Raw genomic sequence first — 57,671 nt, forward strand, 5'->3', positions numbered from 1 at the left:
GTCGGCACGGTCATGCGGAAGATCCTGGTCGAGCGGGACTTCCCGATCGAGGAGCTGCGCCTGTTCGCCTCGGCGCGCAGCGCGGGCAAGACCCTGGACGGCGTGACGATCGAGGACGCGGCGACGGCCGACTACACGGGCCTGGACATCGTCCTGTTCTCCGCCGGCGGCGCCACCTCCAAGGCCCTCGCCGAGAAGGTCGCCTCGCAGGGTGCCGTCGTGATCGACAACTCCTCCGCCTGGCGCAAGGACCCCGAGGTGCCGCTCGTGGTCGCCGAGGTGAACGCGCACGCGATCACCGACCGCCCCAAGGGCATCATCGCCAACCCGAACTGCACGACGATGGCCGCGATGCCGGTCCTGCGTCCCCTGCACGACGAGGCGGGCCTCGAAGCGCTGATCGTCGCCACGTACCAGGCGGTCTCGGGTTCGGGCCTCGCGGGCGTCGCCGAGCTGCACGGCCAGGCGCAGAAGGTCGTCGCGGACGCCGACAAGCTCACCCACGACGGCGGCGCGGTCGACTTCCCCGAGCCGGACGTCTACAAGCGCCCCATCGCCTTCAACGTCCTCCCGCTCGCCGGCTCCATCGTGGACGACGGCCTGCACGAGACGGACGAGGAGCAGAAGCTCCGCAACGAGTCGCGGAAGATCCTGGAGATCCCCGCGCTCAAGGTCTCCGGCACCTGTGTGCGCGTCCCGGTCTTCTCCGGCCACTCCCTGCAGATCAACGCCCGCTTCGCGCGGCCGATCAGCGTGGAGCGCGCGACCGAGCTGCTCGGTGGGGCGCCCGGCGTCGCGCTCTCCGAGATCCCGACCCCCCTTGAGGCCGCGGGCCAGGACCCGTCCTTCGTGGGCCGCATCCGCGCGGACGAGACGGTGGACAACGGGCTTGCGCTCTTCGTCTCCAACGACAACCTGCGCAAGGGCGCGGCCCTGAACGCGGTGCAGATCGCGGAGCTGGTCGCCGCCGAGCTCAAGGGCTGACAGCGGCAGCGCCGGGCCGCGCGAACCGAGCTGCGCGAAACGGCTCACTTCGCCGTGGAGCTTGTGTGAAGATCCCGCCATGACCGAGATGTCCAAGGGCGGCAATCTTCCCGTTCCCTCCACGGCTCTGCATGTGGCAGTGGTCTGGCAGCAGGGGCCCGGGATTCCGGATGTGGACGTCTCGGCCCTGCTGCTCGACGCGGCGGGCCGCGTCCGTGGCGACGCCGACCTCGTCTTCTACAACCAGCCCGCGCACCCGTCGAACGCCGTGCGTCACCTCGGCAGGGGGCAGGACCCCGGCGGTACGGGTGCCGACTGGATCTGGCTCGACCTGGCGGCCGTGGAGCCCGGGGTGGAGCGGGTCGTGGTCGCCGCCTCCGCCGACGGCGAAACGTTCGGCCGGATACCCGGGCTCGCCGTCCACGCCGCGATCCCGCAGGGCGCCACGGTCGCCTCCTTCGCCATCGGCGACGCGACCACGGAGACGGCCTTCGTCTTCGGCGAGTTCTACCGCAGGAACGGCTCCTGGAAGTTCCGGGCCGTCGGCCAGGGCTATGCCTCGGGGCTCGCCGGCCTCGCGACGGACTTCGGGATCGGCATCGAGGACGAGTCGAGCGCGCCGCCGCCGGCCCCCGCCCCGTTCCCGCCACCGATGCCCGCGCCGCCGCAGGAGGGCCCCGGCAGTCCGGCCGAACTCGCGGTCGCCTTCCCCCCGTTCGTCACCCAGGGCACGGGCAAGCAGCGCGTCACCTGCCCGCCGTCCCTGCCGCCCGGCTGCCGGGTCGTGGTCGAGATCGAGTGCCGCGACAGCATCTCGGTCGCCGTCAGCGCGTGCGACGCGTACGGACGCAGTGGCGAGACGCTGCTGGCCGCCTACGAGGACGAGGTGCACGGCCGGACCGTGGCCACCGTCCCCGACGACCGGCCGCTGACCCTGCTCGTCGAGGCCGACACCCCGTGGCAGCTGCGGGTGCTGCCGCTCGGCCACGCCCGCCGCCTCGACCACACGCTGCACGGCAGCGGCGCGGACCTGCTGGTGTACCCGGGCGGTCCGGGCGTGCTGTCCTTCGCGCACCAGGGCGAGAGCAACTTCACCGTCTGGCACCGCTTCCGCTCCACCGACCCGGACTGGCCGCACGACGACGAGGACCTCCTGGTCAACGAGGTCGGCCGGCTCGACGTCCTGGCCCCGGTCCAGGGACCGGGGCTGCTGCTCGTGGCGGCGGACGGCCCCTGGCAGATCTCGGTGGGCGGCTGACGGCCTCCACCCCTTACGCGGGCCGGGGCACCGCGAAGTGCAGGCACCCGTACTCCACCGCCCGTACGTGCACGAGCACCACCTCCGGGTCGGCGAACGCCTCGTCGAGGGCCGCGTCGAGGGCGGCCGCCGGGTCGGCCGGAAGCTCCAGGAGCGCGCCGCCCGCGATGTGCCCGCGCGCGTCGTAGCGGCGCAGGGCGCGCAGGGCGCCGGTGCGGGTGAAGGGATAGCCGTGGCGGTCCGGGTCCGGGCCGCCGCAGTCCTCGGCGTGGAGGAAGACCGGGCCCTGTTCGTCGTACGCGCCCGGGGTCGCGCCGGTCTCGGCGGCCCAGCGGCGCAGCGGCGCGTACGCGACGAGGGCGATGCGCTCGCCCTCCTCGACGGGGCGCAGGCAGCAGCGCAGCGGGGAACCCGCGTCGTCCGCGGTCGCGGGGTACGGGACGCAAGGGCGGCCCGCGTCGTCGACGTCGCGGAGCTCCTTGAGAGCGGTGGGATCGACGGGCTGTGCGGTGTACCTGGTCATGCCCTCCACGGTCCCGCGCGGCGGGCCTGTTCACCGGCGGAAAACGGACATCGCCATCGGGTACCCCGCGTGGAAGGATGGCCGGAAACGTCACAAACGTAGAACACAGACCGCACTAGGAGATGACCGCGTGCCTGGCACCAATCTGACCCGAGAAGAGGCGCAGCAGCGGGCGAAGCTGCTCACCGTTGACTCTTACGAGATCGATCTCGACCTCTCCGGCGCGCAGGAGGGCGGCACGTTCCGGTCCGCGACCACCGTGCGCTTCGACAGCGCGGAGGCGGGCGCCGAGACGTTCATCGATCTGATCGCGGACGCGGTGCACGAGGTGGTGCTGAACGGGCACTCGCTCGATGTCGCCGCCGTCTTCCGTGACTCGCGGATCGCGCTGAAGCGCCTGGAGTCGGGGCCGAACGAGCTGCGGGTCGTGGCCGACTGCGCGTACACGAACACGGGTGAGGGGCTGCACCGGTTCGTCGACCCGGTCGACCAACAGGCCTACCTGTACACGCAGTTCGAGGTGCCGGACGCGCGGCGCGTGTTCGCCAGCTTCGAGCAGCCGGACCTCAAGGGCACCTTCCAGTTCACGGTGAAGGCGCCGAGCGGCTGGACCGTCATCTCCAACTCGCCGACGCCCGAGCCCAAGGACGACGTCTGGCACTTCGAGCCGACGCCGCGCATCTCCTCGTACATCACGGCCCTGATCGTCGGCCCGTACCACTCCGTGCACTCGTCGTACGAGGGCCCGGGCGGGCAGAGCGTGCCGCTCGGCATCTACTGCCGTCCCTCGCTCGCCGAGTTCCTCGACTCGGACGCGATCTTCGCGGTGACGCGGCAGGGATTCGCCTGGTTCCAGGAGAAGTTCGACTACGCGTACCCGTTCGCCAAGTACGACCAGCTCTTCGTGCCCGAGTTCAACGCGGGGGCGATGGAGAACGCGGGCGCGGTCACCATCCGCGACCAGTACGTGTTCCGGTCGAAGGTGACGGACGCCGCGTACGAGGTGCGCGCCGAGACGATCCTGCACGAGCTCGCCCACATGTGGTTCGGCGACCTCGTCACGATGGAGTGGTGGAACGACCTCTGGCTGAACGAGTCGTTCGCGACGTACACCTCCATCGCCTGCCAGGCGTACGCGCCGGACTCGCGCTGGCCGCACTCGTGGACGACGTTCGCCAACTCCATGAAGACGTGGGCGTACCGGCAGGACCAACTGCCGTCCACGCACCCGATCATGGCCGAGATCAACGACCTCGACGACGTGCTCGTCAACTTCGACGGGATCACGTACGCGAAGGGCGCCTCGGTCCTGAAGCAGCTCGTCGCGTATGTCGGCATGGACGAGTTCTTCCAGGGCGTGCAGGCGTACTTCAAGCGGCACGCGTTCGGGAACACCCGCCTGTCCGACCTGCTCGGCGCGCTCGAGGAGACCAGCGGCCGGGACCTGAAGGCCTGGTCGAAGGCGTGGCTGGAGACGGCCGGCATCAACATCCTGCGTCCCGAGATCGAGACGGACGAGCACGGTGTCATCACCTCGTTCGCGATCCGGCAGGAGGCCCCGGCCCTGCCCGCCGGCGCGAAGGGCGAGCCGACGCTGCGGCCGCACCGGATCGCCGTCGGCCTCTACGACCTCGATGACGACAGCGGCAAGCTGCTGCGCGGCGAGCGGATCGAACTCGACGTCACCGCGAGCGAGTCGACGCAGGTTCCGCAGCTGGTCGGCAAGCGGCGTCCGGCCGTCGTGCTGCTCAACGACGACGACCTGTCGTACGCCAAGGTCCGCCTCGACGAGGAGTCCCTCGCCTTCGTCACGCAGCACCTCGGCGACTTCGAGGCGTCCCTGCCGCGCGCCCTGTGCTGGGCCTCCGCCTGGGACATGACCCGCGACGCCGAGCTGTCCGCCAGCGCCTATCTGGACCTGGTGCTCAGCGGGGTCGGCAAGGAGTCCGACATCGGCGTGGTCCAGTCGCTGCACCGGCAGGTGAAGCTGGCCCTCGACCTGTACGCGGCCCCGGCCCACCGCGACGCGCTGCTGACCCGCTGGACGGACGCGACGCTGGCCCACCTGCGCACCGCCGAGCCGGGCAGCGACCACCAGCTGGCGTGGGCCCGCGCCTTCGCGGCGACGGCCCGCACGCCGGAGCAACTCGACGTGTTGGACGCCCTGTTGGAGGGTTCGCAGACCATCGAGGGGCTCGCCGTCGACACTGAGCTGCGCTGGGCGTTCGTGCAGCGGCTCGCGGCGGTGGGGCGGTTCGACGAGACGGAGATCACCGCCGAGTACGAGCGGGACAGGACCGCCGCGGGTGAACGGCACGCGGCGACCGCGCGTGCGGCGCGGCCGACGCCCGAGGCCAAGGCCGAGGCGTGGGCCTCCGTCGTGGAGTCGGACCAGCTGCCGAACGCGGTGCAGGAAGCCGTCATCGGCGGGTTCGTCCAGACCGACCAGCGGGAGCTGCTCGCGCCGTACACCGAGAAGTACTTCACCTCGCTCAAGGGCGTGTGGGAGTCCCGGTCGCACGAGATGGCGCAGCAGGTCGCGATCGGTCTCTACCCGTCGGTCCAGGTCTCCGAGGAGACGCTGGCCGCGACGGACTCCTGGCTGGCCTCGGCCGAGCCGAGCGCGGCGCTGCGGCGTCTCGTCTCCGAGTCCCGCGCGGGCGTGGAGCGCGCCCTCAAGGCGCAGGGCGCGGACGCGTAGGCGCCTTTTCGTCCGCCGGGCCGGGCGCCGTTCGCGGCGTCCGGCCCGGTGGGGCTTCTCGCGCAGTTCCCCGCGCCCCTGAGATGCGCGCTTCGTGCGCCATCTCAGGGGCGCGGGTCTGTGGGGGAAGGCTGCGCGCAGCGCATGCCTTCAGGGGCGCGGGGAACTGCGCGACCAGCCCCCACCGGGCCGTCAGCCCGCGACGAAACCGATCAGCCCCGCTGGAAACGCTCCTCCAGCGCCGCCCGACCCTGCTCCGTCAGAACGCCATGCACCCGCATCCGGGCCACCCCACCGTCGGGGAACGCGTCAAGACGGACATGCGTGGCCACCGCCTGCGCGGCGAGGGGGAAGCGGTGCAGCGTGTCGGGCTGCAGCTTCGTGCGGGGGATGATCTCGAACCACTCCCCCGTCTCCCCGTTGCGCCCGCTCAGCGCGATCCACCCGGCCGAGTTCCCCTTCAGGTACGCCGTGTCGATCTCCACGGCGCGGATCGCGCCCTGCGCGGCGAGCCGGAAGCGGACCCAGTCGTTGGTGCCGTGCACGCGGCGGCGCCGGTTCTCCCAGCCGTCGTCCATCTTCCGCGACGTGCCCGGCAGGATGATCTGCGTCGGCGACGAGTAGAACTTGTCGGACGCGTCCTCGTAGGCGCCCCCGTTGAGCACGGAGGCGAGGTCGAACGTGCCGAGCAGGTCGAGCCACTCGGGGTCGGGCAGCACTTCGCCGTGCACCCGCAGCCGGGCGATGCCGCCGTCGGGGTGCTGGCAGACGCGGACGTGCGTGTAGCGGCGCTCCGAGGTGACGGCAAAGGCGTTCGCGGCGTGCCCGCGCACCTGGCTGACGGGGACGATCTCCTCCCACTTCACGTCGTCGGCGAGCAGCTCGTCAGGGCCCGGCGCGCCCGGGACGCTCGTGGCCTGGATGCTCACGCGCTGCGGGTAGTTGCCGCGGAAGTGGGCGGTGTCGACGACCACGCCGCGGACGACGCCGGGCGCGCCGAGCCGGACGATCGCCCAGTCGTGGTCCTCGGGCGCCGGGAAGGGCTCGTCGGAGGTGCCGCGGCGACGGCGGGTCTCCCAGCCGTCCATGACCTTGCCCTTGTGCCCGAAGTGCTCGGGGTCGAAGACGGCCCGCTCGCGCACCAGGAGGTTCTCGCGCTGGGCGAAGAACTCGTCGTTGGCGGCGATGACTCCGGCGCCGAGCCGCCGGTCGGCGAGGTCGACGAGCTCGGCGAACGCGGTGGCGTCACCGAAGGTGCGGTAGTCGGCGTACGGGTCGCCGCCTCCGTAGGGGGCGGCGTCGTTGGCGTGCGGGTCGTCGGTCACAGGAGTCGAAGTCATGGCCCCACTGTCGGGCGCGGCGAGGCGGTAGGTCCATCGAAAGTTTTCGGGGTCGCCTTTCAGCTGTGCTGAACGGTCAGGGCGTCGAGGACCCGCCGTACCGCGGCCCCCTCCTCCGCCCCCTTCCGCACGGCCGCCACCACATGCCGTACGGGACGGTCGGCGCCCAGCGCGCACATGACGACACCGTCCCGCCGCGCCGCCGCCATCCGCGGGACGAGCGCGACGCCCATACCCGCCTCGACCATGGCGAGGATCGCGGTCCAGCCTGCCGCGCTGTGGGCCTGCTCCGGCACGAACCCGGCGGCCTCGCAGGCGGCGGTGGTGATCTCCGACCAGGGGCCCGAGCCGCCGAAGATCCAGGGCTCGCCCGCGAGGTCGGCGAGGCGCAGGCCCGGCTCGCCCGCGAGGGGGTGCCCGACGGGCAGGGCCACGTCCAGCGGGTCGGCGAGCAGCGGCACCCGCGTGAACTTGGGGTCGCGGGCGGTCGGCGCGTGGGCGGCGAGCGAGAGGGCGAGGTCGACGTCCCCGGCGGCGAGCAGCTCGTAGGCCTGCGCGGCCTCGGCCTCGCGGACCCGGACGGTGATGCCGGGGCGCTCGGCGCGCAGCGCCCGTACGGCGGGGACGACGAGCGCGGGCACGGCGGTGGAGAAGGCCGCCACCCGCACGAGTCCGCTTTCGCCCCGCACGTAGGCGGCCAACTCGGCGTCCGCGCGCTCCAGTTCGGCGAACACGGCCTCCGCGTGGCGGAGCACGAGATGCGCGGCGTCCGTGAGCCGTACGCGCCGCCCCTGCGCCTCCAGGAGGGGCACCCCGAGCTGCTTGGCCAGGTTGGTGAGCTGCTGCGAGACCGCCGACGGGGTCATCAGGAGGGCCTGCGCGGCGGCGGTGACGGTGCCGCGCTCGCGCAGCGTCCGCAGGATCACCAGCTTCTTGATGTCCCACCGGTCCCGGCGCGGTGCGCGCGGCTCGTCGTCGCTCATGGGGTCAACGTACGGGCTCGTACGGCCACCGGCGCGAAATACCTTGACATCAAGATTCTTGATGACGAGACTCCCAGTGATCGCGGACGCGGCAGAACGAGGGGGAGGTTCCACGATGAAGCCAGGCGGGGACGGGCTGATCGCCCAACTGAGGCAGCCACCGGGCGGGCGCGACGCCCGGCTGATGCTGCTCGGGCAGTTCCTCGACCGGGCGGGGACCGGGGTGTGGGCGGCGGCCTGCGTGCTGTACTTCACCTTCGTCGTCGGCATGGACGGCGGCCGGCTCGGACTGCTGCTCGGCGCGGCAGGGGTCGCGGGCATCGCCGGTTCCCCGGTGGCGGGACGGCTCGCCCAGCGGTTCTCCGTACGGGCGCTGCTGGTCGGGTGTCATCTGCTGCGGCTCGGGGCCGTGCTGGCGCTGCTCGCGCTCACGGACTTCTTCGCGCTGCTCGCCGTGGTCGCGCTGATCTGCGCCGGGGACCGGGCCGCGAAGACCCTGGAGATGATCTTCGCGACGGAGGCGGCGGGCGAGCGCAGGGCCACGTACCAGGCGCTGTCGCGCAGTGTCGCGAACGCGGCGTACGGGGTCGGGGCGGGTGTCGCCGCGATCGGCCTCGCCGTCGGCACGCTCGGCGCGTACCGGGCGCTGATCGTCGCCGACGCCGCGTCGTTCGTGGCCGCCGCCGCGCTCGTGCTGCGTACGGCACCGCGCCGCGGCCGCGCCCCGGCGGACCGGCCCGCCGACGAGACCGCCGCGCCGCCTGCCGCGTCGAATCCCTGGCGCGACCACCGCTATCTCCTCTTCGTCCTCCTGGACATCCCCATGACCATCGACGGCGCGATCCTCGACGTCGGGCTGCCGCTGTGGCTGGTGCACCACACGGACGCGCCGCACACCCTGGTCCCGGCCTTCCTGGTGGTCAACACGCTCATGGTCGTGCTGCTCCAGCTCCGGGTCACCGCACGCTTCTCCGACACCGGCGGCGCGCTGCGCGCCCTGCCCCGCTACGGTCTGCTGGTCCTGCTCGGCTGCACCTTGCTCGCGGTCTCCGGCACGGGCGGCGCCTGGACGGCATCCCTGTTCCTGATCGCCTGCACGGTGCTGATCACGCTGGCCGAGCTGATGCGTTCCGTCAGCTCCTGGGAGCTCGCGGTCCGGCTCGCCCCCGAGGACGCCCGCCCCGCCTACCTCGGCGTGGCCGGCATGTCCCAGTCCATCGAGAAGTCGGTCGGACCGCCCGCCCTGACGTCCGGGGTGATGGCGGCGGGGCCGCTCGGCTGGATCGGGCTCGGGGTGGGTGTCGTGGGGCTGTCGCTGCTTCAACGCCGTTTGTGCGCGGGCCGGTTGGCGGACGCGAGCACGACTCCCCCGAGGATCAGGGCCAGGCACAGCCCCCGCGTCCGGCCCACGTCCTCCCCCAGCACGACGTACGACAGCGACGCGACGCAGACCGGCTGCAGGTAGTACACGACCCCGGCCCGCGCGGCGCCCACCAGGGCGATCGCCTTGTTCCAGGCGAAGAAGGCGATCGCCGACGAGACCACGCCCACGTACAGCAGCGGTCCGACCGTCCCGGGCCGCACCGCGAAGCCGCCCTGCACCGCCACGCTCACCGCGAACGCGGGCAGCAGCATCAGGGTGCCGAGCACGAACGTCGCGAACAGGAAGGCGACGCCCCCGATCTCCTTCGGGCGGCGGCGCAGCAGGGCGCTGTACGAGCCGAAGCAGACGGCCGCGCCGACCACCCACAGGTCGCCGGGAGCGAAGTCCGGGGTCGGTGACCCCTTGCTCACCAGCAGGACGACTCCCGTGCAGGCGACGAGCGTTCCGGCCACCCGGCGCGGCCCGAGCCGGGCTCCGCCGAGCCGTTCGTAGACCGCCATCAGTACCGGCGACGCGGCCATGATCATGCCCATGTTCCCGGCGGAGGTCGTCAGGCCCGCCTGGTTCACGAGGGTGTTGTAGACCGTGACGCCGAGGAGCGCGGCCAGGGTCACGAACGTCACGTGCTTTCGCAGCGAGGCCCGTTCACGCCATGCGGCCCGCACCCCGAACGGTGCCACGGCCACGAGCGCGATGACCCAGCGCCAGAACGCGTGCTGGACCGGCGGCACGCTGTCGTGCAGGCCGCGGGCCGTGACGAAGCTGCCGGACCACAGGACGGTGGCGACGGCCGCGAGGAGCAGGCCCGCACCGAGCCCGCCCGCCGCGCGGCCGGGGGCCGCGCTCGGTTCGACGGGGGTGCGGGTCCGGTCCAGGACTGCCATCGGGGCCTCTCGCTCAGGGGTGCGGACGCGCCGGGAGTTCCCGGCACGCGGCTACCGTCGCAGGGCCTCACTCGTCACGTCCATCGAAACCTTCCGGCGGTGACGTTCAGCTCTACTGAACGTTTCTTCGGGGCGCCCGGCCCGCTGGCCCAGCACCGTCGCCCCCAACGCCACGGCCATCCCGGCCAGTTGGAGGGGCGTGAGGTCCTGTCCCAGCGCCGCCCAGCCGATCACCGCCGCGGTCAGCGGGGAGAGCGGGCCGAGCAGCGTGACCTGCGTGGCGCTGAGCCGGCCGATGCCGCGGAACCAGAGCCAGTACGCGACCGCCGTGTTGGCCAGGGCCAGATAGGCATAGCCGGTCAGGGCCCGGCCGTCGAGCGCGGGCGGCGCGCCCTCCACCGCCCAGGCGAGCGGGGCGATCAGCAGGCCGCCCGCCGTCAGCTGCCAGGCGGTCAGCGCCAGCGGGCCGATCCCCTCCGGCCGTCCCCACTTCTTCGTCAGGACCGTGCCGGTCGACATCGACGCCGCGGAGGCCACGGCGGCCGCCACGCCGAGCGCGTCGAGGCCGCCCGCCGCCCGCAGCACCACCAGGCTCACCCCGAGCGCGGCGGCTGCCGCCGTCAACAGCGCGCGCCGGGTGGGGAGTTGCCGGAGCAGCGGGACCGCGAGGCCCGCCACGAACAGCGGCCCCAGCGAGCCGACCACCGCCGCGAGTCCGCCCGGCAGCCGGTACGCGGCCAGGAACAGCAGCGGGAAGAACGCCCCGATGTTCAGCGCGCCGAGCACCGCGGAGCGCCACCACCAGCGCCCCGCCGGGAGCCGCCGCGCGAGCGCGAGGAGTACCAGGCCCGCGGGCAGCGCCCGCAGCGTCGCGGTGAACAACGGCCGGTCCGGGGGCAGGAGTTCGGTCGTCACCGCGTACGTCGATCCCCAGGAGATGGGGGCGAGCGCGGTCAGCAGGATGGTCGGCGCGCGCCTCATGCCGCCCTCACCACGTCACCGGCGGACCGCACGGACCGGGCCACGACCACCGACTCCACCGGGAGCCGGCGCTCGACGCGCAGCAGCAGCCCGGCGGCCAGCAGCGACGTGCCGATCAGGAACAGCCACGGCACCCGGCCGTCGACCGCGAGCAGCGTGGTGAACAGGGACGGCGCGAGCGCCTTCGCCAGCGACCAGGAGAGCTGGTACGTGGCCATGTACCGGCCGCGCACCGCCTCCGGCGCGGCCGAGACGGCGAGGACCTCGGCGGCCGGGCTGTGGATCAGCTCGCCGAGCGTGTAGAGGACGACCAGCGCGACCAGGACCGACCCGACCAGCCACGCGGAGCCCGGCCGGACGGCGCCGAGCACCGCGAGCCCGGCGAACGACGCCGTGAACAGGAGCCCGCCGAGCGCCGCCGCCCGGGTCCGCCGGGCGCCCGCGCCGCGCACCCGGCCCGCGACGAACATGCCGACGGCCCCGCACAGCACCGTGTTGACCGTGAAGGCGGTGCCGGTGAACACCGCCGGGGCGCGCAGCCACTGCACGACGAAGAGCGGGAAGAGCACCGAAAGGGCCGAGTAGGACAGGGCGTTGAGGAAGTTCGCGGAGGTCACGATCAGGAAGGGGCGGTCGGCGGCGACCAGCCGGTAGCCCGCGCCGCCGCGCCCGCCGTGCTCATCCTGGCCCGCCGTACGCTCCGGCCGCACCGGACGCAGGGGCCGCAGCAGCAGCCCCGCCACCGCGAAGGTCAGCGCGTTCGCCCAGGCCGCGTACGTGTACGCGCCGCTGCCCGCGACCCCGATCACCAGCGTCGCGAGCAGCGATCCCGCGCCGAGTCCCCCGTTGGTCAGCGCGCGCAGCGCCGCTTGGAGCCGGTCGCGGTCGGCGCCGCGCGCCACCTCGCCGATCAGGGCGGACTGCACCGCGGGGAAGGCCCGGTCGGCGGCGGCCGTCACGAGGACCACCGCGGCGAAGGCGGGCAGTCCGTGAGCGGCCGGGTAGAGAAGGAAGCCGAGCGCGCGGGCCGCGTAGAGGACGTACTGGACCGGGCGCGCCCCGAACCGGTCCACCGCCGCGCCCGCGACGGGCAGCGCGCCCATCCCGATCAGGCCCGTGACGGTGAGGACCGCGCCGACGACCGGGAACGACAGGCCCGTTACGTGATGGAAGAAGACCAGCGTGAACGGGATGTACATGCCGTTGCCGACCCCGTTCACCGCCGCCGCGAAGGTCATCGACCGTTCGCCGGGTATGCGCTCGCCCCGCACGGGACCCACCCCTCCGTAGGCATTCCAAAGCAGCTCGATGGAAAGTAGCTTAGTCGCAAGCTACTTTCCGTCAAGCTACTTTCTTGCCCGAAAGCGACCGCGAACCGATACTGGGCGGATGACCGACAAGGACGCCGTCGACGCGATCATCGAGCAGTGGGCGGCCGTCCGCCCCGACCTCGACACCACCGCCATGGAGGTGTTCGGCCGCGTCTACCGCCTGTCCCGCGCGATGGGCGACCGCATCGAGCAGACGTACGCGCGGCTCGGCATCTCGCGCGGCGAGTTCGACGTGCTGGCCACGCTGCGCCGCGCGGACGCCCCGTACACGCTCTCCCCCCGTCGGCTGTCGGCGACGCTGATGCTGACGACGGGCGGCATGACGGGACGGCTCGACAAGCTGGAGCGGCGCGGCCTGGTCCGCCGCTCGCCCGACCCGCACGACCGGCGCGGCCTCCAGGTCACGCTCACCGAGGAGGGCCTCGCCGTCGTGGACGAGGCGGTGGGCGCCGGGCTCGCCGTGCAGAAGAAGGCCCTGGAGGGCGCTCTGGACGGACCGCAGGCCGAACAACTCGCGGGTCTGCTGAGGCAGTTGCTCACCACGACCACGTCAACGGCCTAGCCCTCCAGATACGCCAGCACGGCCAGTACCCGCCGGTTGTCGCTCTCCCCCGGGTACAGCCCGAGCTTCGTAAAGATGTTCCCGATGTGCTTGGTCACGGCCTTCTCCGAGACGAAGAGGGTCTCCGCCACGCCCGCGTTGGAGCGGCCCTGCGCGAGCAGTCCGAGGACCTCGCGCTCGCGGGCCGTCAGGGAGCCGAGCCGCTGGTCGCGCACCTTGCGGGCCAGGAGCTGGGAGACGACCTCGGGGTCCATCACCGTGCCGCCGTCGGCGACCTGGCGGATGGTGCGCAGGAACTCGGCGCCGTTCGTGACCCGGTCCTTCAGCACGTACCCGACCGAGCCCGCGCCGTCGGCGAGCAACTCCCTTGCGTACAAGGGCTCCACGTACTGGGAGAGCAGCAGCACCGGCAGGCCCGGCACCTGTGCGCGGGCCGCGAGCGCCGCGCGCAGGCCCTCGTCGCTGAAGTCCGGCGGCAGGCGTACGTCGACGATTCCGACGTCCGGGCTCTCGGCGACGAGGGCCTTGAGCAGCTCGGGCCCGTTGTCGACGGCGGCGACGACCTCGTGGCCGTACGCCGCCAGGAGCCGTACGAGACCGTCCCTCAGCAGGAAGTGGTCTTCGGCGACGACAACGCGCACGGCACCTCCATCGAGATCTGGGTGGGGCCGCCGGCCGGGCTGTTGACGGCGAGGACGCCGTCGAAGGTGGCGAGGCGCCGCTCGATGCCCGCGAGGCCGCTGCCGAGGGCCGGGTCGGCGCCGCCGGTGCCGTCGTCGGTGACGCCGACCCGCAGCACCCCGGCGCGGTGGGCGATGTCGATCCACAGGCGTGTGGCGTCCGCGTGCTTGGCGGCGTTCGTGACCGCCTCGGCGACCGCGAAGTAGACCGCGGACTCGACGGGCGCCTCCGGGCGGGCCGGCAGGTCGACCGTGACCTCCGCCTCCAGCGGGCTCAGCAGCGCCAACGACCGTACGGCGTCGGCGAGTCCGCGGTCGGCGAGGACGGGCGGGTGGATGCCGCGGACCAGGTCGCGCAGTTCCCGCAGCGCGGCCGTGGACGAGGCGCGGGCCTCCGCGAGCAGCGCGCCCGCCGCCTCCGGGTCCTCCTTGAGCCGGTGCTCGGCGGCGTCGAGCGTCATGCCCATCGCCACCAGCCGGGCCTGCGCCCCGTCGTGCAGGTCCCGCTCGATGCGCCGGAGTTCGGCGGCCGAGGTGTCGACCGCGTCGGAGCGGGTCGCCGAGAGGTGCGCGATGCGGGCGGCCATCATCTCCTGGTCGCTGGGGGTGAGCATGGCGCGGACGAAGCGGGTGTGCAGGGAGACGACGGTGGGCGCCATCGCCAGGCCCGTCACGGTGACGAGCGCTCCGACGACGGCCGCGAGCGCCGCGGTCGTGCCGTCCGTGACCTCGAAGCCGATGTACCAGAGGCTGCCCTGCCAGTACTGGCCGCGCGTCGCGAGCGCGGGGCCGAAGGCGCCCAGGAAGAAGCCGTAGAGCCCGTACAGGACGAAGGAGAGAGGGGCGCAGACGAGGAGTCCGGCGGGCAGCGAGTGCACCGCGGTCCAGCGCCAGCCGCGCACGTCCCGCGGGTCGCCCATCAGCCACTTCCAGCGTCCCGCGAGGTCGAGCGGCGGCCTGCCGCGCGGCGCCGGGGGCCGGGGCGGCGACTCGACCGGGACGCCCGACCAGGCTCCGGCGAGCGCCCGCTGCCGGTCCGCGAGGCGGCGCATGCCCGCGACGGACCAGCGCAGCAGCCCCGGCAGCGGGAGGAGCGCGGAGACGAACGCCGTCGTCGTCCAGTGCATGGCCACCAGCCACAGCCACATCTGCTCATGGCACCGCCGGATCCCCCTGAACATCTCCATGTCCCCCAACTCCCCTGCTCAAAGCGGCTCTTTCCGCTACCGCAACGAGTATCCGGCGAAATCCCGGGGGAAGTCGGTGGACTTAACTCCCCCTTCCGCGACCTCGTCCGCCGCCCACGCCGCGTATCCGTCGGGCCGCACGAGCAGCGCCGTACGGCGGCCGCTCGCCCAGTGCGCGACCCGCACCGCGTCGCTCTTGTACGTGTCCCCCTGGGGCAGGATCAGCATGAACTCGCCCGCGCGCAAGGCCTCGTAGAGCCGCGAGCCGCCGTCGAGCGCCACGTCCGGCACCCGCGTGCCGACGAGGCGGTGGGAGCCCTTCGGCGCCGGGTAGCGGAAGCCGATGCCGGTGATCTGTCCGACGGCGCGGTCGCGGGCGGGGCGCACCCGGGCCAGGAACGCCGTCAGGCCCGCACGGGCCGCGAGCGTCCACGGGCGCTTGGCCATCGCGAGGCGCACGAGGCCGCCACTGCTGCGCAGCACGGCCTTGCCGACGGGGTGGCGCTCGGCCTCGTACGTCTCCAACAGCCCTTCCGACGCACGGCCGTTGAGGACGGCGGCCAGCTTCCAGCCCAGGTTGGCCGCGTCCTGGAGGCCGGTGTTCATGCCCTGTCCGCCCGCCGGGGTGTGCACGTGCGCGGCGTCGCCCGCGAGCAGGACGCGGCCCACGCGGTAGTGCGGCGCCTGGCGCTCGTCGCTGTGGAAGCGGGACATCCAGCGGGCGTCGTGCATGCCGAAGTCGCGGCCGAGGGCGAGCCGGGCGATCTCCTTGATCTCGTCGAGGTCGAGGGGTTCGCTGTCGGGGACGTCGTGGGCCCGGTTCCAGCCGATGACGCGGTAGTAGCCGTCGCCGAAGGGCGCGATGAAGGCGAAGGCGTCGCCGGCGGTGTTCACGGTGAGCACGTTCTCCGGCGTCTCGGCGAGCCGCACGTCGGCGAGGACGACGGAGCGGATGACGGACCTGCCGGGGAACGGCAGCCCCACCGCCTCGCGCACCGCGCTGCGCATCCCGTCGGCGCCGACGACGTACGCGGCGCTCATCTCCTGCGACTCGCCGCCGCCGCGCCGCACTTGGAGAGTGACGCCGTCCGTGCCCTGGATCAGACCCGTCACCTCGGTCTCGTACGAGAACGAGACCCCGGCGTCGATCGCGCGCCGCTCCAGGGCCTTCTCCACCTCGAACTGCGGCAGCACGAGCAGGTGGTTGAAGCGGCTGGGGAGCGCGGAGAGGTCGATGGTGAGGCCCTCGAAGAGGCGGAGCCGGTCGAGCTTCTGGCCGCGGGCGTCGATCTCGTCGGCGAGGCCCCGCGCGTCGAGCTGCTCCAGGGTGCGGGCGTGCACGACGAAGGCGCGGGAGAGGTTGCTGATCTTGTGGGGGCGCTTCTCGACGAGGGTGACGGGCACGCCGGCGGCGGCGAGGTCCCCCGCGAGGAGCAGGCCCGTGGGCCCGGAGCCGACGACGATCACGGTCTGCGCGGTGCCGTTCATGGTGGCCTCCTACGACCGGGACTGACCTGAGCGGAAGCTGTCGGTCAACACCTGTGGGTCAACGCTTGTGGGTCAACGCTTGTTGGTCAACGCTTGTTGGCAAACGTAGAGCCGCCGCTATGGACTGTCAACAGGCGTTGGCCTACGTTTGTTGGCATGAGCGAGAAGCAGCAGGCGGAACGGGGCGTACGGCGGTCGGACGCGACCCGCGCCACGATCCTGGCCGCGGCCCGTGAGCGGTTCGCGGCGGACGGGTACGAGCGGGCCACCATCCGGGCCATCGCGCGCGACGCGCGGATCGACCCGTCCATGGTGATGCGGTACTTCGGCAACAAGGAAGGCCTCTTCGCGGCCGCCGTCACGCTCGATCTGCACCTGCCGGACCCGGCGGGCGTCGCGCGCGAGGACATCGGCCGCACCCTGGTGGGCCACTTCCTGGCGCTGTGGGAGGAGAACGAGGTGCTCACGGCCCTGCTGCGGGTCGCCGCCACCAACCCGGCCGCCGCCGAGCGCATGCGGGGCGTGCTGCGCGAGCAGCTGGTGCCGATCGCGCTGCGGGTCTGCCCGGACCCGGAGCAGGCGCCCGCGCGGGCGGCGCTCGGCGCGTCACAGGTGCTCGGGTTCGCGCTGACCCGGTACGTGCTGGGATTCCCGGCGAGCGCGGCGCTCGGCCGGGACGAGGTCGTGGACTGGCTGGGCCCCACCGTGCAGCGCTACCTGACGGCGGAGAATCCCTGAGAAACGGCGGAGAATCCCTGAGAACGCGTCGAGGGCACCCACCGCGGCGTCGGCCACGGCGGGTGCCCTCGATCGAAGCGAGTGCGGGCGGTCAGCCCTGCTTCTGCTGCTTGCGCGACTTGTCGCCCAGCATCACCAGACCGGCGATGATCGCGAAGATCGCGAGTGGGGCCACGACGTACAGGCCGATCGTGTCGATCACGCTCAGGCCGGTTCCCGGGTCGTCGCCGTCGTCGCGCGTGAGCGCGAACACGGGGGACGACATGAGCAGCATCATCAGCGTCGTACCGGAAGCCAGGGCGCCGGCGCGCAGGGCGTTCTTCTTGTCCACGGTGCCAACGTAGCGAACCCCTAAACGGGGCGCGCGCCCGGGGGGCCTGTAAGGGGCACGTCCGGCGCCGGGTCCGGGCCCGCGAACACGTCGAGCAGCGCGTGCGCCCGCGGGGACGCGGCCAGTTCCTCCAGGGTGACGGGGTGACCGTCGGCGTCGGCGACGGGCAGCCGCCAGTTGGGGTACTCGTCCCAGGTCCCCGGCAGGTTCTGCGGGCGCCGGTCGCCGACCAGGTCGGGCAGCCAGACGCCGATCATCCGGGCGGGGGTGCGCAGCAGGAAGCGGTGGACGGCGCGGACCGACTCCTCCTCGTGGCCCGGGCCGCCCTCCAGGAGGCCGAGGCGGGTGAACAGGCCGAGCCAGTCGGCGACCTCCGCCGTCGCCTCGGCGGCCGTGGCCGTGGAGAGCCCGAGCCGCTCGCGCAGGCGGACGTCGTCGCCGGTCAGACGGGCCGCGGTGGACGGCAGGTCATGGGTGGTGGCGGTGGCGACACAGTCCGTGCGCCAGTCCTCGGCGGGGACGGGCGGCTCCCCGGGGGACTCCCAGTCCCGCTCGAACCAGAGCACCGAGGTGCCGAGCACCCCGTGCGCGCGCAGCGTCTCGCGCACGCCCGGCTCGACCGTGCCGAGGTCCTCCCCGATGACGTACGTGCCCGAACGCGACGCCTCAAGCAGCAGCACCGCGAGCATCGCCTCGGCGTCGTACTGGACGTAACAGCCCTCGGTCGGGGCCTCGCCCTCCGGGATCCACCAGAGCCGGAACAGGCCCATGACGTGGTCGATGCGCAGGGCGCCCGCGTGCCGCATGAGGTGGTGGAGGAGGTCGCGGAAGGGCGCGTAGCCGGTCTCGGCGAGGCGGTCCGGGCGCCAGGGCGGCAGGCCCCAGTCCTGGCCGCGGGCGTTGAACGCGTCCGGTGGCGCCCCCACGCTCATGCCCTGCGCGAAGACGTCGCGCTGCGCCCAGGCGTCGGCGCCGCCCGGGTGGACGCCGACCGCGAGGTCGTGCACCAGGCCGATCGGCATGCCCGCCTCGCGCGCGGCCCGCTGGGCGGCCGCGAGCTGGCCGTCGGTGAGCCAGGCGAGGCGGCAGTGGAGGTCGACGCGGTCCATGGCCTCGCGCCGGGCGCGGCCGGTCTCCGGCGAGCGCGGGTCCTGGAGGGCGGTGGGCCAGGTGTGCCACTCGGGGCCGTACCGCTCGGCGAGCGCCAGGTACGTGGCGTGGTCCTCCAGGGCGGGGCCCTGTTCGGCGAGGTAGTCGCAGTAGGCGGCACGGCGGCCCGGGGTGAGCGGGACGTCGCGGACGATCTCCTCCAGGACCTCGCGCTTCAGCGCCCAGACCGCGTCCCGGTCGATCAACTCGCCCTTGCCGAGCACCGCTTCCCGTAACGCGGCGGCCTGGACGGTGCGCGAGGACACGTACGCGTACTCGGGGATGTCCTCGATCCGCAGGTGCACCGGGTCGGGGAAGCGGCGCGAGGACGGGCGGTACGGCGACGGGTCCGTGCCGCCGCCGGGACCCGCGGGGACCGCCGCGTGCAGCGGGTTGACCTGGAGGAAACCGGCGTTGTGGGTGCGCGCCGACCAGGACGCGAGGTCGGCCAGGTCCGCGAGGTCGCCCATGCCCCACGAGCGGGTGGAAAGCAGGGAGTAGAGCTGGACGAGCAGGCCGTGGGTGCGCTCCGGCGGTGTGGGGGCCGCGGGCGGCGCCACGATCAGGTGCGCGTCGGCGGTGCGTCCGTCCGGCGCGACGACGCGCAGCCCGTGGACGCCGGGCGGGGTCGGCACGGCCGGGTCCCAGGCCGCGTATGTCCGCCCGCCCTCCAACCGGAGCCTGCACCGGGCTCGTTCGGGCAGTCGCAGCACCCACTCGGGGGTGGAGCCGTCGCCGCGGAGCACCACGGTCGGCGGGACCAGGTGGTCCGCGAGTTCGGCCTCCCGCGCGGCGAGCGCGCCGGGGACGTCCCGCACGTCCACGCCGAGGGCGGTGAGGGCGGCGGTCAGCGCCGCGTCGGACGCGCGGACGGTGCGGCCGGGCGCCGGTGAGTAGGAGGTGGCCACGCCGTACAGCTCGGCGAGGCGGGCCAGGGTCACCCCGCGGCCAGGCCGCTCGGGGTGGGCTCGGACGTCAGCGGCAGCTCGTCGGAGAGCGGCGGCTCGGACGTGAGGGGCGCGTAGTCCGCGAAGGGCGGCTCGCTGGTCAGCGGGGACTCGGAGGACGACGAGGTGGTGCTGTCGGCGCCGGTCATCGTGAGGTCGGGACCGATCATGCCGAGGTCCGGACCGGTCAGAGCGATGTCCGCCGGTTTGGAGAGGGCCGAGAGCAGAAGCTGAGCTGATGCGGCCACGGGGGCCTCCTTCGTAAAAGGGGGTCGTGAGTCGGAAGCCCTACCCAGTGCGCGCCGCCCCAGACCTGTTCGGCCGGGCAACGTGTTACTGGTCACATTGTGTACGGCAAAAGGAAATTGACCAGAGGGCCTGCGAAACCGGAAGACCTTCACCGGGCTCACCACGCCCGGCCGGGCAATTGCGGCACATCGGCCACGGGCGTTGACACCCTGCCCCGGTGAGTGGTGGGCTCGTAGCCACTCTGGGTCAGCTGTCTCTCACATCTCTACAGATTCAGCGCAACTGAACTTTTTCGAGGAGTCCGCCGTGCAACTCCGGCGCAGGAAGAGGGCGGCGGCCCTCGCGGTCGTGGTCATCGCGGGGACGCTGGGCGGCGCGACCGGCGCGCTGGCGGCTCCGCCTGCCCCGGGAACCTCGTCCGGCGACCTGACGACGGACGCGGGTCTGCCGTCCGTGTGGCCGCGGCCGCAGTCGATGCGGGCCTCGGACCACGGGGTGACGGTCCCGGACACGGTGGTGCTCGTGGCGCCGGACGGCACCGACCCGTACGCCCTGGAGACGCTGCGGACGCTGCTGCGGGGCGCCGGTGCCCGGCAGATCCACCAGGTCCCCGCCGAGGCCGCGGTGCCGGCCGGCTCCGGGCTCGTCGTGCGGCTGGGCTCGGCCGCCCCCGAGCGGGCGTCGGGTGCGGCTTCGTACCGCCCGAACTCGCACGACACCAACGCCAGTTCCCTGGACGCGACCCTGCGCGGCCTGGGCGCCACGGCCCGCCGCGACCTGCCGTCGGGCGGCTACCGCCTCGCGGTCGGGCCCGCGTCCGGGCGTCCGACGGTCGCGCTGGAGGGCATCGGCGCGGACGGTCTGTTCCACGCGGTGCAGACGCTGCGGCAGCTGGTCGAGGGCCGCGAGATCGCCGGGGCCGTCGTACGCGACTGGCCGGGCACGGCGGTACGCGGCCTGACCGAGGGGTTCTACGGAACCCCGTGGACGACCGAACAGCGTCTCGCGCAGCTGGACTTCATGGGCCGCACGAAACAGAACCGCTACCTGTACGCCCCGGGCGACGATCTGTACCGGCAGGCCCGCTGGCGCGAGACGTACCCGGCGGCGCAGCGCGCGGACTTCCGGGAGCTGGCCGAGCGGGCCCGCGCGAATCACGTCACGCTCGCCTGGGCCGTGGCGCCGGGCCAGGCGATGTGCATGTCGTCGCCGGACGATCTCAAGGCGCTGAACCGCAAGCTGGACGCGATGTGGGCGCTGGGCGTGCGCGCCTTCCAGCTCCAGTTCCAGGACGTGTCGTACAGCGAGTGGCACTGTTCCGCGGACGCCGAGGAGTTCGGCTCCGGGCCGGACGCGGCGGCGCGGGCGCAGGCGAAGGTCGCGAACGCGGTGGCGAAGCACCTGGCCGCCCGTCATCCGGACGCCGAGCCGCTCTCCCTCATGCCGACCGAGTACTACCAGGCCGGGAAGACGGAGTACCGCACGGCGCTCGCGCGCGGCCTGGACGATTCCGTGCAGGTGGCGTGGACGGGTGTGGGCGTGGTCCCGCGCACCATCACCGGCGGTGAACTGGCGGACGCGCGCCGGGCGTTCGCGTCGTCGGGCGCGGCGCACAAGCTGCTCACGATGGACAACTACCCGGTCAACGACTACAAGCAGGACCGCATCTTCCTCGGCCCGTACACCGGCCGGGAGCCCGCGGTGGCGTCCGGCTCGGCGGCCGTGCTGGCCACCGCCATGGAGCAGCCGGCGGCCTCCCGCATCCCGCTCTTCACGGCCGCGGACTACGCGTGGAACCCGCGCGACTACCGGCCCCAGGAGTCCTGGAAGGCGGCGATCGACGACCTCGCGGACGGCGACAAGGACGCGGCGGCGGCGCTGAACGCGCTGGCGGGCAACGACGCCTCGTCCGTCCTCGGCTCCGAGGAGTCCGCGTACCTCAAGCCGCTCGTCTCGGCCTTCCGGCAGGCCCGTACGACGACGGACGCGGCCCGCATCAAGAAGGCGGCGAAGGAACTGCGCGCCGCGTTCACCCAGATGCGCCGCACACCGGACACGCTGGACGCCACGGAGCTGCGCACCGAAGTGCGGCCCTGGAGCGACAAGTTGGGCCGCTACGGGCAGGCGGGCGAGGCCGCCGTCGACATGCTGGACGCGGCGGCGCGCGGCGACAGCGCGGCGGCGTGGCAGGCCGCCCGCCGCCTGGGGAAGCTGCGTACACAGCTGAAGGCGAACCATGTCACCGTCGGGGAAGGGGTGTTGGACCCGTTCCTCAAGCAGGCCGAGAAGGAGTTCGCGGCCTGGGCGGGCACCGACCGGAGCGACGCGACGACCGGCCCGAAGGCCGAACTGCCGCGCGTACGGGCCCTGTCCACGGTCACGGTGCTGAGCACGCCCGGCACGCAGGGCACCGTCGAGGCGCACGTCCCCGGCGAGGGCTGGCAGCGGCTCGGCGACCTGACGGACGGCGGCTTCACGGAACTCGCCGCGAAGAACACCCGGGCCGACGCGCTGCGCGTCACGGGCGCGCCCGCGGCCGACGTGGCGCACGTCGTCCCCTGGTACGCGGACTCCCCGGCCGCCTCCCTCTCGCTGGCCCGCACCGAGGCCGACGCGGAGATCGGCGGCGGCGCGCAGAAGGTGACGGCACGCCTCACCTCGCAGCGCCCGGACGACGTGAAGGGCGAGCTCAGGGCGAAGGCCCCGCACGGCATCAAGGTGTCCGCGCCCAAGGAGTCCGAACTCCCGCGCGGTACGAGGGTGGACGTCCCGGTCGAGATCACGGTCCCGGCGGACACCCCGGCCGGGACGTACGAGATCCCGCTGACCTTCGGCGACGAGACCCGCACGGTCTCGGTCCGCGCCTACCCGCGCACCGCGGGCCCCGACCTGGCCCGCACCGGCACGGCCTCCTCCTCGGCGGACGAGACCCCGGACTTCCCCGCGTCCGCCGCCAACGACGGCAAGCCGGACAGCCGTTGGTCGTCCCCGGCGAAGGACGGCGAGTGGTGGCAGACCGAACTCCCCGACCCGGTCCGCCTGGGCCGGGTGGCCCTGCACTGGCAGGACGCCTACGCGAAGACCTACCGCATCCAGACCTCCACCGACGGCCGCACCTGGCGCACGGCGGCGACGGTGCGGGACGGGCACGGCGGGCGCGAGTCGGTGCGGATGGACGCGCGGGACGTGAAGTTCGTGCGGGTCGTCGGGGACGAGCGGGCGACGAAGTACGGGATCTCGTTGTGGTCGGTGGAGGCGTACGCGGTGGCGGCCCCGCGGCACGGATCGCACAGCTGATCCCCGCCTCAGTGAACCGGCCGGGGTAGGTCGGTCGATAGACGGGTTGTGAGACTGTTCCGGCCCATGGGGGCTGATCAAGATACCGGCGACGGCGCGCTGTTGCGGGCCGTCGCACGGGGGGACGCGGACGCGCTGGCCACGCTCTACGACCGGCACTCCGGCTGGCTGCACGCACGCCTCACGCGTCGCTGCGCCGACCCGGAGGCGGTCCGCGAGGTCCTCCAGGACACCTTCCTCGCCGTGTGGCGGTCGGCTAAGGCGCACCGGGGCGGTGAGGTCGGCGGCTGGCTGTGGACGATCGCGGCCCGCCGCCTGGTCGACGCCCAGCGGGCTCAGGCGCGGGCCGAGCGGGTCGACGTACCGGTGGCCGACGCGGCGCCGTCCACCGAGGACCACGTCCTCGCCGGGCTCCAGTACGGCGACGTGGGCACCGCCCTCGACCGGATCTCGCCCGAACTGCGCGACGTGCTGCGGGCCACCGTCGTCGACGGTCTGACCACCCGGGAGGCAGCGCAGCTGCTCGGCATACCGGAGGGCACCGTCAAGACCCGCGCGCTGCGCGCCCGCCGTGAACTGCGGGCGGCGCTCGCCGGGCTGGCCTCGGCCGGCCCGCTGGAACCCCTGGGAGGCACCGCGTGAGCGACATCGCCTGGCATGTGACCGACGGCGCCGCCGCGCGCTACGTGGACGGCTCCCTCCCGGAGCCGGACTGCTGGTCCGTGGAACGGCACGTGGAGGGCTGCACCGCCTGCGCGATGCGGGTCTCGCACGCGGCCCGGGCCGGTGCGGCGGCTCCCGTCCTCGCCGACGTACGGGCCGCCCTCCTCACCGACGTCCGCGCCCCTGCCCCTGCCCCTGCCCCGAAGACGCGGCGGATCGGCAGGCTGTGGTGGAGCGTGGGGCCCGCGCTGCGCGGGCCCTGGCTGGTGGCGCTGCTCGTCGTCGCGGCGGGGGCGGTGGCCCTCGCGTACGGCACGGGGTTCGACGGGGCGCGGCCGCTGCTGCTCGCGCTCGCGCCGGTGGTACCGGTGGCCGGGGTCGCGGTGTCCTTCGGACGGCACGCCGACCCGCTGCACGAGATCGCCGCGGCCACACCGCGCGGCGGGCTGCGGCTCGTCCTGGTCCGCACCCTCGCCGTGCTCGCGGCGAGCCTGCCCGTGCTGACGGCGGCGGGGCTGCTGCTGCCCGAGCCGGACGGTCCTGCCCCGGATCCGGCGGCCTGGCTGCTGCCCGGTCTCGCGCTCACCCTGGCCGCGCTCGCGCTCGGCGGATACATCGGCTGCCGGGCCGCCACGGCCCTGGTCGGCGGCGGCTGGCTGGCGGCGGTGACGGTACCCACGGCCACCGCGGCCACCGCGCCCCAGGAAGCGACAGCGCGCCTGTCGGAACAGCTCGCGACCTACTTCAACGGGCCCGCGCACCAGACGAGTTGGGCAGCCGCTCTCGTGCTGTGCGCCGCCCTCGTCGCCCTGCGCAGGGCCTCGTACGACCGCTTGGAGACGATGTGACCACGACGACCGCCACCGCGCACGCGCAGGCGATACGGGTGTCCGGACTGACCGTCCGGTACCGCAGGACCACCGCTCTGGACGCCGTCGACCTGGACTTCGGCACCGGGGTGCACGGGCTGCTCGGCCCCAACGGCGCGGGCAAGACCTCTCTCATCCGCGTCCTCGCGACGGTGGCCCGACCCACCGCGGGCCGCGTGGAACTGTTCGGCGGGGATCTGACGGGCCACCGCGAGCGACGCGCGGCCAGGCGCGAACTCGGCTATCTCCCGCAGGACTTCGGCTACTACCCCGGCTTCACGGTGCGCGAGTTCGTGGCGTACGTGGCCTGGCTGAAGGAGATGCCCGCGGAGGCGACCGCGGCCGCGGTGGAGCGGGCCGTCGCCCGGGTCGGTCTCGCCGACCGCATCGACGCGAGGATCAAGACGCTCTCCGGCGGCATGGTGCGCCGCGTCGGCATCGCCCAGGCCGTCGTCAACGACCCTAAGATTCTGCTCCTCGACGAGCCGACGGCCGGGCTCGACCCCGAACAGCGGGTCGAATTCCGTTCGCTGCTCAGGGAGTTGGGCCAGGAGTCCACCGTCCTCGTCTCCACGCACCTGGTGGAGGACGTGGCGGCGGCATGCACCGACGTCACCCTCATCGAGCACGGCCGGGTCGCATACAGGGGCACCCCCACGTCCCTGGCGGCCCTGGGCCGCGACGGCGACGAGTCCGACGGCAACGCCATCGAGCGCGGCTACACGACAGCACTGCGCGCCCACCGCGCGGCCGCGCCCGAGGGGGTCGGCGCATGAGTGCTCCCACCTCGCTCGACGACCGGCCGCACACGTCCGCGCCCGCGCCGGTCCGTGTACGGCGCGCGCCGCATCCGCTGCGGGCGGAGCTGCTGCGGGGGCTGCCGCCGTGGGCCGGGCTCGGCCTGGCGGTCACGCTCGGTGCGTATCTGTACAACACCAGCGAGACATGGCAGGGCAGCTGGACCGACACCATGGGCATGTTGCGCGCGGGCGGTGTCATGCTCGGCGGCCCGCTCGCGCTCGCGGCCGGCTGCTGGCAGGGCGGACGGGAACGCCGACGCGGCACGGACGTGCTGCGGGCCGCGTCGGCGCGCGGGCCGCTCGCCCAGTTCCTGGTGGCGGCGCTGCCGCTCGCGTGCTGGCTGACGGTGGCGTACGCGCTGGCGTTCGCCGGCGGCACACTCGCCAGCCGGCCGTACGCGACGCCGGGCGGCTTCGTCCCGACGGCTTTCGTCAGTACGGCCGCGGCCCTTGCGGCCTGTTCCCTGATCGGCCACGTCGTGGGTGCGCTCGCACGCTGGCGGCTGGCGGCACCTCTGCTGGGGGTCGCGGGGTACGGGCTGTTCGGCGTGGCCGCCACCACCCGGAATGCGCTCCGTTTTCTCGGTCCCGTGCCCGAGGGGTTCACGAGCGACCAGTTGCTCGTGTGGTGGCATCCGTTCCTGACGGCCTGGTGGGTCCTCGCGCTCGCCGCCGCCGCAGCCCTGGCCCACACCGCGCGCCGCCGCTGGACCGCGCTCGTCCCGCTGGCCGCCGCGGTCGTCGCAGCCACGCTGCTTCTCCAGGTCGGCGACGGCATGTCCCGCCCCGATCCCCGCGCGCACCGGCAGGTGTGCACCACGGACACCGTTCCGCAGATCTGCGTGAACGGGACCCGCGCCCGCCAACTGCCCGCGGTCACGGCGGCCATGCGCCCGCTCACCGACCGGCTCAAGGGCGTGCGGAACCTGCCCACGCGCTTCGAGGACCTGCCGGGGCGTCCGGCAGCCGACGAGGCGGAGCTGCCGATGCTCTATCCACTGGGCTGGCATCTGGTGCGCGGACGTATCACCGATCCCGAGCAATATCGGTGGGAGGCGGCCGCGGGACTCATCGACGGCTACGACTGCCCCGTCCGGGACATTCCCGCCGAGGTCGCACTGGTCGATCAAGCCGTGCAGCGCTGGCTCGGTCCCAGCCACATCAGCGACATCATCCGCAAGCAGCATCTCAAGAGCGCGCGTGCCAACAACGACAAGGCAGCACTACGCCGCCTCAAGGCCGAACAGCGCGCCTACGACCACCTGCGCACCATGTCCCCGGCCGACCGCCACACCTGGCTGTCCCGCTACTTCGAGGACCAGGAGCGCTGCGGCCGCACCGACAGCGAGGTGCCGCAGCTGTGAACACGACGGCTCTGAACCCCTGGCTGCTGTACGCCCGCTCCCGGGCCCTGCCCATGACGGTGGCCGCCCTCGCCGCCACGGCACTCCTGACCCTCTGGGCGGCGACCCGCCCCGACACGTACGTGGACCCGTACCGCCGTGTCCCGCTGCTCTCCCTCGCCCCGCTGTTCGCTTCAGCCGTGATCGGGGTGAGCACCCACCAGTACGCCCGCGAACTGGACCGCACCGCCGTGCGCCGCTGGTGGCCGCTGCGGCTGGCCCATCTCGTCGCGCTGACCGCGGTTGCCGCGACGGTGCTGGCGCTCGCCCTCCCCGGGCACGTCCAGGAGTTCGGCGCGGCCGCCATGGTCCGCAACACGCTGGGGGCCACCGGGCTCACGGCTGTCGCCGCGGTGGTCCTCGGGGCACGCCTGAGCTGGCTGCCGACACTGCTGTACATCGGTGCCGTCTACCTGTCGTACTCCAACCCGCACCTGCACGGCGCGACCATGCTGACGTGGTCGATGCAGTCGGGTCCGCAGCGCGAGGCGTGGGCCGTGGCGCTGACCGCGTTCGTGGTCGGCGCGGCCTTGTACGCGCGCGTGGGGGCGCGCGGCGATCGGGGCTAGGAAGGTCTGCGTCATCGAGTACGTGGAGGGGGCGGCCGGAGATCACTCCGGCCGCCCCCTCCACGTAAAGGCGACTACTTCTGCAACGGCGACGCGGCCAGCGACTGCGGCGACGTCGCCGACGCGTACGCCGAGGGTGCCGCCATCCCGGCCGTCGGGTCGGCCGCCGCCTCGCCGTCCACCGCGACCGGGGCGCCGCCCACGATGCGGATGCCGGCCTCGTCGAAGGCGCGCTTGACGCGCCAGCGCAGTTCGCGCTCGACGGTGAGGGACTTGCCCGGCATGGTCTTGGCGGTGACGCGCACCACCATCGAGTCGAGGAGGACGCTGTCGAGGCCGAGGACCTCGATCGGGCCCCACAGCATCTCGTTCCACGGCTCGGCCTTGCTCATGGCCTCGCCGACCTCGCCGAGCACCGTCTTCACCTTGTCGAGGTCCTCGTCGGCGCGGACGGTGACGTCGACACCGGCGGTGGCCCAGCCCTGGGAGAGGTTGCCTATCCGCTTGACCTCGCCGTTGCGCACGTACCAGATCTCGCCGTTGTCGCCGCGCAGCTTGGTGACGCGCAGGCCGACCTCTATGACCTCGCCCGAGGCGACACCGGCGTCGATCGTGTCCCCGACGCCGTACTGGTCCTCGAGGATCATGAAGACGCCGGAGAGGAAGTCGGTGACGAGGTTGCGGGCGCCGAAACCGATGGCGACACCGGCGACACCGGCCGAGGCGAGCAGCGGGGCGAGGTTGATCTCGAAGGCGCTGAGGATCATCAGCGCTGCGGTGCCGAGGATCGCGAAGGACGCGACCGAGCGGAGCACGCTGCCGATGGCGTGCGAGCGCTGCCGCCGCCGTTCGACATTGACCAGGAGGCCGCCGAGGGCGGTGCCGTCGACGGCCTGCGCCGTGCGGTTCATGCGCTCGATCAGCTTGGTGATGGCCCGGCGTATCGCGACGCGCAGGACGGCGGCGATGACGACGATCAGCAGGATGCGCAGGCCGATGGCCAGCCAGGCGGACCAGTTCTGCTCGACCCAGCTGGCGGCCTGGCCGGCCTGCTCCTGGGCGTCCTTGAGCGTGGGCTGCTGGCCTCTGCTGTCGTCGGCAGCCGGCAGGACGGACAAGATCACGGCAGGTACCTCCAGGCGTTGCCTCTGCCCGCCGCAAGGCGGCACGACTCGGGGACAGGAGCGGGCAGACCCACCACACTAACGGGGCATTGTGTGCGGATCGGCGTGAAGTTTGCGGGAGAGACGGTGCTCACCCCGGGCTCAGCCGGTTTCCCGCGGGGCATGAAGGGTGTGTGGTCGAAAACACTTCAAGGCCGTTACGCGGACATGGTGGCGCCGCGACCAGCCATGAGGGGAGACTGACTACGAGATCGTCCCGGCGCGAGCCACGCGCCGCCGGCGTACAAGGAGGCATTCCGTGCCGCATGTCCTGGTCCTCAACGCGTCGTACGAGCCCCTCGGCGTCGTACCGCTCCGCCGCGCGCTCGTACTCGTCCTGGAGAACAAGGCCACTTGTCTCGAGGAGTCCGGCGCCTTCATGCACAGCGCGACACGTACCGTCCCCGCCCCCAGCGTGGTCCGGCTCAAGCGGTTCGTCAGGGTTCCCTACCGGGGGCCCGTTCCTCTGACCCGGCGTGCACTGTTCGCCCGCGACGGCGGCCGGTGCATGTACTGCGGTGGCGTCGCAACCAGCGTCGACCACGTGATCCCGCGAAGCCGCGGAGGTCAGCACGTCTGGGACAACGTGGTGGCGTCGTGCCGCCGCTGCAACCACACGAAGGCCGACCGCCACCTGGTGGAGATCGGCTGGCGCCTGCGCCACAAACCGGCTCCGCCGTCGGGCCTGGCCTGGCGCATCATCGGGACCGGACATAGGGATCCGCGCTGGCTGCCGTACTTGCAGCCATTCGGCGCGGACGAGGCACTGGCCCGGATCGAAGGCGTTTCCGCCTGATCTTCGATCCGGGTCTTCGTGTTCCGGGACGGCGGTCGCACCACGGGGTGTTCGTGGGGGCGACCGTCGTCACATGCATGCGGTCCGGCAGCACGATGCGTTCGCCCCGTACGTCCGTCAGGTGATCGAGCATCAGACGGCCGCGGACCTCTGTACGCACGTCCGGCCCCGGTCGTCCGGGAGGGCGCGCTCCGCTCTCTCGGTCGCGAGCCGCTCGGCCTCCGTGCGCGCCGCCTCGGGGAGTCCTTCCATCGCGTCGTCACGGAAACACTCCCAGCGCCAGTCAGCCACCGGCGACCTCTCGGTGACTTCTTCGACCGCACCGCCCGGCTGAGCCTCGCTCAGCGCGACTCAGCGCAACTGATCGACACGATCCGCCAGGAGACCTGACCCCATGCCCGAGTTCGACTTCGCCAAGTCCAGCCACAGCAACACTGGAGGCGAATGCGTCGAAGTCGCCCGCAACGTCGTCGGAGTTGTAGCCGTCCGCGACACCAAAACCCCCACCGGCGATCCCATAGTCCAGGTCACCCCGGCGACCTGGACCACCTTCACGGAGTTCCTGCGATGACGACGACGATGACGTACCGCGACATCCCCACGACCACCCTCGCCGACCTCCTGGGCCGCGCCCAGGTCATGGACATCGGCATCCGCCCCCTGTGGGGCCCGGGCCCGCGTCTGGCCGGTCCGGCGTTCACCGTGCGGTGCCCGCCCGGGGACAACCTCATGGTCCACGCGGCGATCTACCGGGCCGAGCCCGGCTCGGTCATCGTCGTCGAGTCCGGGGACACGGAGTACGCGCTCGCCGGAGGCAACGTGTGCGCGGTGGCGCAGCGGCGCGGTGTCGCGGGGTTCGTACTGGACGGGGTCATCCGGGACATCGGGGAGGCGCGTGAGGCGGGCTTCCCGGTGTACGGGCGCGGGGTGGTGCCCATCCCCGGGGCGAAGAAGGCGGTGGCGCCGCTGGGTGAACCGGTGCGCTGCGGCGGGGTGTTGGTGAACGCCGGGGACGTGGTCGTGGCGGACGAGGACGGCGTGGTGGTCGTCCCGGCGGACCGCGGCGACGAGATCCTCACCGCGGCCCGGACCAAGCTCGCGAAGGAGGCCGCCGAGACCCTGGACGAGTGGGAGGCGGCACACCGGGCGAAGATCGAGAAGGCGCTGAGCGAGGGCGGCTTCACCGGCTGAGCCGCGTCACGCCCCGGGGGCACGCATCGCCGGGCCGGAATTGATCCCTCCCCTGCCGACCCGGCAACTGCGCGTATCGGGACATCGGGAACCCATGACGTCGCGGAGTCGCGATCTGCTCGCATGATCCGGACAGAACGGTGACGCAAGGCTGACAACCGGACCGCCTTGGTCGACTCTTTACGCCGCCGCGGCGCGTTTTCGCCAGGTCCGTACCATCGAAACCGTGGATTTCTATCCGCATCTGTGCGGCTTTGACCGTCAACTTGCCCTGTAAAGCCCTGATTCCGGGAAAGACTGCATCATGCATGCGTCAAACCGGTCACCACGGGCACCCTGATCACACACCCCCGCGCACGACCAGCACGACTCTCCCCCCACTCCTGTACGGCACACCAACGCGCCGCGCCCCGCCGGCACCACCGCCAGGAGTCACCCGGTGAACACTCACACCGCGACCACCCTCACCCGCCACCTCGGCCGCCTGCTCTGCTGGCACCTCGCCGCCGCGATGACGCTCAGCGCCGCGTACACGCTCGCCCACCCGCACGGCCACCGCGTCGGCCTCTACCTCCTCTGGGCCGCCCTTCCCCTCAGCTCCCTCGCCTGGGCCCTGGCCCGCGCGTGCGAGAAGCGACACCTGCGCCACGACCGCGAGCGCGACACCGCCGACCCCACCGACTGGACGCCCATCGCCTGATCCGCCCTTCGGCGCGCGGCGGCAGGCGGTCTGTCCGTACAGAAGTACAGAAGTAACGAGTTGGCCAACCAGGGGGCGTCAGCTATTGACGCCCCCTTCACGTGCGTCTTACGTTCCTCGCACCCAATAGGAAACTTTCCTAACAGTGGATGGCAGGACCGCGAGGAGGCAGGACCGCGATGGCTGGTACCCCCGGCACGCCCAGCGTGCTGCGCGCCATGAACGACCGCTCGGCCCTCGATCTCCTCGTCGCCCACGGCCCGCTGACCCGTACCCGGATCGGCGAGCTCACCGGTCTGTCGAAACCGACGACCTCGCAGATCCTCGGGCGCCTCGAAGCGGCCGGGCTCGTGCGCACCACCGGCAGCCAGACCGGCCGCCCGGGCCCGAACGCCCTGCTGTACGAGATCGATCCGGGCGCCGCGCACGTCGCCGCCCTCTCCGCCGACCCGACCGGCATCACCGCGGTCGTCGCCGACATCACCGGCGCCGAGCGCGGCCGCTGCCGGATCGAGGCCGTCGCCGTGGCCGAGGACGTGCGGCACCGGACGGCGCAGCTCGTCGCCGAGGCCGTGGACGGGGCGCTGCGCGAGGCCGGGCTCGGCCACGACGAACTGACCGCCACCGTCATCGGCACCCCGGGCGCCATCGACCCGCACACCGGGCAGCTGCGCTACGCCCCGCACCTGCCGGGCTGGCACTCGCGCACCCTGCGTGCCGAGCTCGCCGAGGTGCTCGGCACGCCCGTCTCCATCGAGAACGACGTCAACCTGGCGGCCCTCGCCGAGCAGTACGAAGGCGCGGCCCAGGATCATGACGACTTCGTGCTCGCGTACGTGGATGAGGGCGTCGGCGCCGCGATCGTGCTCGGCGGCGTACTGCTGCGAGGCGCGACCGGCGGCGCCGGCGAGATCGGCTACATGCCGCTGCCGGGCGCCCCGCTCGCCCGCGGCGGCGACGCCGTGCACGCCCGCACCGACGCGGGCGGCGGTTTCCAGAGCCTGGTCGCGGCCCCCGCCGTCCGCCAACTCGCAGGCGGCGTCGCCGACTTGGCCGATGCCCTCGACAACGACGAAGTCCTCGGCGAAGTAGCCAAGCGCCTCGCGATGGGTCTCGCCGCGGTCGTCGCCGTCGTCGACCCCGAACTCGTCGTACTGTCCGGGCAGGTCGCCCAGGCAGGCGGCGACGCCCTGCGCGAGCGCGTCGAGGCGGAACTCACCGGACTCGCCCTGCCCCGGCCCCAGTTGCGCATCAGCGACCTGGCCGGCGACCCCATCCTCGTCGGCGCCCTGCGCACCGCCCTCACCCAGGCCCGCGACAGCGTCTTCGACACCAGTTCCCCCGCATAGCTCGACCCCGCTCCCCCAACCCCCGTACACGTAAAGGACGTTCGCCATGCCGCGATGGCGCATACCCCTGCGCGCACCCGTGGTGCTCGCCGCGGCCGGACTGCTGCTCGCCGGCTGTGCCAATCCGAGTACCGGCAGCGCCACCGACGACCCGACGAAGCCGGTGACCATCAAGTTCTGGCACGGCTGGTCGGCGCCCGGCGAGGTGAAGGCGATCAACGACTCGATCGCCCGCTTCGAGAAGCTCCACCCGAACATCCATGTCCAGGCCACCGGCAACGTCACCGACGCCACCGTCAACCAGGCGCTGCGCGCCGGCGGCGACGAGGCCCCGGACGTCGTCTCGTCCTTCACCACGAACAATGTCGGGCAGTACTGCGACTCCGGCATGTGGGCCGACCTCGACCCGTTCATGAAGAAGACCGGACTCGACAAGGAGAAGGTCTTCCCGAAGTCCCTTCTCGACTACACGAGTTACAACGGCAATCAGTGCGCGCTGCCGCTGCTCGCCGACGCCTTCGGCATGTACTACAACAAGGACGCGTTCAAGGAGGCGGGGATATCTCGGCCGCCGCACACGATGTCCGAGTTCATCGCCGACTCCAAGAAGCTCACCAAGAAAAAGGGCGACTCGTACGAGCGGGTCGGCTTCATGCCGAACTTCCGGCTCTACCAGAACAGCCCGGACCGGCTGTTCGCGCAGTGGGGGCCGACGTATTTCGACAAGGACGGGAAGTCGCGGCTCGCGAAGGACCCCGCCACGTACGACTTCTTCAAGACGACGAAGAAGCTGATGGACGCGCAGGGCGGATACAACGCCCTGGAGCGGTTCCGCACCTCCTTCGGTGACGAGATGTCGAACCAGAACGCCTTCCTCAACGGGAAGTTGGCGATGCACATGGACGGCGAGTGGCGCGGTCTGATGCTGAACGACGCCAAGGCGAAGTTCGACTGGGGCGTCGCCCCGCTGCCCGTCCCCGACGACCAGGCCGAGACGTACGGGCGGGGCTATCTCACCGGCACCGTCGCCGGCATCGCGCACAGCAGCAAGCACCAGAACGCGGCCTGGGAACTCGTGAAGTTCCTGACCGCCGACACCGACCAGGTCGTCAGCTTCGCGAACGCCATTCACAACGTGCCGTCCACGAAGGCGGCCCTCAAGTCGCCGAAACTGGACGCCGATCCGACGTTCCGCACCTTCCTGGACATCGCCAAGAACAAGTACAGCCAGGTCCTGCCCCCGTCGACGAACGGCGGCATGTACGTCGTCCAGCTCCAGGACTTCTCGTACACGGAGGAAGCGGGCAAGGTCCCGAATCTGAAGAAGGGGCTGCAACGCCTCGACAAACTCATCGACGCCGACACCCTGCAGTCGCAGAACTGAGGACCCGCGCATGGCATTCGCACTTTCCCGGCCCGCGCGGCGCAGACTGCGCACCCTGGGCTTCCTGTCCCCCTGGCTGATCGGGTTCAGCGCCTTCTTCGCGTATCCGCTGATCGCCACCGTCTACTTCTCGTTCATGCACTACAACCAGATCAAGGCGCCCACGTTCGTGGGGCTGAGGAACTGGAAGTACGTGTTCCAGGACATGCCGCTGTTCGGCCCGGCCCTGTGGAACACGCTGTGGCTGGTCGTGGTGATGGTGGCGCTGCGGGTCGTCTTCGGGCTCTCGCTCGGGCTGCTCGTGACGAAGATCAAGACCGGGGTCGGCTTCTTCCGCACCGCCTTCTACCTGCCCTACCTCGCTCCCCCGGTGGCGGCGACCGTCGCCTTCGTCTTCCTGCTCAACCCGGGGACCGGACCGGTCAACGAGGTCCTGGCGAAGATCGGCATCGACGGCCCGAACTGGTTCAACGACGCGGCCTGGGCCAAGCCCTCCCTCGTCATGCTCTCGCTCTGGGGCATCGGCGACCTCATGGTCATCTTCATGGCCGCGCTGCTCGACGTACCGAAGGAGCAGTACGAGGCCGCCGAGCTGGACGGAGCCGGAGCCGTCACCAAGTTCCGGTACGTGACCTGGCCGTCGATCACGCCGATCGTGATGTTCGCGGTCGTCACCGGTGTCGTACAGACGATGCAGTACTACACGCAGGCGCTCGTCGCCGGGAAGATCGCGTCCGGCGTCTCCATCGGCCCCGGCTCGGTCATCCAGCCGGGATACCCCGATCACTCGACCCTGACCGTCCCCCAGCTCGTCTACTCGATGGGCTTCCAGAACTTCAACACCGGTGCGGCGTGCGTGCTCTCGCTCGTGCTGTTCGTCATCGCCATGGCCGTGACCATGCTGCTCATGCGCAAGCGCTCGGGCCTGCTCTCGGCGGAGGACTGATCCCATGACCACGACCACCCTGCGCCCGTCGGCGGCCGCCGACGCCGCCGCCACCGCCTCCGGCAGAGGTACGGCCCCCGCCCGTCCGCGCCGCAAGGAGATCCTGAACTGGATCGCCGTGCACAGCATCGCGATCGCCGTCGCCCTGCTGTTCATCCTCCCCTTCGTGTTCGTCTTCCTGACGTCCGTGATGAGCGACGACCAGGCGATGAGCGGCGACCTGTGGCCGAACTCCTGGCACTGGGAGAACTACAAGGCCGTCTTCGAGACGGACGGGTTCCTCGACTGGTGGCGGAACTCGATCTTCTACGCGGTCGTGGGCACGGCCTTCACGGTCTGCTCGGCGGTGCCCGTCGCGTACGCGCTCGCCAAGTTCCGCTTCCGCGGCCGCCGCGCGGCGATGATCCTCGTCATCTCGACGATGATGCTGCCGCCCCAGGTCATCGTGATCCCGATGTACCTGGTGTGGGCACAGCAGTTCCACCTGTCCGGCACGCTGTGGCCGCTGATCATCCCGATGGCGTTCGGCGACGCGTACTCGATCTTCCTGCTCCGTCAGTTCCTGCTGACGATCCCGAAGGAGTACATCGAGTCGGCGAAGGTCGACGGGTGCGGTGAGCTGCGGACCCTGCTGAAGATCGTCGTGCCGATGGCCAAGCCGGGCATCGCCGCGATCGCGCTGTTCCAGTTCTTCTACTGCTGGAACGACTACTTCGGGCCGCAGATCTACGCGGCCCAGAACCCGGCTTCCTGGACGCTGAGTTACGGACTCGAATCCTTCAAGTCCGCGCACAGCGTCAACTGGAACCTGACGATGGCCGCGACGCTCCTCGTGATGGCGCCGGTCTGCATCGTCTTCTTCTTCGCACAAAAGGCCTTCGTCGAAGGCGTCACCCTCACCGGTGTCAAGGGCTAAAGGGCTCTCAAGGGCCAAGGACGGTAAGGACGGTTATGAAGCTCGCTGTGGTCGGCGGAGGCTCGACCTACACACCCGAACTCATCGACGGCTTCGCGCGGTTGAGGGACACCCTGCCCATCGAGGAGCTCGTCCTCGTCGACCCGGCGGCCGACCGCCTGGAGCTGGTGGGCGGTCTCGCGCGGCGCATCTTCGCCAAGCAGGGCCACCCCGGGATCATCCGGACGACGTCCGACGTGGACGCGGGCGTCGCCGACGCGGACGCGGTCCTCCTCCAGCTGCGCGTCGGCGGCCAGGCCGCCCGCAACCAGGACGAGACGTGGCCGCTGGACTGCGGCTGCGTCGGCCAGGAGACGACCGGCGCCGGCGGCCTCGCGAAGGCGCTGCGCACGGTGCCGATCGTCCTCGACATCGCCGAGCGCGTGCGCCGCGCGAACCCGAACGCCTGGATCATCGACTTCACCAACCCGGTGGGCATCGTGACCCGGGCGCTGCTCCAGGCCGGTCACAAGGCCGTCGGTCTGTGCAACGTCGCCATCGGCTTCCAGCGCAAGTTCGCGAGGCTGCTCGACGTCCAGCCCGCGCAGGTCCACCTCGACCACGTCGGCCTCAACCACCTCACGTGGGAACTGGGCGTGCGCCTCGGCGGTCCGGACGGCGAGAACGTGCTGCCGCGGCTGCTCGCCGACCACGGCGACGCGGTCGCCGAGGACCTGCACATGCCGCGCGAGATCGTCGACCGCCTCGGGGTCGTCCCCTCGTACTACCTGCGCTACTACTACCAGCACGACGCGGTCGTCCGGGAGCTGCGCACCAAGCCGTCCCGGGCCGCCCAAGTGGCCGAGATGGAGCGTGAGTTGCTGAAGATGTACGGCGACCCGACGCTCGACGAGAAGCCGGAGCTGCTCGCCAAGCGCGGCGGCGCCTTCTACAGCGAGGCGGCCGTCGACCTGGCGGCGTCGCTGCTCGGCAACGGGGGCTCGCGCCACCAGGTCGTCAACACGTACAACAACGGCACGCTGCCGTTCCTGCCCGACGACGCCGTCATCGAGGTGCAGGCGGCCGTCGACGGCAAGGGCGCCCGCCCGCTGCCCGTGGGCCGGTTGGACCCCCTGTACGCCGGACTCATCGCGAACGTCACCGCCTACGAGGACCTGGCGCTGGAGGCCGCCCTGCGCGGCGGCCGCGACCGCGTCTTCAAGGCGCTGCTCGCGCACCCCCTCGTCGGCCAGTACGAGTACGCCGAGCAGCTCACCGACCAGCTGATCGCGCACAACCGGGAGCACCTCGCGTGGGCATGACCGTCCTTGCCATCGACGCGGGGAACAGCAAGACCGACGTCGCGGTGGTCGCGGCCGACGGCACTGTCGTCGGCGCGGCCCGCGGCGGCGGGTTCCAACCGCCCAGGGTGGGCGTGGAGGCGGCCGTTGACGTGCTCGCCGACGCGGTCGCCCGGGCTTTCGCGGAGGCCGGCGTCGACTCCGTCGGCCATGTCTCGGCCTGCCTGGCCAACGCCGATCTCCCGGTGGAGGAGAAGGAGTTGGCGGCGGCGCTGCGCGGCCGGGGCTGGTCGCCGAGCGGCAGTGTCGACGTCCGCAACGACACCTTCGCCGTGCTGCGGGCCGGCCTCCTGGAGGACGCGGAGCCGCGCGGCGTCGCCGTCGTCTGCGGCGCGGGCGTCAACTGCGCCGGCATGCTGCCCGACGGCCGCACGGCCCGGTTCCCCGCCATCGGCAGGATCTCCGGCGACTGGGGCGGCGGCGGGGGCCTCGCGGAGGAGGCCCTCTGGTACGCGGCCCGCGCCGAGGACGGCCGGGGCGAACCGACGGCCCTGATGCGGGAGTTGCCTGCCCACTTCGGCCTGCCCTCCATGTACGCGCTGATCGAGGCGCTGCACCTGGGCCGGGTCTCGGAGGCCCGGCGCCACGAGTGCACCCCGGTGCTCTTCGCCACGGCGGCGGCCGGGGATCCGGTGGCCCGCGCGCTGGTGGACCGGATGGCGGACGAGGTGGTGGCCATGTCGACGGTGGCGCTGCGCAGGCTCGACCTGTTGACGGAGGAGGTTCCCGTGCTGCTCGGCGGCGGTGTCCTCGCTGCGCGGCATCCGCAACTGGACGACCGCATCGCAGTGTTGCTTTCCGCGCGGGCACCCAAGGCGATACCTCGGGTGGTGTCGGAGCGCCCGGTGCTGGGCGCGGCGCTGCTCGGCCTCGATTCGGTGGGGGCTGCTCCGGAGGTGCACGCACGCGTACGGGCGCACTACGTCGGCTGACGGCCGGTGGGGGCTGGTCGCGCAGTTCCCCGCGCCCCTAAGGCATGCGCTGCGCGCAGCCTTCCCCTGAAGCGAGCGGAGCTCGCTGTCAGGGGCGCGGGGAACTGCGCGAGCAACCACCCACGACCCGCACCCGCGAGACGAACAGCACCCGGCAGACGCGAAGGCGGAGAGGGGCGCGGGGAACTGCGCGAGAAGTCCCACCGGGCCGCACCCGGCGACGAATTCGCACCCCCACGGCGCGTAGCCGACCCACCCCCAGGGAACCGAACCCACCCCCGACACGTGTTCCAATGCAGGGCTCGCAAACAAGATCGAGTCAATGCCTGTGCGGATGTCAGTCGCGGCAGCGATACTTACCGCCGACGCACGACCATGGGGGAGGGTCGAAGTGACATACCCGCCGAACGGGAGCACCGCGCCGCCGGGGCACGGCGCCGTGCCCACGATGCCGACCGTGCCGCCGCAGCAGCAGCTTCCACAGCAGACGCGCGGCGCCGCACCACCGGCCCCGGCACCGCCCGGCGCACCGGCGGAGCACCGCCGCACCGCCTGGGCGGAGGGGATCGACCGGCTGAAGTCCGCGGCGACCACCGAACCGGGCCGGCTGCGCATCATCGGCGCCGTACTCGCGCTGCTCGTCGTCGCGTTCGGGGCGACGACGGCCTGGCAGATGACGGACCGCTCGGCCGCCGCCGACGACGTGCTGCACTCCAGCCAGCCGCTGAGCGCCGACGCCGCAGACATCTACCGTTCGCTCGCGGACGCCAACACCGCGGCGTCCAGCGGGTTCCTGGCGGGCGGCCAGGAGACCAAGGCCGTCCGGGACCGGTACGAGAACGACATCCGTACCGCCGCCGAGAAGCTCGTGACCGCCGCGGCCAGCACCGACCCCGGCTCCCCCTCGGCCGCCACGATCGCGAAGCTGAACAAGCTGCTGCCCGAGTACAAGGGCCTCATCGAGCGGGCCCGCGCCAACAACCGGCAGGGCTTCCCGCTGGGCGGCGCGTATCTGCGGTACGCGAACGACAAGATGCAGGACCAGATGCTCCCGGCCGCCGAGGACCTGTACACCAAGGAGAACCAGCGGCTGCGCGACGACTACGACGCGGCGACCCCCTACCCCTGGATCGCGATCGCGCTCGGCGTCGTCGCCATCGGCGGCCTCGCATGGGCGCAGCGGCGCAACTACCGCCGCACGAACCGGGTCTTCAACCACGGGATGCTCGCGGCGACCGCCGCGTCGACCGTGGTGCTGCTGTGGCTCGTGGTCGGGCACACGGTCGCGCGCAGCGGGCTCAACGCCTCGTACGACCACGGCGTACGGTCGTTGAGCGTGCTGCACGACGCGAGCATCGCGTCGCTCAAGGCGCGCGGCAACGAGAACCTGACGCTGGTCAGCCGCGGCGCCGAGACGGTGCAGGTGAACGGCAGGACCGAGGACAAGTACAACGTCGACTTCGAGAAGCAGATGGCCACGCTGGGCGACAAGCTGGCCGCCGCGTCCGCCCTCGCCGAGGGCGACACGGCGGCCGCGAAGCCGGTGACCGCCGCCAACGGAGGCATGCAGGAATGGCGCAAGCGGCACAAGGTCGCCCGCGCCGCGGACGACGACGGCAACTACCAGGGCGCGCTCGACAAGATCATCGGTTCGAAGAAGGACAAGCCGACGGGTGACTGCTTCGACCTGGTGGACGAGAATCTCGACGACGCGCTCGCCCACGAGCAGGCCCAGTTCAGCGCCGACGCCGGCAACGGCAGGGACGCGATGACCGGACTGTCCGTCGGCGCGGCGGTCCTGGCGGTGCTCGCCGCCGCCGGCGCGCTGATCGGCATCGGGCGCAGGCTTTCGGAGTACCGGTGAGAGGGGGTGCGGAGATGGACGAGCGAGACGCACAGAGGGTGAGTCTGCGCGGCTGGGGCGGCGTGGCGGCGATGGCCGTCGCGGTCGCCTGTGCCCTCGTCGCGGTGTTCACGGTGCTGCTGCCGCTGTCCCACACCGATGAGCCGGACGGCAGTACGGGCATCGGCTCGGGCGGTGTCGCGCAGGGCCTGCAGACCAAGGACGACGACTGCGACGCCGATGTCGAGGGCAAGGAGCCGGAACGCAGCCTGCGCCCGTCGAGCAGCGACAGCGGCCCCTCGGTGCAGGCCATCAAGGCGCGCGGCTACCTCTCGGTCGGCGTCGACCAGAACAGCTTCCGGTGGGGCTACCGCGATCCCAACAACACCTCGAAGAAGAGTGAGTTGGAAGGCTTCGACATCGATCTCGCGCGTGAGATAGCGACCTCGATCTTCGGCTCGGACAAGAACACGATCCGCTACAAGGCCATCCCGACCAACGAGCGCATCCCGGCGATCCAGCGCGGCGACGTCGACATGGTGGTCCGCACGATGACCATAAGCTGCGAGCGGCTCAAGGACGTCGACTTCTCCACGGCGTACTTCCAGACGGGCCAGCAGGTGCTCGCCCCGAAGTCCTCGAAGATCACGGGGTACGACGAGTCGCTGGCCGGCAAGCGCATCTGCACGGCGAAGGGTTCGACGGCCTGGTCGGCTCTCGACAACGGCCGCAAGAAGAAGGAGATCCCCGCGAGCGTCGACATCGACACGACCGTGCCGAACCAGCTGGACTGCCTGGTGCGTCTGCAGCTCGGCGAGGTCGACGCGGTGGTCACGGACGGCGCCCTCGCGGCGAGCCAGGCCGCGCAGGACCCGACGGTGGCGGTCAAGGGCGACCCGTTCACCAAGGAGTACTACGGCGTCGCCATGAAGAAGGGCGCCGACGACCTGGTCCGCCGGGTCAACCAGGTCCTGGAGGACTACCGCAAGGACAAGGGCTGGCAGAAGTCGTACGACAAGTGGCTGGAGCCGGGCCTCGGCAAGTCGGACGGCCCGCCCGCCCCGAAGTACAAGTGACGCGCGTGCAAGTGACGCGCGGACAAGTGACCCACCGAGTGACCGCACACACCAGGCAGTCGAGAAAAGCGAGAGGTGATCGATGGGCGTCGCGGGACCCCCTGGTCCGGTGATGGACCGGGACGAGGTGGACCGTGCCCTGGCCCGGCTCGGCGCCGAGCACGAGGCGATCGAGACGTCGCTGCTCGCGCTCCAGGACCACGCGGGACGCCGCCTGCTCGAAGGCGCCCGGCTGACCGGGACGACCCGGGAGCGCTGGTCGTCGGCCGAGCAGGCGATCACGCTGCTCTGGGCGTACTTCGACGCGTACGCGGGCGCCCTGCGCACCGCCCGCGAGATCCGCTCCCGGCGCCGCTGGCCCAACCGCGACGACCTGGTGGAGCTGACGGACCTGCTGCGCGGCGAGGGCGTCACCGTCGCCTCGGGCGCGAGCGCGGGCACGGGCTCGCCGTCGATCACCGGCCCGGCGAAGCTCTCCGAGCGGTTCACGCTGTCCGCGCTCGTGGAGCGGATGAACGACCTGTACGCGTCCTCGCTCGACATGGTCGTGGCCGCCGACGCGGTCTGGTCGGCGCTGCCCGCCCGCATCGACCTGCTCTCCGCCGAACTGGGCCGCACCCGGCAGCTCGCGCACTCCGTCGGCGTCCGGCCCGGGGAGCATCCGGCCGGGGACGACCTGGAGCGGATCACCGCCGAACTGACCCGGCTGCGCGAGGAGGTCGTCTCCGACCCGCTCACGTACTGGCGGAAGGCGAAGGGCAGTTCGGCGCCCGGCGGCGGCCGCCCGGACACCACGGCGTACGACCGTGAGGCGCGCGCCATCGAGGAGGTGCGCCGCGAGATCGAGGCCGTGCTGACCGTGCGGCAGGACGCGGAGGCGCGTCTGGGCAAGCTGCGTGACGTGCTCTCCCGCGCGGACCGTACGCTCGCCGAGGCCAGGTCGGCGCGCGGCGAGGTGCTGGCGAAGATCGCCGCGTCCGAGGTGCCCGCCGTCTCGGGCCCGCCGACGGCGCTCCAGGAGCAGCTGGCGATGGCGGCCGAGTACCGCAGACACGGCCAGTGGCACCGCCTCTCCCCGCTTCTGGAGTCGCTGGAGAGCAAGGCCGAGGACGAACTGCTGCGCGCACGCGAGTCGTTGACGGCCGTGACCGCACCACTGGCCGTCCGCGCGGAGCTGCGCGGGCGGCTCGACGCGTACAAGGCGAAGGTGGCGCGGCTCGGCTTCGCCGAGGACCCGCTGCTCGTCGAGCGGTACGACGCGGCGCGCCGCATGCTGTGGAGCGCGCCCTGCGATCTGCTCGCGGCGGAGGCGGCGGTGCTGCGGTATCAACGGGCGGCGGCGGACGCGCTCGCCGCGCCCACGGACCAGAGGGGGGAGTCGTAGTCGTGGCTGGGGCTCAGAAGTGCACGCGACCCGGTTGTCCGGGCCGTTACGAGGACATGGGCGGGGAGCTGTACTGCGACACCTGCGGCCTGAAGCCGGAGGCCGCCACCGGTGCGGCGCAGCAGGGAAGTTCACCCGCGAGCACGAGCTGCCAGCGCCCTGGCTGCGGCGGCTCCTACGAGGACATGGGCGGCGGCGAGCTGTACTGCGACACGTGCGGGCTCGCCCCGGTCGTCTCGCCGAACGGGATGGTGTCGTCACCGCCGACCGGCATGGCGGCCGGCGGCTCACGCGGCGGGCGCGGCTCGCAGAGTTCGCGCTCCAGCTCCCGGGCCTCGTCCCGGTCGGCGCGGACGTCGGCGCGTTCCTCGCAGTCGCGCCGGTCGGTGTCGGGGCGGCTGTCCCGTTCGCTGTCCGGGACGTCGACGTCCCGCTCGGTGTCGGTGCGCAGCTCGGGCAAGAGCGCGAGCAGTTCGGGGCGGGCCCGGCTCGGCGCAGGCCTCGTCCGGGTGCCCGACGTGCCGCGGCCCGATCCGCGCGCGATGGTGCAGGAGAACCCGGAGGTCCCCGAGCGGAAGCGATTCTGCTCGCGCTCGGACTGCGGGGCGCCCGTGGGCCGTTCGCGCGGTGAGCGAGCGGGCCGCACCGAGGGTTTCTGCACCAAGTGCGGGCACCCGTACTCCTTCGTGCCGAAGCTGAGCACGGGCGACATCGTGCACGGCCAGTACGAGGTCGCGGGCTGCCTCGCGCACGGCGGTCTCGGCTGGGTCTATCTCGCCGTCGACCGCGCGGTGTCCGACCGCTGGGTGGTCCTCAAGGGCCTGCTCGACACGGGCGACCAGGACGCGATGGCGGCGGCGATCTCGGAGCGCCGCTTCCTCGCGGAGATCGAGCACAGCAACATCGTGCGCATCTACAACTTCGTCGAGCACCTCGACCAGCGCACCGGCTCCATGGACGGCTACATCGTCATGGAGTACGTGGGCGGCAAGTCCCTCAAGGAGATCGCCAACGAGCGGCGCACCCCCGAGGGCCGGCGGGACCCGCTGCCGGTGGAGCAGGCGTGCGCGTACGGCATCGAGGCCCTTGAGGCCCTGGGCCATCTGCACAGCCGCAACCTGCTGTACTGCGACTTCAAGGTGGACAACGCGATCCAGACCGAGGACCAGCTCAAGCTCATCGACATGGGCGCGGTCCGCAGGATGGACGACGACGAGTCCGCGATCTACGGCACGGTCGGCTTCCAGGCGCCCGAGGTCGCCGAGGTCGGCCCGTCCGTCGCCTCCGACCTGTACACGGTCGCCCGTACCCTCGCCCTGCTCACCTTCGACTTCCAGGGCTATACGAACGTGTTCGTGGACTCCCTGCCCGACCCCGACAACATCGAGGTCTTCCGGCGCTACGAGTCCTTCTACCGGCTCCTGGTGCGTGCCACCGACCCCGACCCGGCCCGCAGATTCGCCTCGGCGCAGGAGATGGCCGAGCAGCTGACGGGCGTCCTGCGCGAGGTCGTCGCCCTGCAGACGAACCGGCCGAGGCCCGCCCTGTCCACGCTCTTCGGGCCCGAGGTGAAGGTCACCGACACGGAGTTGTTCGGCCGCCTCGACGGTGACGTGTCGCGGTTCGGGGTGCGGCAGATCCCCGTACGGGCCCGGTCGCGGAAGCAGGCCGCGCTGCCCGGCGTCCCGGCGCAGCCCACGCATCCCGTACAGCCCGCGCTGCCTCCGTCGCCGACGTCGCTCGTCAAGCCGCTGCCCACGGTGGCCACCTCGCTCGCGCTGCCGGTGCCCCGGGTCGACCCGGGCGACCCGAACGCCGGGTTCCTCGCGGGCCTGATGGCGTCGGCCCCGGGCGAGCTGATCGCGGCGCTGCACGCGGCGCCGGCCGGCTCGCCGGAGCTGCGCCTGCGCGAGCTGCGGGCCCGCCTGGAGATGGGCGAGCTCGACTCCGCGGCCCGCGGCCTCGCGGCGCTGGAGGCCGACCACCCGGACGACTGGCGGGTGGTCTGGTACCGGGGCGTGGCCGCGCTCGCCATCGGCGACCACGCGAACGCGGCGCTGTCGTTCGACGCGATCTACGACGCGTTCCCCGGCGAGCCCGCGCCCAAGCTGGCGCTCGGCGTCTGCGCGGAGATCCTGGGCCAGTTGGACAACGCGGCGGAGTACTACCGCCTGGTGTGGGCGACCGACCCGAGCTATGTCAGCGCGGCGTTCGGCCTGGCCCGCGTCCAGCTGGCCGCGGGTGACCGGGGCGGCGCGGTGCGCACCCTGGAATCGGTGCCGGAGTCCTCCATCCACTACACGGCGGCCCGCGTCGCCGCGGTCCGGGCCCGGCTGCGCGGCCGCATGGCGGAGTCCGTCAACGGCGTACCGCTGCTCGACGACCTGACCGCCGCGGCGGGACAGGTCGAGGCGCTCGACGCGTTCGGCCTCGACGCGGTGCGCCGTGAGCAGTTGTCCACCGAGGTCCTCGGTACGGCGCTTGACTGGGTACTCTCCGGTAGGCAGGGTTCCGGTCAGCCGGCAGGCCCCGTACGCACGGTGGTGCTCGGCAACGATCTGGACGAGCGCGGCCTGCGACTGGGCCTGGAGCGTTCGTACCGGACACTGGCCAGGCTCGCTCAGCGGGGCGAGGAGAGGATCGAGCTGGTGGAGCGGGCCAACCGCTACCGCCCCCGGACGTGGGTGTGAGTTGATGTCGCAGACGCACCAGCAGGCTGCTATGTCGGTATGTCCCAGCTGCGAGGAGCCGCTCGAGCAGAGCGACCGCTTCTGCGGGGCGTGCGGATACGACCTGTCGACCGTGCCGTCGGCGTCGGGACCGGACGACCGTCCGACGCTGACGATGACGCCCGCGCCGGACGGGGAGGCGGACCCGTCCGTCGAGTGGCCCGCCGCTCCCGAGCTGGACAGTTCGGACACCCCGGCGCCGGTCCACCTGCCGACCGACCTGGAGGGCACCGACTCCGGCGGCAGCGAACTGCCCGCGTCCGCCGTGCGGTTGGACGGCGTGCCCGACGCGGGACCGGCCGGCCCACCCGACGGCGACTTCCCGGTCGCCGCCCCCGACCCGCGCACCGCGACCCCCGAGCAGATCGAGGCCGCCACCCCGCCCGCGGGCACCAAGCTGTGCGTGGCGTGCCGCGCCGGCCAGGTGGACCCGGACGGGTACTGCGAGAACTGCGGGCACGCCCAACCGCGCGAACGCGACCACATGGAGCAGGAGTTGGGCGCGGTCGCCGCGGTCAGCGACCGTGGCCTGCGCCACCACCGCAACGAGGACGCGTTCGCGATCTCCTCGGCGGCGCTGCCCGACGGCTCCCCCGCCGTCGTCGCCGTGGTCTGCGACGGCGTGTCCTCCGCGACCCGGCCCGACGACGCGTCGCTCGCCGCGACCCGCGCCGCGAACGAGGCGCTGCACGAAGCCCTGCCGCGCGGCACCCACCCGCAGCAGGCCATGCACGAGGCGATCGTCGCGGCCGCCGAGGCGGTCAACGCCCTCGCGCAGGAGCCTGCGACGGCCCGCGAGCACCAGCCGCACCAGAACGCGCCGGCGTGCACCTTCGTCGGCTCCGTCGTCACCAAGGAACTGCTCGTCGTCGGCTGGGTCGGCGACTCCCGCGCCTACTGGGTGCCCGACGACCGTGCCGCCCCCTCCGCCCGGCTCACCGAGGACGACTCGTGGGCCGCGCAGATGGTGGCCGCGGGACTGATGAACGAGGCGGAGGCGTACGCCGACGAGCGGGCCCACGCCATCACGGGCTGGCTCGGCGCGGACGCGTACGAACTGGATCCGCACACCGCTTCCTTCAAGCCGGACCGCCCCGGTGTCGTGGTGGTGTGCACCGACGGCCTGTGGAACTACGCGGAGGCGGTCGAGCAGATGGCCCGGGTCGTGCCGGCCGACGCGGCCGAGCGTCCGCTGCACGCCGCCCAGGTCCTGGTCGGTCACGCGCTCGACGGCGGGGGCCACGACAACGTAACAGTGGCGGTCCTGCCGTTCCCGGGGGCTCGGCAGGGGGCAGGATCGGCCTAGGCCGTCACTTATTCAACGTGCCTTGTCCAGGGGGGACTTGTCAGCATGGCCAATTTCTCGAAGTCGAATGTGCCGCAGTTCTCCGTCGAGGTGTACCAGAACGAGTACCTGCCGGAGGGCGGCCGCGAGGTCAACGCGATCGTCACCGTCACGTCCACGGGCGGGGGGACGGTGGGCAACGCCGTGGGGGCGCCGCACCTCTACAACGTGGGTGGCGGCACGGACGCGGCCGTCGCGCTGATGGTCGACTGCTCCGGCTCGATGGACTATCCGCCGACCAAGATGCGCGGCGCCCGGGACGCGTCGGCCGCCGCGATCGACACCCTGCGCGACGGGGTGCACTTCGCGGTGATCGCGGGCACCCACATCGCCAAGGAGGTCTACCCGGGCGGCGGGCGCCTCGCGGTCGCCGACGCCACCACCCGCGGCCAGGCCAAGCAGGCGCTGCGCAAGCTGTCCGCGGGCGGCGGCACGGCGATCGGTACCTGGCTGCGGCTGGCCGACCGCCTCCTGCACTCCGCGGACGTTCCGATCCGGCACGGCATCCTGCTCACCGACGGGCGCAACGAGCACGAGTCGCCGGAGGACCTCCGGGCGACGCTGGACGCCAGTGCCGGCCGCTTCACCTGCGACGCCCGCGGTGTCGGCACCGACTGGGAGGTGAAGGAGGTCACAGGGATCGCCTCCGCGCTGCTCGGCACCGCCGACATCGTCGCCGACCCGGCCCACCTGGCCGACGACTTCACGCAGATGATGGAGACGGCCATGGGCAAGGAGGTCGCGGACGTCGCGCTGCGGCTGTGGACCCCGCTCGGCTCCGAGATCAAGTTCGTGAAGCAAGTGGCGCCCACCGTGGAGGAGTTGACCAACCGCCGCACCGAGGCGGGCCCGCGCGCCGGCGACTACCCGACCGGCTCCTGGGGCGACGAGTCCCGCGACTACCACGTCTGCGTCCAGGTTCCCCAGGCCGACCTCGGCCAGGAGATGCTGGCCGCCCGCGTCTCCCTGGTCATCCCGCAGCCGGACGGCTCGGCGCAGGCCCTCTCGCAGGGGCTGGTCCGCGCGGTCTGGACGGACGACATGGCGGCTTCTACGTCCATCAACCCGCAGGTCGCCCACTACACGGGCCAGGCCGAACTGGCGCAGGTCATTCAGCAGGGTCTGGACGCCCGTAAAGCGGGCGATGTCGACGGGGCGACGTCGAAACTCGGCCGCGCGGTGCAGCTCGCGGCCCTCTCCGGAAACGCCGATACGGCGAAACTGCTTTCGAAGGTGGTGGACGTGGTCGACGCCGCGGAAGGTACTGTTCGATTGAAGGCGAAGGTCGCGGAGGCCGACGAGATGACTCTCGAAACCCGGTCCACCAAGACGGTTCGCGTCAAGAAGTAGCGAAGAAACAGCAGCTCAGCCTGGTGACTGGCTGCCGACTGACCGACGTACGAGTACGCACGAGTACGTTCGAAGGAGAGGGGGAAGCGCCGACATGCCGACCTGCCCGAACGGACACCAGTCGGGTTCCGACGACTGGTGCGAGGTCTGCGGTCACCGCATGGCCGGTGCCGTGCCCCCGCCCCCTCCGCCGCCTCCGGCCCCCGGTTACGGCTACCCCCAGCAGCAGCCGCCCGCGCCGCAGGGCGGGGGTGGAGCGCCCGAGCTGTGCCCGCAGTGCCGGACGCCGCGTGAGGGCGGCGCCCCGTTCTGCGAGGAGTGCCGCTGGAACTTCCTCACGAACACGGCTACGTCGTACACGCCCGCGGCCCCGAACCCGCCGCTGCCGACGACCGGCGGTCCTGGTGGTCCTGGTCCTGGTGGCCCCGGCGGTCCTCAGGGGCCCAACCCGGCGCTGCGTTTCCAGCAGCCGCCGCCCGGACCCGGCGGTCCTGGTGGCCCTGGTGGCCCTGGTCCGGGTGGTCCCGGCCCCGGCGGCCCCGGCCCCGGTCAGGAGCCGTACGAGTATCAGGGCTCGCGCCCCTCGCAGGTGAACCGTCCCGCCGAGCCGATCCCGCCGAGCCCGTTCGGCAGTGAGCCCTCGGGCCCGGCCCCGTTCCCGTCGGGTCCCAACAACACCGGCGCCGGGGCCCCGCAGGCGTACCAGCAGCCGCCGCAGCAGCAGGGTCCGCCCCCGGCCGCTCCGGTGCACCCGGGTCCGATGACGCCGGGCCCGATGCAGCCGCCGCCTCCGTCCTTCGGCGGGAACCCGAACGGCGACGACTGGACGATCTCCCCGCCGTCGTCGCCCTCGACCGCCCCCGACGGCGCCCCGCAGCAGGGTTACCAGCAGCAGCCCCCGCCCGCCGGCTACGGGTATCCCCCGCAGCAGCCGCAGCAGCAGGGCCCGGTGACCTGGTCGGCGACGATCGGCCCGGACCGCGACTACTTCATGGCGATGATGCAGCGCAGCGGCCCCGAGGCATCGGGCCTGAACCTGCCCGCGTACTCGCCGGAGCAGCAGCGCCAGCTGGTCGGCAACCAGATCACGATCGGCCGCCGCCGCCACTCCACCGGTGACACTCCGGACATCGATCTGTCGGTGCCGCCGGAGGACCCCGGGGTCTCGCACCAGCACGCGGTCCTGGTCCAGCAGCCGGACGGCACGTGGGCGGTCGTCGACCAGAACTCGACGAACGGCACGACGGTCAACGGCGGCGAGGAGCCCATCCAGCCCTTCGTCCCGGTCCCGCTCCAGGACGGCGACCGGGTCCACGTGGGCGCGTGGACCACCATCACCATCCACCGAGGCTGACCCGCGTCTCCCCGCGCCCATGAGGGGCGCGGGGAGAGACGCGCTCGCGGCGTCGTGGCTTGTCGCGCAGTTCCCCGCGCCCCTAGGTCGTGTCCGATTCAACCCCCCGGCGCAGATCCCCCCGGCAGAGCCCACGCATAGGGCCCCCGAGGATCATCCAGCCACGCCCACTCCCGCCCGCCACCCATCGTCACCCCGAACCGCTCCCGCCCCGGCCGCCCCTCCCGCTCCCACAACGCGAGCGTCTCCCGAGGATCGAGCCGCCCAGCGGTGAGCGTCAGCAGGAACCGGAACGACTCGTCCTGCGCGACCTTCCGCGGCAGCCCACCCACCGCCGCCCCGATCCCGGCCCCCCGCTCCTGCCCCCGCAGCGCGACGAAGTACGCCGGTGTCCGCAGAAACCGCCCCTCCGCGCACCCCGCGTCCCCCACCTCCAGCACCAGCAGCCCGGTGGCGACCGGCGCCAGGATCCGCGCCCCGGGCCGGCACTGCGCCGGCCACTCCCCCGGTACCGACCGCACCGCGCACGTGGCCACGATCCGGTCGTACGGCGCCCGCTCGGCACACCCCCGCGTCCCGTCCCCGGTGACGACGGCGGGCCGGTACCCCGCGGCCGCGAGATGCGCCCGCGCCGACTCGGTGATCTCGGGGTCCAGATCCACGGTCGTCACGCACGCGTCCCCCAGCCGGTGCGCCAGCAGGGCGGCGTTGTACCCGGTCCCGGCGCCGATCTCGAGCACCCTGTCCCCGTCCCGTACCTCCAGCTCGACCAGCATCCTGGCCATCAGCGACGGCTGGCTGCTGGACGAGACGAGCTCCCCGTCCCGCAACCGGGTGGCCAGCGGCTGATCCGTGTACACCCCGCGCAGCCACCGTTCGCGCCGCTCGGGATCCGGGTCCTCGCCCCACAGCCGCTCGTATCCGCCGGGGACACCCTTGAAGTAGTACGGCACGAAGAGGTGCCGCGGCACCTGCTCGAACACCTCCCGCCAGTGCGGTTCCGCGTCCCAGGCCCCGCTCTCCGCCACCTCCCGCACGAGCCCGGCCCGCGCCCGCACGGCAAGCTCGTCGAGTCCCCGCTGTGCACCCATATGTCCACTGTGCTGCGCGGATCCCGAAACAGCGAGGTCCTAGGCCCCAAGTCCTGGACCGGTCCGTCTGAGACCATGGAGGGGTGACTGAGACCCCGCGCGACACACTCCAGGAGCAGACCTTCTACGAGCAGGTGGGTGGCGAGGAGACCTTCCGCCGTCTCGTGCACCGCTTCTACGAGGGCGTCGCCCAGGACCCGCTGCTCCGCCCCATGTACCCGGAGGAGGACCTGGGCCCGGCCGAGGAGCGGCTCGCCCTGTTCCTGATGCAGTACTGGGGCGGCCCGCGCACGTACAGCGACGGCCGCGGCCACCCGCGGCTGCGCATGCGGCACGCCCCGTTCCAGGTGGACCGGGCGGCGCACGACGCGTGGCTGAAGCACATGCGGGACGCGGTCGACGAGCTCGGCCTCTCCGAGGAGCACGAGCGGACGCTGTGGAACTACCTGACGTACGCGGCGGCGTCGATGGTCAACACGGCGGGCTGAAGCGGGAGGTCCCCGGGCCGCGTGCCGCTCAGGCCGGCGTGACGGCCAGCCCGCCGAGCCCGGAGGTGGCGGCCGCCGCACGCCGTACGGCCACCGACCCGTAGGCCGTCCGCAGCCGCACCCACGTCCCGGCGGCCAGCAGGTCCGCCGAAGGGCCCCGCAGGAACCCGAGCGAGACCGCGGCATGGGCGACCCGCACCGGCACCCCGCTCGTCCCGATCTCCCGGGACCAGATCTCACGGCCGACGCGGTCGAGCTCGGCCCGGGTGCGCGCCTCGGGCGCCAACTCCTCGACCCGGGCCCGGAATTCACTCACGGCGGCCTTCACGAGCCCGTGCAGCGCCTCGGCGCCGGGGAAGCCCTCCACGCGCTCCCAGCCGCCGCGGGGCGGCAGCACACCGGCCCACGGCGGCCCGGTGACGGCGGCCGGGACGACGGCGCTCGAAGCCCCCTCGTCCACGGCGTCGAGCAGCTCACCGGCGGACACGGTCACGTCCAGCGAGTCGTCGATCCCGTTCTCGTACGGCTTCAGGAGCCGCACCGCGCGCACGGCCAGCACCTCGAACGAAGGCGGCCGCCCGAACACCGCGAGCGCCTGCCCACCGGCCTGCGCCTGCAGCCGTACGGCGGCCGCCTTGTCGTAGTGCAGCAGCCGGCCCAGGAAGGCGGCGAGGTCCGCCGCCTCCCCGGCATCGGCGAAATACAGCACGGGCACGCTGCTCATGCGGCGAGCGCCCCCGCACCGCCGTCACCGGCGGCGTCGTCCCGGTACTCCTCGAGGAACTCCTTCTCCTCGGCGGTGATCCGCCGGGGCCGCTGCGCCTCGAAGTCGAAGGGCACGATCACGGTCGAGGCCTTCACGTACACCTCGTCCGCGTCCTTCACCTCGTAGGCGAGCGTGAACGACGCGGCCCGTATCTGGGTCACCCACAGTTCGATGCGGACCGGCGCGTGCCGGTGCACCAACTGCCGCTTGTAGTCGATCTCATGGCGCGCCACGACAGACCCCTGCTGGAAGTCCTTGTCCGGGCGGAACAGGAAATCGATGCGCGCCTCTTCGAGGTACCGAAGAAAGACCACGTTGTTGACGTGGCCGTACGCGTCCATGTCCGCCCAGCGCAGGGGGCAGGCGTATACGTGGCGAGCCATCAGCCGCGCGTCAGCTTCTTGTAGGTGGCCCGGTGCGGACGCGCCGCGTCGGCACCGAGGCGCTCGATCTTGTTCTTCTCGTACGACTCGAAGTTGCCCTCGAACCAGAACCACTTGGAGTCACCCTCGTACGCGAGGATGTGCGTGGCCACTCGGTCCAGGAACCACCGGTCGTGGGAGACGACCACGGCGCAGCCGGGGAACTCGAGGAGCGCGTTCTCCAGCGAGCTCAGCGTCTCGACGTCGAGGTCGTTCGTCGGTTCGTCGAGGAGCAGCAGGTTGCCGCCCTGCTTGAGGGTGAGCGCGAGGTTGAGGCGGTTGCGCTCACCACCGGAGAGCACACCGGCCGGCTTCTGCTGGTCCGGGCCCTTGAAGCCGAACGCGGATACATACGCCCGCGACGGCATCTCGACCTGCCCGACGTTGATGTAGTCGAGCTCGTCGCTCACCACGGCCCAAAGGGTCTTCTTCGGGTCGATGTTGGAGCGGTTCTGGTCGACGTACGAGATCTTGACGGTCTCGCCGACCTTGATCTCACCGGAGTCCGGCGTCTCGAGACCCTGGATCATCTTGAACAGCGTGGTCTTACCGGCGCCGTTGGGGCCGATGACACCGACGATGCCGTTACGCGGCAGCGTGAAGCTGAGGTCGTCGATCAGAACCTTCTCACCGAAGGCCTTGCTGAGGTTGTTGACCTCGACGACGATGCTGCCCAGACGCGGGCCCGGCGGAATCTGGATCTCCTCGAAGTCCAGCTTCCGCATCTTCTCGGCCTCGGCCGCCATCTCCTCGTAGCGCGCGAGACGCGACTTGGACTTGGTCTGCCGCCCCTTGGCGTTCGACCGCACCCACTCCAGCTCTTCCTTGAGCCGCTTCTGCCGCTTCTCGTCCTTCTTGCCCTCGACCTTGAGGCGCTCGGACTTCTTCTCCAGGTACGTGGAGTAGTTGCCCTCGTAAGGAATGGCGCGGCCGCGGTCGAGCTCGAGGATCCACTCGGCGACGTTGTCGAGGAAGTAACGGTCGTGGGTAATGGCCACGACGGTGCCCTTGTACTGGGCCAGGTGCTGCTCCAGCCAGTTCACGGACTCGGCGTCGAGGTGGTTGGTGGGCTCGTCGAGGAGCAGCAGGTCGGGCGCCTCGATGAGCAGCTTGCAGAGCGCCACGCGACGCTTCTCACCACCGGAGAGGTTCGTGACGGGCCAGTCGCCGGGCGGGCACCCGAGAGCGTCCATGGCCTGCTCCAGCTGACCGTCGAGGTCCCACGCGTTCGCGTGGTCGAGGTCCTCCTGGAGCTTGCCCATCTCCTCCATGAGCTCATCGCTGTAGTCGGTGGCCATGAGCTCGGCCACCTCGTTGAAGCGCTTGAGCTTGCCCATGATCTCGGCGGCGCCGTCCTGCACGTTCTCCAGAACGGTCTTCGACTCGTCGAGCACCGGCTCCTGCATGAGGATGCCGACGCTGTATCCGGGCGACAGGAAGGCGTCACCGTTCGACGGCTGCTCGAGCCCCGCCATGATCTTCAGGACGGTCGACTTACCGGCACCGTTCGGACCGACGACACCGATCTTCGCCCCCGGATACATGCTCAGGGTGACGTCGTCGAGGATCACCTTGTCGCCGTGCGCCTTGCGCGCCTTGCGCATGGTGTAGATGAACTCAGCCAAGAGAAACCGTCCGGCAGTCGAAGTGTGGTCGCGTAAGGGGCCCGCATGCGCGGCTCCACCGCGCGAGGGCAGATACACCCCATCTTGCCGCATGGCCAGTGCTGGGCGAAAACGTGTATCGGTGGGTGGGCCTGAGCTGGGGGTTTGGACTAGACGACGGTATCGGGGCTGTCACTGTCGGTCGCCAGTTGTCGCCTCTGGCCGACCTCGCACGGCCCAGAGACGGCCCAGGAACGATCACTCTGAACACCAGTCATCGAGCTTGATCTTCACTTGGCAGTTGTGATCCGCATGCCAGATGACCCGTCCGGCGACAGCAGCTCCCAGGGCGGGCAACTCCATGCCGTGCGGCATGGCCAAGATCTCGGCCAGTCCGATGCCGCTGGGCACACCGTCGATCCGGATGAAGACTCCGAACGGCTGGCGCCCGACGACTCGACCGGCGACCCGGCTCCCGATGGGCAGCGCGGCCACCGTCGCCTCCCAGGCCCGGCGAACCTCTTCCGAGGAAGGAAGGTCGGGCCCGGATGGCCAACTGAACTCAGACATGAGCCCGATTATTGGGCCTGAGCAGCACCGCGTCCGCGGCTCCCGGCTACCGCCCGATGGGGATCTCGTAGACGATCTCGCACAGGGCTGCGGGCACGACGATGTCGGCGGTCTCCACGGGTCGCCCTTGATCGCTGTAGTAGGTCCGCCGGATGTGCGTCACGAGGGCGGACTTCTGAATCCCGAGGAGCGAGGCCTCCTCGGCACTCGCCTGACGCGGCTCGGGCTGCTCGACGGCATGGCTGACGGTGACGCCGATCGCCGCCATCCGGTTCACAACTCCCGCTCCGGCATGGGGCCCACCTTCGGGGAGCACGACGAGCGTCCCGGCGGTGAGGTCGTACGGCTCCCAGCTCGTCGACAACTGCACGGGCCGGCCGTCGGCGAGGAACTCGTACACGGTGCGGACGCAGAGGTCGCCTTCGGAGATGCCGAGCCGCCCCGCGATCTCAACGGGCGCCGGCACCTTGGCCTCGGTACGGCTCTCCCAATCCCCTTGCCTGCCCACGGCCTTCATGTCCGCGCGGAACGGTGACCCGCTGGGCTGCTCACGTGCGGACGACCGGACCACGCGCACGCGTTGACGGTGTGCGGCGACATAGGTCCCGGATCCGGCACGACCTTCCAGAACCCCCTGGGAGATCAACAGTTCCTGGGCCCGCCGGATGACGTTCTCACCGACGCCGCACTCTTCGGCGATCTGGGCGCGAGACGGAAGCCGGTCCCCCGGCACCCATTCCTCATCCGCGATCCGACGTCGGAGCACGTCAGCGATGCGGAGGTACGGCGGCTGCTCAGGCATATGGAAAATCTAGTCCACTAGCTCTAATCTAGTTAACTAGCTTGACTGAGAGTGATGACCAAGTGACGGGGGCGGAGCTGTGTCTGCTGCTTCGGGTGCGGGCGCCGAAGACATCGCCGCTCGACTGACCGCGCTCGGCCTCACTCCTCGCGTGACACAGCACGCCCGTCACCTGGTGATCGAGGCGGAGGTACCGGATTCGCTCCCCGCCGAGCGGTGGCGGGAGGCCCTCAAGGCAGTGGCAGAGGCCGACCGGTTCGGACTCCTCGCCAACAGCCTCAACGGCCGCACGTTATGGGCCGCCCTCCATACAGAGACCCCCGAGACGGGCGACGTCCGGGCGTCCGGCAATCAGCAATAGGAGCTGATCAGCGTGTTCAACCGTAGTTGCAGTACCGCCCGCTACGTGGGTGCACGACGCAATTCGCCCGCGAAGCTCCTGCGGAACGGGGCCTTCTGATGTCACTGGGCAAGCCCCCTGGCGTTTCCCATGCGACCCCCGTGCCCTACAAGTCGAGCGCGTGCTCGGTCGGTCGGCACGGCACTTGTGCGCAGTCCTCGCCCACCCCTTCCGCGATCGACGCCCCTGTCATCTATGAGACGTGCGGCTGCGGTTGCCATGCAGTGGCCTCCGGGGGCAATACACCGGAGGTGCCCCAGTGAGGAGGTGGGCGCCGAGTGGAACGGTGGCTGTTCAGGTCGAGATCACCGTCACCAACATCCGCCGCCAGGACGTCATCAACGTCGGCGGAAGCCCTCACCGAGTAGTTGACCTCATCCAACTTCCCGGAGGAGCCAAGCAAGTCCGGTTCGAGACGGGCGAACTCCTGACCATGGGCTCACGGACTCGCCTGATCGCTCTCCGAATGCTGAGAGGGCGGTGACTGACCCATGCCTTCCCGTCGCCAAACCATCGCCGACGACATCCGAACCCAGATCGCGGCCGGCCAACTCAAAGCAGGCGAACGCCTCCCGTCCGAAACCATCCTCGCTTCCCAATACGGGGTGAGTACATCGACGCTGAGGAGCGCTCTGGCACTCCTCCAAAGCGAAGGGCTCGTCGAGAAGACCCACGGCAAGGGGAATTTTGTCGCTCGCGCGTCTCAACGTCACACGTACGCCGGTGGGATCCGAATGCCATTTGAGGCCAGCCAAGTTGGCCCGACACTCCGGGTCACCGTGCGCACCACCCGGCTCCCGGCGCAAGGGCGCCTGATCCCCCTGATGCAGGTGCCGGCCAACACGCAACTCACTCAGTTCCTGTGCATCCACAACGAGGGGAACTCCCCACACAGCCTCGCCCGGATCTACGTGCCGTGCGACCTGCCACCGAACGGCCCGCCCTGCGAGTCACCTTCGTGTCGGGCCTCGGGAACGCAGCCAGCGGGGCCCTGCCCACCGCTGGCAGAAATCCGAGAACGCCTCACAGCCCGCCTACCGACGCACGATGAAGCGGAGGTGCTTCGAATCAGCTCAACACTCGCGGTGCTCGACATCACCCGCGTAGCAATCGACAGCACCGGGCGCGTAGTCGAGGCAGCGCTCCTGGTCCTTCCCAGCCACCGCACAGACGCATACTTCGTCACTCGCGCCGTGCCAGCAGAGAGCAGGAGCGAAGGATGACGACACCAAGCGAGCTTCGGCTCCTTCCTTGGTCGGGCCCCGACGGCCAGCCCTGTTACTTGAGCACAGACAACGCCAACAGCTACTTATCCCGCCTGGCCGACAACACCGAATCCATCCACCTGGGGTTGGCTGCCGAAGTCCTGGAACAGGCTGAAGGACTGCTCGCCGAGGAGAAGGTAACGCCGAGCGACTTGCGCCTGGTGACGAGGGACCTTGTGGGGGCACTGAGGACAACTCTCAGAGTTGCCGCAAGCCGCGGCCAGCGGTTGCCCCAGCCAGACCCACCCAGCCAGCAACGCGGCGACGAGGGACCGCGGCTATCGGCGTCGGCATTCGGATAACCAGCCAAAGCGCGGACGACTGAGGGCTCCGGGGACCAAACGGGGCCCTCCGTCGCTGCTGGCGCACTCTGGAATGAGAGTGCGCGCAAGACCACATGGACGCAGGATCCCACCGGCAGGGCTCAAACCTGCGAGTACACGATAGGAAGACACCGGCGCGTCTCGCAAGAACTCAGCCCCCGGCCTGCCGACTTCCGCACACGCTTCTGGCTGGGCGAGCCTGCTTTGACAGACATTCGACACGGCCCTGCCGCTACCGGTCGCGCCCTCGATCCGTGAGTTGGTAGCACCCCGCCAGCACTCCCTCCACAGCGGCCTACTGGGCCAGTGATGCCTCGCCCTCTGCGCGCTTGGGCAACGGGACCGCCGCTGGCCATCCCCTTCTGCGGGTGGGGTGACCTCATGAACCGGCTTCCAGAGCCGCCCTGGCGAACGCCTCGAACCGTTCCAAAGTTTGAATTCTAGGGCTCCTCGATGCCACGGCCTCCAAGAATGCCGGGCCACGCTTGAAGTCGCTGGATGTGCTGACAAAGTCTCCGAGCACCCGTTTGCCTCTTACCAGCGCCCAAAGGTTGGGCAGTGCCTTATTCCACTCCGCTTCTGCTTGAGTGATAGCACTCTCGATATCTGACGCCGATAGTTTGGGTGTCAGATCTGCAGCTTGCCGAAGTCTGTCTATGGCAGAATCGCCACGAGGAGTGGGCCAGGCGAAAGAGTCATTCGAACGTAGGATCCGTTGCGCGAGCTCGGCAACAACCTCACCCTTTACCCCGATCGACAACTTTGCAAGCAGGTCTTTGAGCTTATCCAGTGAACGAAATGGCGCCCTCACTAGATAACCATCGATGGCAGCCTGCAAAAA

General features: G+C 71.6%; 52 protein-coding genes and 1 pseudogene (2 of these 53 running past the window's edge). 32 read left to right on the top strand and 21 right to left on the bottom strand.

What is annotated here, in order from left to right; genetic code table 11:
• Positions 1-984, top strand: the 3' portion of a protein-coding gene (locus B072_RS0118675) for an aspartate-semialdehyde dehydrogenase (protein WP_018531486.1). 33 nt of this gene lie to the left of the window's left edge; only the last 984 of its 1,017 coding nucleotides appear in the window; the start codon falls outside the window, past its left edge; it ends in the stop codon at positions 982-984.
• Positions 985-1,063: 79 nt separating this feature from the next.
• The gene (locus tag B072_RS0118680) at positions 1,064-2,242 is read left to right on the top strand and encodes a TerD family protein (RefSeq protein WP_026246003.1); all 1,179 of its coding nucleotides are present in this window, start codon (positions 1,064-1,066) and stop codon (positions 2,240-2,242) included.
• Positions 2,243-2,255: 13 nt separating this feature from the next.
• On the opposite strand, the gene B072_RS0118685 is transcribed toward B072_RS0118680, so the two are convergent.
• Complete coding sequence (locus B072_RS0118685) at positions 2,256-2,765, bottom strand: DUF1203 domain-containing protein (protein ID WP_018531488.1); 510 nt, start codon at positions 2,763-2,765, stop codon at positions 2,256-2,258.
• 130 nt (positions 2,766-2,895) lie between these two features.
• Between B072_RS0118685 and pepN the strand changes: the two genes are divergently transcribed.
• The gene (gene pepN / locus B072_RS0118690) at positions 2,896-5,466 is read left to right on the top strand and encodes an aminopeptidase N (protein WP_018531489.1); all 2,571 of its coding nucleotides are present in this window, start codon (positions 2,896-2,898) and stop codon (positions 5,464-5,466) included.
• Between the two features lie 212 nt (positions 5,467-5,678).
• On the opposite strand, the gene alc is transcribed toward pepN, so the two are convergent.
• Complete coding sequence (gene alc / locus B072_RS0118695; protein WP_026246004.1) at positions 5,679-6,806, bottom strand: allantoicase; 1,128 nt, start codon at positions 6,804-6,806, stop codon at positions 5,679-5,681.
• Positions 6,807-6,865: 59 nt separating this feature from the next.
• Positions 6,866-7,789: a LysR family transcriptional regulator gene (locus B072_RS0118700; RefSeq protein WP_018531491.1), complete on the bottom strand. Its 924-nt coding sequence runs from the start codon at positions 7,787-7,789 to the stop codon at positions 6,866-6,868.
• A 115-nt stretch (positions 7,790-7,904) separates the two neighbouring features.
• Between B072_RS0118700 and B072_RS0118705 the strand changes: the two are divergent.
• Positions 7,905-9,014 (top strand): annotated as a pseudogene (locus B072_RS0118705) (MFS transporter); the annotation flags it as partial.
• A 95-nt stretch (positions 9,015-9,109) separates the two neighbouring features.
• On the opposite strand, the gene B072_RS46565 reads toward B072_RS0118705, so the two are convergent.
• Genes B072_RS46565 through B072_RS0118720 form a run of 3 tightly spaced genes read right to left on the bottom strand, consistent with a single transcriptional unit; the run spans position 9,110 to position 12,309 of the window.
• A complete protein-coding gene (locus B072_RS46565) occupies positions 9,110-10,057 on the bottom strand; it encodes a DMT family transporter (RefSeq protein WP_078506483.1) in 948 nt (315 codons plus the stop codon).
• A gap of 51 nt (positions 10,058-10,108) precedes the next feature.
• Positions 10,109-11,038, bottom strand: a complete 930-nt coding sequence (locus B072_RS0118715) for an EamA family transporter (protein WP_018531494.1) — start codon at positions 11,036-11,038, stop codon at positions 10,109-10,111.
• Positions 11,035-12,309: an MFS transporter gene (locus B072_RS0118720; protein ID WP_018531495.1), complete on the bottom strand. Its 1,275-nt coding sequence runs from the start codon at positions 12,307-12,309 to the stop codon at positions 11,035-11,037. Before B072_RS0118720 ends, B072_RS0118715 begins: the two co-directional genes overlap by 4 nt.
• Before the next feature lie 118 nt (positions 12,310-12,427).
• On the opposite strand from B072_RS0118720, the gene B072_RS0118725 reads away from it, so the two are divergent.
• Positions 12,428-12,931, top strand: a complete 504-nt coding sequence (locus B072_RS0118725; protein ID WP_018531496.1) for a MarR family winged helix-turn-helix transcriptional regulator — start codon at positions 12,428-12,430, stop codon at positions 12,929-12,931.
• Here the strand turns inward: B072_RS0118725 and B072_RS0118730 are convergent.
• The 3 genes from B072_RS0118730 to B072_RS0118740 are packed head-to-tail and all read right to left on the bottom strand — an operon-like array spanning position 12,928 to position 16,286.
• The gene (locus B072_RS0118730; protein WP_018531497.1) at positions 12,928-13,572 is read right to left on the bottom strand and encodes a LuxR C-terminal-related transcriptional regulator; all 645 of its coding nucleotides are present in this window, start codon (positions 13,570-13,572) and stop codon (positions 12,928-12,930) included. The two genes, B072_RS0118725 and B072_RS0118730, sit on opposite strands and share 4 nt — an antisense overlap.
• On the bottom strand, positions 13,536-14,798 hold the full coding sequence (locus tag B072_RS43445; RefSeq protein ID WP_106432889.1) for a sensor histidine kinase: 1,263 nt from the start codon (positions 14,796-14,798) through the stop codon (positions 13,536-13,538). Before B072_RS43445 ends, B072_RS0118730 begins: the two co-directional genes overlap by 37 nt.
• 36 nt (positions 14,799-14,834) lie before the next feature.
• On the bottom strand, positions 14,835-16,286 hold the full coding sequence (locus B072_RS0118740; RefSeq protein WP_018531499.1) for an FAD-dependent monooxygenase: 1,452 nt from the start codon (positions 16,284-16,286) through the stop codon (positions 14,835-14,837).
• Between the two features lie 156 nt (positions 16,287-16,442).
• On the opposite strand from B072_RS0118740, the gene B072_RS0118745 reads away from it, so the two are divergent.
• Positions 16,443-17,024 (top strand): TetR family transcriptional regulator, encoded by a 582-nt coding sequence (locus B072_RS0118745; RefSeq protein WP_018531500.1) that lies wholly within the window; start codon positions 16,443-16,445, stop codon positions 17,022-17,024.
• Positions 17,025-17,115: 91 nt separating this feature from the next.
• Here the strand turns inward: B072_RS0118745 and B072_RS0118750 are convergent, their stop codons facing one another.
• The 3 genes from B072_RS0118750 to B072_RS0118760 are packed head-to-tail and all read right to left on the bottom strand — an operon-like array spanning position 17,116 to position 19,699.
• Positions 17,116-17,355 carry a hypothetical protein gene (locus tag B072_RS0118750; RefSeq protein ID WP_018531501.1) on the bottom strand — a complete coding sequence of 80 codons (240 nt, stop codon included), beginning with the start codon at positions 17,353-17,355 and terminating at the stop codon, positions 17,116-17,118.
• A 20-nt stretch (positions 17,356-17,375) separates the two neighbouring features.
• A complete protein-coding gene (gene malQ / locus B072_RS0118755; protein WP_018531502.1) occupies positions 17,376-19,445 on the bottom strand; it encodes a 4-alpha-glucanotransferase in 2,070 nt (689 codons plus the stop codon).
• A complete protein-coding gene (locus B072_RS0118760) occupies positions 19,442-19,699 on the bottom strand; it encodes a hypothetical protein (RefSeq protein ID WP_018531503.1) in 258 nt (85 codons plus the stop codon). Before B072_RS0118760 ends, malQ begins: the two co-directional genes overlap by 4 nt.
• Before the next feature lie 307 nt (positions 19,700-20,006).
• On the opposite strand from B072_RS0118760, the gene B072_RS0118765 reads away from it, so the two are divergent.
• From B072_RS0118765 to B072_RS0118790, 6 genes are all read left to right on the top strand, one after another.
• Entirely contained in the window at positions 20,007-22,997 is a 2,991-nt protein-coding gene (locus B072_RS0118765; RefSeq protein ID WP_018531504.1) for a beta-N-acetylglucosaminidase domain-containing protein, read from the top strand.
• 66 nt (positions 22,998-23,063) lie between these two features.
• Positions 23,064-23,639 carry an RNA polymerase sigma factor gene (locus B072_RS0118770; protein ID WP_018531505.1) on the top strand — a complete coding sequence of 192 codons (576 nt, stop codon included), beginning with the start codon at positions 23,064-23,066 and terminating at the stop codon, positions 23,637-23,639.
• The gene (locus B072_RS0118775) at positions 23,636-24,508 is read left to right on the top strand and encodes a zf-HC2 domain-containing protein (RefSeq protein WP_018531506.1); all 873 of its coding nucleotides are present in this window, start codon (positions 23,636-23,638) and stop codon (positions 24,506-24,508) included. The genes B072_RS0118770 and B072_RS0118775 overlap by 4 nt, the downstream gene beginning before the upstream one ends.
• Entirely contained in the window at positions 24,505-25,305 is an 801-nt protein-coding gene (locus B072_RS0118780) for an ATP-binding cassette domain-containing protein (RefSeq protein WP_018531507.1), read from the top strand. The genes B072_RS0118775 and B072_RS0118780 overlap by 4 nt, the downstream gene beginning before the upstream one ends.
• Entirely contained in the window at positions 25,302-26,693 is a 1,392-nt protein-coding gene (locus B072_RS43450) for a US12 family protein (RefSeq protein WP_018531508.1), read from the top strand. The genes B072_RS0118780 and B072_RS43450 overlap by 4 nt, the downstream gene beginning before the upstream one ends.
• Complete coding sequence (locus B072_RS0118790) at positions 26,690-27,301, top strand: hypothetical protein (RefSeq protein ID WP_018531509.1); 612 nt, start codon at positions 26,690-26,692, stop codon at positions 27,299-27,301. The genes B072_RS43450 and B072_RS0118790 overlap by 4 nt, the downstream gene beginning before the upstream one ends.
• 74 nt (positions 27,302-27,375) lie before the next feature.
• On the opposite strand, the gene B072_RS0118795 is transcribed toward B072_RS0118790, so the two are convergent.
• Positions 27,376-28,425 (bottom strand): mechanosensitive ion channel family protein, encoded by a 1,050-nt coding sequence (locus B072_RS0118795; protein ID WP_018531510.1) that lies wholly within the window; start codon positions 28,423-28,425, stop codon positions 27,376-27,378.
• A gap of 298 nt (positions 28,426-28,723) precedes the next feature.
• On the opposite strand from B072_RS0118795, the gene B072_RS0118800 reads away from it, so the two are divergent.
• Positions 28,724-29,260, top strand: a complete 537-nt coding sequence (locus B072_RS0118800) for an HNH endonuclease (protein WP_018531511.1) — start codon at positions 28,724-28,726, stop codon at positions 29,258-29,260.
• Positions 29,261-29,392: 132 nt separating this feature from the next.
• Here the strand turns inward: B072_RS0118800 and B072_RS48225 are convergent, their stop codons facing one another.
• Entirely contained in the window at positions 29,393-29,551 is a 159-nt protein-coding gene (locus B072_RS48225) for a hypothetical protein (RefSeq protein WP_018531512.1), read from the bottom strand.
• Positions 29,552-29,654: 103 nt separating this feature from the next.
• On the opposite strand from B072_RS48225, the gene B072_RS45980 reads away from it, so the two are divergent.
• From B072_RS45980 to B072_RS43455, 16 genes are all read left to right on the top strand, one after another.
• The gene (locus B072_RS45980) at positions 29,655-29,831 is read left to right on the top strand and encodes a DUF397 domain-containing protein (protein WP_018531513.1); all 177 of its coding nucleotides are present in this window, start codon (positions 29,655-29,657) and stop codon (positions 29,829-29,831) included.
• A complete protein-coding gene (locus B072_RS0118815) occupies positions 29,828-30,451 on the top strand; it encodes an RraA family protein (protein WP_018531514.1) in 624 nt (207 codons plus the stop codon). Before B072_RS45980 ends, B072_RS0118815 begins: the two co-directional genes overlap by 4 nt.
• Before the next feature lie 439 nt (positions 30,452-30,890).
• On the top strand, positions 30,891-31,151 hold the full coding sequence (locus B072_RS0118820) for a hypothetical protein (RefSeq protein WP_018531515.1): 261 nt from the start codon (positions 30,891-30,893) through the stop codon (positions 31,149-31,151).
• A 179-nt stretch (positions 31,152-31,330) separates the two neighbouring features.
• Positions 31,331-32,500, top strand: coding sequence for an ROK family transcriptional regulator (locus tag B072_RS0118825; RefSeq protein WP_018531516.1), 1,170 nt, complete (start codon positions 31,331-31,333; stop codon positions 32,498-32,500).
• A 46-nt stretch (positions 32,501-32,546) separates the two neighbouring features.
• Positions 32,547-33,884 (top strand): ABC transporter substrate-binding protein, encoded by a 1,338-nt coding sequence (locus B072_RS0118830; RefSeq protein ID WP_018531517.1) that lies wholly within the window; start codon positions 32,547-32,549, stop codon positions 33,882-33,884.
• Positions 33,885-33,894: 10 nt separating this feature from the next.
• Positions 33,895-34,830 (top strand): carbohydrate ABC transporter permease, encoded by a 936-nt coding sequence (locus B072_RS0118835; protein WP_018531518.1) that lies wholly within the window; start codon positions 33,895-33,897, stop codon positions 34,828-34,830.
• A gap of 4 nt (positions 34,831-34,834) precedes the next feature.
• On the top strand, positions 34,835-35,746 hold the full coding sequence (locus B072_RS0118840; protein WP_018531519.1) for a carbohydrate ABC transporter permease: 912 nt from the start codon (positions 34,835-34,837) through the stop codon (positions 35,744-35,746).
• 35 nt (positions 35,747-35,781) lie between these two features.
• Complete coding sequence (locus tag B072_RS0118845) at positions 35,782-37,047, top strand: 6-phospho-beta-glucosidase (RefSeq protein WP_018531520.1); 1,266 nt, start codon at positions 35,782-35,784, stop codon at positions 37,045-37,047.
• Entirely contained in the window at positions 37,044-38,018 is a 975-nt protein-coding gene (locus B072_RS0118850; RefSeq protein WP_051127235.1) for an N-acetylglucosamine kinase, read from the top strand. Before B072_RS0118845 ends, B072_RS0118850 begins: the two co-directional genes overlap by 4 nt.
• Before the next feature lie 391 nt (positions 38,019-38,409).
• Entirely contained in the window at positions 38,410-39,882 is a 1,473-nt protein-coding gene (locus B072_RS48230; protein WP_018531522.1) for a hypothetical protein, read from the top strand.
• 14 nt (positions 39,883-39,896) lie between these two features.
• The gene (locus B072_RS0118860; protein WP_026246010.1) at positions 39,897-40,937 is read left to right on the top strand and encodes a glutamate ABC transporter substrate-binding protein; all 1,041 of its coding nucleotides are present in this window, start codon (positions 39,897-39,899) and stop codon (positions 40,935-40,937) included.
• A gap of 82 nt (positions 40,938-41,019) precedes the next feature.
• Positions 41,020-42,321 (top strand): hypothetical protein, encoded by a 1,302-nt coding sequence (locus tag B072_RS0118865; RefSeq protein ID WP_026246011.1) that lies wholly within the window; start codon positions 41,020-41,022, stop codon positions 42,319-42,321.
• Positions 42,322-42,506: 185 nt separating this feature from the next.
• Positions 42,507-45,011, top strand: a complete 2,505-nt coding sequence (locus B072_RS0118870) for a serine/threonine-protein kinase (RefSeq protein ID WP_026246012.1) — start codon at positions 42,507-42,509, stop codon at positions 45,009-45,011.
• A 31-nt stretch (positions 45,012-45,042) separates the two neighbouring features.
• The gene (locus B072_RS0118875; RefSeq protein ID WP_018531527.1) at positions 45,043-46,356 is read left to right on the top strand and encodes a protein phosphatase 2C domain-containing protein; all 1,314 of its coding nucleotides are present in this window, start codon (positions 45,043-45,045) and stop codon (positions 46,354-46,356) included.
• 45 nt (positions 46,357-46,401) lie between these two features.
• Positions 46,402-47,745 (top strand): vWA domain-containing protein, encoded by a 1,344-nt coding sequence (locus B072_RS0118880; protein ID WP_018531528.1) that lies wholly within the window; start codon positions 46,402-46,404, stop codon positions 47,743-47,745.
• A 94-nt stretch (positions 47,746-47,839) separates the two neighbouring features.
• Positions 47,840-49,099 carry an FHA domain-containing protein gene (locus B072_RS43455; protein WP_043244226.1) on the top strand — a complete coding sequence of 420 codons (1,260 nt, stop codon included), beginning with the start codon at positions 47,840-47,842 and terminating at the stop codon, positions 49,097-49,099.
• Between the two features lie 98 nt (positions 49,100-49,197).
• Here B072_RS43455 and B072_RS0118890 read toward each other — a convergent pair whose 3' ends face one another.
• Positions 49,198-50,190 (bottom strand): methyltransferase domain-containing protein, encoded by a 993-nt coding sequence (locus B072_RS0118890; protein ID WP_018531530.1) that lies wholly within the window; start codon positions 50,188-50,190, stop codon positions 49,198-49,200.
• Positions 50,191-50,273: 83 nt separating this feature from the next.
• On the opposite strand from B072_RS0118890, the gene B072_RS0118895 reads away from it, so the two are divergent.
• On the top strand, positions 50,274-50,678 hold the full coding sequence (locus tag B072_RS0118895) for a globin (protein ID WP_018531531.1): 405 nt from the start codon (positions 50,274-50,276) through the stop codon (positions 50,676-50,678).
• 28 nt (positions 50,679-50,706) lie between these two features.
• Here the strand turns inward: B072_RS0118895 and B072_RS0118900 are convergent, their stop codons facing one another.
• From B072_RS0118900 to B072_RS0118920, 5 genes are all read right to left on the bottom strand, one after another.
• The gene (locus tag B072_RS0118900; protein WP_018531532.1) at positions 50,707-51,393 is read right to left on the bottom strand and encodes a hypothetical protein; all 687 of its coding nucleotides are present in this window, start codon (positions 51,391-51,393) and stop codon (positions 50,707-50,709) included.
• Between the two features lie 5 nt (positions 51,394-51,398).
• On the bottom strand, positions 51,399-51,827 hold the full coding sequence (locus B072_RS0118905; RefSeq protein ID WP_043244229.1) for an acyl-CoA thioesterase: 429 nt from the start codon (positions 51,825-51,827) through the stop codon (positions 51,399-51,401).
• Positions 51,827-53,491, bottom strand: a complete 1,665-nt coding sequence (gene ettA, locus B072_RS0118910) for an energy-dependent translational throttle protein EttA (RefSeq protein ID WP_018531534.1) — start codon at positions 53,489-53,491, stop codon at positions 51,827-51,829. Before ettA ends, B072_RS0118905 begins: the two co-directional genes overlap by 1 nt.
• A 237-nt stretch (positions 53,492-53,728) precedes the next feature.
• Entirely contained in the window at positions 53,729-54,040 is a 312-nt protein-coding gene (locus B072_RS47780) for a hypothetical protein (protein ID WP_199791060.1), read from the bottom strand.
• A 46-nt stretch (positions 54,041-54,086) separates the two neighbouring features.
• Positions 54,087-54,842 carry a GntR family transcriptional regulator gene (locus B072_RS0118920; protein WP_018531536.1) on the bottom strand — a complete coding sequence of 252 codons (756 nt, stop codon included), beginning with the start codon at positions 54,840-54,842 and terminating at the stop codon, positions 54,087-54,089.
• Positions 54,843-54,921: 79 nt separating this feature from the next.
• On the opposite strand from B072_RS0118920, the gene B072_RS0118925 reads away from it, so the two are divergent.
• Together B072_RS0118925 and B072_RS45590 are read left to right on the top strand one after the other, a co-directional pair.
• Entirely contained in the window at positions 54,922-55,203 is a 282-nt protein-coding gene (locus B072_RS0118925; protein ID WP_026246016.1) for a hypothetical protein, read from the top strand.
• A gap of 530 nt (positions 55,204-55,733) precedes the next feature.
• The gene (locus B072_RS45590) at positions 55,734-56,465 is read left to right on the top strand and encodes a GntR family transcriptional regulator (RefSeq protein ID WP_051127221.1); all 732 of its coding nucleotides are present in this window, start codon (positions 55,734-55,736) and stop codon (positions 56,463-56,465) included.
• A 744-nt stretch (positions 56,466-57,209) separates the two neighbouring features.
• Here B072_RS45590 and B072_RS46580 read toward each other — a convergent pair.
• Positions 57,210-57,671, bottom strand: partial view of an AAA family ATPase gene (locus tag B072_RS46580; protein WP_078506486.1) — the 3' end only. Its footprint extends 1,362 nt past the window's final position; the window shows 462 of its 1,824 coding nt (coding positions 1,363-1,824); its start codon lies off the right edge, out of view — the gene reads right to left on this strand; the stop codon is at positions 57,210-57,212.

The organism is Streptomyces sp. HmicA12 (assembly GCF_000373565.1).
Taxonomy (GTDB): Bacteria; Actinomycetota; Actinomycetes; order Streptomycetales; family Streptomycetaceae; genus Streptomyces.

Excerpts from the sequence above, each read along its gene's own strand:
- B072_RS0118680 (WP_026246003.1), top strand. The coding sequence starts at position 1,064 with ATGACCGAGATGTCCAAGGGCGGCAATCTTCCCGTTCCCTCCACGGCT.
- B072_RS0118685 (WP_018531488.1), bottom strand. The coding sequence starts at position 2,765 with ATGACCAGGTACACCGCACAGCCCGTCGATCCCACCGCTCTCAAGGAG.
- alc (WP_026246004.1), bottom strand. The coding sequence starts at position 6,806 with ATGACTTCGACTCCTGTGACCGACGACCCGCACGCCAACGACGCCGCC.
- B072_RS0118700 (WP_018531491.1), bottom strand. The coding sequence starts at position 7,789 with ATGAGCGACGACGAGCCGCGCGCACCGCGCCGGGACCGGTGGGACATC.
- B072_RS46565 (WP_078506483.1), bottom strand. The coding sequence starts at position 10,057 with ATGGCAGTCCTGGACCGGACCCGCACCCCCGTCGAACCGAGCGCGGCC.
- B072_RS0118715 (WP_018531494.1), bottom strand. The coding sequence starts at position 11,038 with ATGAGGCGCGCGCCGACCATCCTGCTGACCGCGCTCGCCCCCATCTCC.
- B072_RS0118725 (WP_018531496.1), top strand. The coding sequence starts at position 12,428 with ATGACCGACAAGGACGCCGTCGACGCGATCATCGAGCAGTGGGCGGCC.
- B072_RS43445 (WP_106432889.1), bottom strand. The coding sequence starts at position 14,798 with ATGGAGATGTTCAGGGGGATCCGGCGGTGCCATGAGCAGATGTGGCTG.
- B072_RS0118740 (WP_018531499.1), bottom strand. The coding sequence starts at position 16,286 with ATGAACGGCACCGCGCAGACCGTGATCGTCGTCGGCTCCGGGCCCACG.
- B072_RS0118745 (WP_018531500.1), top strand. The coding sequence starts at position 16,443 with ATGAGCGAGAAGCAGCAGGCGGAACGGGGCGTACGGCGGTCGGACGCG.
- B072_RS0118770 (WP_018531505.1), top strand. The coding sequence starts at position 23,064 with ATGGGGGCTGATCAAGATACCGGCGACGGCGCGCTGTTGCGGGCCGTC.
- B072_RS43450 (WP_018531508.1), top strand. The coding sequence starts at position 25,302 with ATGAGTGCTCCCACCTCGCTCGACGACCGGCCGCACACGTCCGCGCCC.
- B072_RS45980 (WP_018531513.1), top strand. The coding sequence starts at position 29,655 with ATGCCCGAGTTCGACTTCGCCAAGTCCAGCCACAGCAACACTGGAGGC.
- B072_RS0118815 (WP_018531514.1), top strand. The coding sequence starts at position 29,828 with ATGACGACGACGATGACGTACCGCGACATCCCCACGACCACCCTCGCC.
- B072_RS0118825 (WP_018531516.1), top strand. The coding sequence starts at position 31,331 with ATGGCTGGTACCCCCGGCACGCCCAGCGTGCTGCGCGCCATGAACGAC.
- B072_RS0118830 (WP_018531517.1), top strand. The coding sequence starts at position 32,547 with ATGCCGCGATGGCGCATACCCCTGCGCGCACCCGTGGTGCTCGCCGCG.
- B072_RS0118835 (WP_018531518.1), top strand. The coding sequence starts at position 33,895 with ATGGCATTCGCACTTTCCCGGCCCGCGCGGCGCAGACTGCGCACCCTG.
- B072_RS0118840 (WP_018531519.1), top strand. The coding sequence starts at position 34,835 with ATGACCACGACCACCCTGCGCCCGTCGGCGGCCGCCGACGCCGCCGCC.
- B072_RS0118845 (WP_018531520.1), top strand. The coding sequence starts at position 35,782 with ATGAAGCTCGCTGTGGTCGGCGGAGGCTCGACCTACACACCCGAACTC.
- B072_RS0118850 (WP_051127235.1), top strand. The coding sequence starts at position 37,044 with ATGACCGTCCTTGCCATCGACGCGGGGAACAGCAAGACCGACGTCGCG.
- B072_RS0118860 (WP_026246010.1), top strand. The coding sequence starts at position 39,897 with ATGGACGAGCGAGACGCACAGAGGGTGAGTCTGCGCGGCTGGGGCGGC.
- B072_RS0118865 (WP_026246011.1), top strand. The coding sequence starts at position 41,020 with ATGGGCGTCGCGGGACCCCCTGGTCCGGTGATGGACCGGGACGAGGTG.
- B072_RS0118870 (WP_026246012.1), top strand. The coding sequence starts at position 42,507 with ATGGGCGGCGGCGAGCTGTACTGCGACACGTGCGGGCTCGCCCCGGTC.
- B072_RS0118875 (WP_018531527.1), top strand. The coding sequence starts at position 45,043 with ATGTCGGTATGTCCCAGCTGCGAGGAGCCGCTCGAGCAGAGCGACCGC.
- B072_RS0118880 (WP_018531528.1), top strand. The coding sequence starts at position 46,402 with ATGGCCAATTTCTCGAAGTCGAATGTGCCGCAGTTCTCCGTCGAGGTG.
- B072_RS43455 (WP_043244226.1), top strand. The coding sequence starts at position 47,840 with ATGCCGACCTGCCCGAACGGACACCAGTCGGGTTCCGACGACTGGTGC.
- B072_RS0118890 (WP_018531530.1), bottom strand. The coding sequence starts at position 50,190 with ATGGGTGCACAGCGGGGACTCGACGAGCTTGCCGTGCGGGCGCGGGCC.
- B072_RS0118905 (WP_043244229.1), bottom strand. The coding sequence starts at position 51,827 with ATGGCTCGCCACGTATACGCCTGCCCCCTGCGCTGGGCGGACATGGAC.
- B072_RS47780 (WP_199791060.1), bottom strand. The coding sequence starts at position 54,040 with ATGTCTGAGTTCAGTTGGCCATCCGGGCCCGACCTTCCTTCCTCGGAA.
- B072_RS0118920 (WP_018531536.1), bottom strand. The coding sequence starts at position 54,842 with ATGCCTGAGCAGCCGCCGTACCTCCGCATCGCTGACGTGCTCCGACGT.
- B072_RS45590 (WP_051127221.1), top strand. The coding sequence starts at position 55,734 with ATGCCTTCCCGTCGCCAAACCATCGCCGACGACATCCGAACCCAGATC.